This window comes from Psychroflexus sp. MBR-150, from assembly GCF_053628795.1.
The window spans coordinates 173,015-230,685 of sequence record NZ_JBRJHB010000002.1 but is presented as its reverse complement, the minus strand read 5'-3'; the positions used below and the strand labels follow the sequence as shown (position 1 = coordinate 230,685).

Genomic DNA, 57,671 nt, shown 5'->3' with positions numbered 1-57,671 from the left:
AATTTAATTTTAACTGGTCGGGCAATAGTTTAAAGCTTTGTCTATGATGAGATGTAACTCCATATGTTTGTATGGCTTCTCTGTGTTGCTTTGTTGGATATCCTTTATTTTGTTTCCAATGATATTTTGGGTTTTGTTGGTGTAATTTAAGCATAAATTCATCTCTAGATGTTTTAGCAAGAACAGAAGCTGCTGCAATATTAAGGTATTTTGCATCACCTTTAATTATGCATTCATGATTTATATTTTTGAAGTTTTTAAATCGATTTCCATCAACTAAAATAAATTCCGGTTGTGGACTTAATTGCTCTATGGCTTTGTGCATAGCTAAAATTGATGCATTTAAAATATTGATTTTGTCTATTTTATCAGGAAACACATGAGCGATTCCATAGGCAATAGCTTCTTTTTTGATAATAGATTTTAAACTTTCTCTTTTTTTTAAAGAAAGTTGCTTAGAGTCGTTGATTAAAGAATTAGAAAAATCTGCAGGTAAAATAACAGCTGCTGCGGTTACAGGTCCAGCTAAACAACCTCGTCCTGCTTCATCAGTGCCACACTCAAGCCTATCCGTTATTATTCTATGTTTTAGCATTTAACAAAATTAGGACTTTAAATAAAAAAAAACAGTAAATCAAAAAAGATTTACTGTTTTTAATATGAGAGAAAGAGATGTTATTTATTTTCTTTGTAACGCTTTGAAACTTCATCCCAATTTATGACGTTAAAAAAAGCTTCAATATAATCAGGTCTTCTGTTTTGATAATTGAGATAGTAAGCATGCTCCCATACATCAATACCAAGAATAGGAACACCAGCACAACCTATATTAGGCATCAGTGGGTTGTCTTGGTTAGGCGTAGAACACACTTCTACTCCACCTTTTTCATGAACGGTCAACCATGCCCAACCTGAGCCAAATTGTGTGGCTGCCGCTTTAGAAAACGCTTCTTTAAAATCATTAAAAGAACCAAATGATTTATTAATAGCTTCTAATAAATCTCCGCTGGGTTGACCTCCTCCGTTTGGCGACATAATTTTCCAATATAGTGAATGGTTGTAATATCCTCCACCATTATTTCTTATCGCTGAGTTTGAGAGGTCTAAATTTGACAAAATAAATTCAATTGATTTGTCATCATTTTCTGTGCCTTCAATGGCTGCATTTAATTTGTTCGTATAACCTGCGTGATGTTTACTATGATGAATTTCCATAGTTTTAGCATCAATATGAGGCTCAAGTGCATCATAAGCATAATCTAAATCTGGTAGTTTAAATGACATAATTAAAAATTTTTTGATTTATATCATCAAATTTAAATATTATCGCTCACAACTAAGATTTTATTTTGTTATAAAAAGCTTAAAAATACAAGTATAAATTTAAAAATTGCAAAAAACAGATAAATGATTTGATGATTTTATCAATATCATTATTTCAAAAACACCACTTCACCTTGAGATGTGCTACTATCACTTCCTATCAAAACATCAAAATGTTGGGGAATAAATCTAAAGGCATTTCCTGAATTGTTGTTTTTAAGCATAAAATCTATAGCCCGCTGATATGATAGCGTTTTGGTGTCAAAAACAATAAGACTGTCTTTGTAGTTTTGACTATCAATTTGTTTTGGTTCTAAAGTTTTGATATTCTTATTGTAATGGATCTTCAGTTTTTGATAGAGCTCTTTATTTTGACCGATGTAAAAAATGTTATTGTAATCGGGTTTGACATTTGCTTTTTTAAGCATATCAGATTTTTTGAATCGTTTGGCAATGATGAAAAAGATGGATAGAATACCTATCATCAATTTTGAATTGGAATAGTGTTTTGTAAAAAAAAACTTGACCGAATCAAAGAAACGTTTAAAATAAACATCATCTCGTAATGTGCTTTCTCCTTTAAAATGTATCAAACTTTCTTTACCTAAATAATAGTTTTGATATCCAGCTTTGGTGAATTGATAACACAAATCGATATCTTCACCATACATAAAATAGCGTTCGTCTAATCCTTCTAATCGCTCATAATCTTGTTTCCTAAAACACATAAAAGCGCCGACAAGCGTTGTGGTTTGTCCTTCTTCGCCTTCTGATAAATTGTTGTTATAATATTGTTTTGAGAAGCCTAACATCTTTAATGCCGCAACTTTTAAGGTCAATTTATTGATTTTACTTTCTGGCAAAAAATGTCCTGTGCCATCAATCAATCTGAGACCTAAAATTCCACAATTATCAAAGCTTTCGTGTTTTTTGATAGTTGCTTTTATAGATGTTTCTGAGATTACGGTATCAGGATTGATCAGAAAAATGTATTTGCCCTTAGCTTGATTGATGCCAATATTATTAGCTTTTGAAAAGCCATCGTTGTTGGGGTTTTGTATAAATTTTACTTGAGGAAAGTATTTTGAAACAAGTTCAGAAGTTTTATCGTTTGAAGCATTATCAACCACAATAATTTCGGCATCTAAATCTCTGATGGCTGAGTTTAAACTTTCTAAACAAAGCATTAAGTGATAAGGCACTTTGTAACTCACAATGATTACAGAGACTTTCAATTTTTAAGGTTTTAAAGTAGTTTCAAAAGGCTGCCTGTTGATGATACTTCTTCCAAGAGTGATTTCATCAGCAAATTCTAATTCGTCTCCTACTGATATACCACGAGCTATACTTGATGTTTTAACATTGTAATTTTGAATTTGTTTATAGATATAGAAGTTTGTGGTATCGCCTTCCATTGTTGAGCTTAGTGCAAAGATAATTTCGTCAATTTTACCGTCTTTTACTTTTTGGACTAAGCTGTCAATATTCAGGTTTTGAGGACCAATTCCATCCATCGGGCTGATTTTTCCGCCTAACACGTGATATAAGCCTTTGTATTGTTGTGTGTTTTCAATGGCCATCACATCTCTAATATCTTCTACAACGCAGACTATCTCATTTTGACGCTTTGAACTTTGACAGATTTCGCAAAGCTCAGAATCACTGATATTATGGCAATTTTTACAAAATTTAATTTCTGTTCTCAGTTTCACTAAAGCCTGAGCTAAGTCAACCGTTTGTTCTTCAGGTTGATTGAGCAAATGCAAAATTAAACGCAATGCCGAACGTTTTCCTATGCCAGGAAATCTCGACATCTCTTCGACGGCATTTTCTAAAAGTTTAGATGAATAGTCTATCATGAATTTTGTAAGCTATTTTCTGTTGTATTTAATGGGTTTGCCTTTTTCAGGTAAACTTTGCAATATAAATTCTCTTAAATCGTCATTGGCTTGTTTCAAATCTTCATTTCGCAAATACATCATATGACCGCTTTTGTAGGCTTTAAAATGAAATCGGTCTTGCATTCTTCCACTCGGATCAATATGCCACATCGTATATTTGGCATTGAAATAGGTTGTTGCTCCATCAAAATATCCAGATTGAATAAAGACTTGCAAACTTGGATTTTGAGCCATCGCCTGACGCAATCTTTCACCAGTATTGTTTTGGCTATTTTTTCTATCCCAAGGTCTTACTGGACCAAACATATAGTATTTTAAAGGCACATCAAATTTGAGTTCATTTTTGATGTAGTGATTGATGGCTGGCGTAAAAGCTTGTAACCAAGCGGTGAGTTCTGCATTGTAATCTGGTCTCGTTCCTGCAACTTGACGATCTATGCCAAGATAACGAGAATCTAAACGACCTAAGGTAAAGCCTTCATCTTTGAGTAACATTTTCCAAAAATTGCTATAACTAAAATCCAAATTATGTTCTATAAAAATATCTTTATCTATCCCAGAAAAATAGGCCATTTTTTCAGCCGCTTGATATAGGTCTTGTTGACTTTTAAAACCACCCTTATATAAAAGCGGAATAAGTTCATTCATTGTAAATTGTTCCGACAATTTTAAGGCTTCTTCAAGAGATTTTTGTTGAAGTTCAGCAGGCAATTGTTTATGATACCAAGCTACAGCAGTAAAATAAGGTAAGCGATTTGCAATTTCAAGTATGCCATTTCTGAAGTTACCCAATTCCGTAGGCGAAACTAAAATCACACCGTTGATATACATCCATTGTCTGTCTTGGAGCTCATCAGCAAGTCCCGAAACCCGAACTGTGCCATAACTTTCACCAATTAAATATTTTGGAGACAGCCATCTGTTGTGTTTTTGGACAAATGCATTCATCCACTCTGATAGATATTTGATATCGGCTTGAACTCCAAAAAATTCATCTCTATTAAATTTTCCATTTTCATCTTTGATAGGTCGTGAATAGCCTGTATTGACTGGGTTGATATACACAATATCAGCAATATCTAAAATGCTATTTGGATTGGTTTTAACCCCGTAAGGTTGAACAGGAAAACCTTCATCGCTTATTTTTAAAACTCTCGGTCCTGTATAAGCCAAATGCATCCATACTGAAGCTGAGCCTGGACCACCGTTAAAAGAAAACAACAAAGGTCTATTTTCGATATTGTTTACATCAGAACGTTTGTAGTAGGCATAAAACAAATCAGCCTTGGCTTTGCCATCACTGTTGTGGTAAACTTGCATTCCCGTTTCTGTGGTATAATTGATACTTTGACCTTTAATATTGACTTTGTGTGAAGTAACAACTGGCTCAGTTTTTGGAATTTGAAGATCTTGTGCATTAAGGTTAAATGCAAATATTGATATCATTAAAAGCGAAAGAAAAGAATAGATAAAATATTTAGACTTCATAAATTCAAATTAAAATTGGTCTAAAATACTATTTTTATAAGAGATTTTGACTAAAATAAAATTAAAAGTTAAAGTGCAGAAACTATTGGCTTTAAACCGTTAGAGATATAGGTTTGCGTTGTATTGGCTTCATCGACGTAAATCAAAAGAGCATTAATCTGTTGTTTTTCAATGATTTGTTTTGCTTTATCAAAACCCATAGCCATAAAAGCAGTAGCATAAGCATCGGCAGTCATGCAATTACTGGCTACGACAGAAGCACTTAAAACATTAGATTTTTTGGCTAATCCTGTTTTAGGGTTTATAGTGTGAACAAACTTTTGCCCTGTAAGAGAATCCGTTTTGAATTTTCTATAATTACCAGATGTGGCTAAAGCTCTATTTTCTATTATAACGGCGTAAGACAACTCTCTATTTGTATTGTTTTCTATTGGTGTTTCAATTCCAAAATTCCATATTTTATCATGGTCGTGATCTTGACCATAAGCAACAATTTCTCCACCTATTTCCACAAAAAAATCATCGATGTTTTTACTTTTTAAAAAATCAGCTAAAACATCAACAGTATAACCCTTGGCTATGGCATTAAAATCCAAATAAAAAGAAGGTAAATGAGTTTGTAATGTGTTATTCTTTAATAAAAACTTATCAAATCCTACAAAATTCATTAAGGAATCAATAGTTTTTTCAGTCAATTGTATATCGTAAGTTTCTGGACCAAACCCGTATGCATTAACCATCAAACCAATACTAGGGTCAAAATAGCCTTCGGTTTTTTTATAAATAAGTTTAGATGCTTTGAAAACATTTTTAAAATGATTATCGACCTTAATATTTTTACCGTGATTGAGCTTTGAAATATCTGAATCAGGTATATAAGTGCTTAAAGAATGATTAATAACATTGAAAATAGAATCAAATTGCGGTTTAAAATTTTGCTTGGTTTCAGAAAAATAATTAACAGAATAAGTTGTTCCCAAGGCATTACCTTTCAGTTCATATTTTTTTGGGCTACAAGAAAAAATCAGTAAAACTGTGATGAAACAAATAATATAAAACGCAAAATTTTTCATCAGTTACTCAATTTTAATCATACCATTGTAATTAACCACATAATCGTCTGTTTTAGTCAATGGACGTTCATAGTCTGAACGATTGGCAAGACCGACGCCAGCAAAAAAAGTCAGTGCATTAAATTTATCGGCGTGGTTTTTCATTTTGGTCATCAACTTATCGTCATAAACCCTTGGGTTGTCTGGGTAGCTAATTGCTCGAACAACAACAAAATGCAGTTTTTTGTTTTTAAGAGCCACAAATTGTGGATTTTTTTTAAGCTTACTGTTTACGGCTAAAAACTCATAGCCCTGATCTTCGAGATCTTTGCCAACAATATTCATGGCTAAATTGTGAAGTTCTTGTTTGCTAAGCTCTGCCATACCGATAAAAAAACCCGAGTTATTGACTCGGGTTGTATTAATTATAAATAGATTTTATCCACCGAAGTCATCAAATCTGATGTTTTCATCTGGGATACCAAAATCTTCACCCATTTTTTGAACCGCTTGGTTCATCAATGGTGGACCACAAAAATATAATTCAATCTCTTCTGGTTCGTCGTGTTTGCTTAAATAATTATCGATTACACATTGGTGGATAAACCCGACAAAACCATCACCTTCTTCATCGTCAATATCTTTTTTTACTTTCCAGTTATCTTCTTCTAAGGGCTCAGAAAGTGCCATATAAAATTTGAAATTAGGAAAATCTTTTTCTAAAGCTTTAAAGTGTTCCACATAAAATAATTCACGTTTAGAACGACCGCCATACCAATAGGTAACTTTACGATTAGTTTTTAAAGTTCTGAACAGGTGATACAAGTGCGAACGCATTGGTGCCATTCCAGCACCACCGCCAACGTAAAGCATTTCTGCTTCACTTTCATTGATAAAAAATTCGCCGTAAGGTCCAGAAATCACACATTTATCGCCTTTTTTTAGACTGAAGATATAAGAAGATGCTATACCTGGATTCACATTCATCCAATCGCCTTTATCTCTATCAAATGGTGGCGTAGCGATACGCACATTCAACATAATTCTTCGTCCTTCAGCTGGATATGAAGCCATAGAATAAGCACGTTCTACAGTTTCATTGTTTTTCATCACTAAAGGCCAAAGTTTAAAGTTATCCCATTCCTTTTGGAATTTGTCAGGCTGACCTGGATGCTCTTCTGGATGGGCTTCAATGTCGATATTTTCAAACTTCACTTCGCAAGGTGGTACTTCAATTTGAATATATCCACCAGCTTTATAATCCATATCTTCAGGAATTTCTACTACAAATTCTTTAATAAATGAAGCGACATTGTAATTAGAAACCACAGTTGCTTCCCATTTTTTAATTCCAAAAACTTCTTCTGGAACTTCAATTTTCATATCCTGTTTCACCTTGACTTGGCATGCTAAACGCCAACCTTCTGCTATTTCTCTTTTGGTAAAATTAGGTTCTTCTGTAGGCAATATTGCACCGCCACCTTCTTTAACAATACATTTACACTGAATACAAGTTCCGCCACCACCACAAGCAGATGGTAAAAACAATTTGTTTTCGCCAAGTGTGGACAACAGCGTTGAACCTGAACTGACTTCCATATCTTTTTCGTCATTAACATTAATTGTTACGGGTCCTGAAGGTGATAATTTGGCTTTGGCGGTTAATAGCACCATAACCAAAAGTATTATCAAGACTAAAAAAACAATTACACTCGCTAAAATAACATCCATAATACCTTTTGTTTATTCGTTTTTAGTTTTATTTAAAGTAACTTCGACAGTCTTGCTATCAGGTTTATTTTTTTCTATTTGTATAGTAGATGCTGTGGTTTTTTCTTTTGTATCTTCATTTCCTTCTAATTTTATACCCATAAAACTCATAAAACCGATAGCCATTAAGCCAGTAATAATAAAAGTAATTCCTAAGCCTTTAAGCGGAGCAGGCACATTGGAATAAGCAATTTTTTCTCTTATTGCCGCAATAGCTAAAATAGCGAGAAACCAACCTATTCCACTTCCACCACCATAAACGATTGCTTCTGTTATGCCAGTAAAATCTTTTTGTTGCATAAATAATGAGCCACCAAGAATAGAGCAGTTTACGGCAATCAATGGTAAAAATATACCAAGCGAACCATATAATGCGGGTGAAAACTTTTCTACAACCATCTCAACCAATTGAACCATAGAAGCGATTACAGCGATAAACATAATATAGCTTAAGAAGCTTAAATCGATATTAGCGTAATCTTCACTGAGCCATCTTAAAGCTCCTGGTTGTAATAAATAAGTGTCTATCAAATAGTTGAGTGGCACTGTGATAAGCAATACAAATATGACAGCTGCACCAAGACCAACAGCGGTTTTTACGGTTTTAGAAACGGCTAAATAAGAGCACATTCCTAAAAAATAAGCAAATATCATATTTTCTATAAAAATGCTTTTTACGAATAAATTCAATAAATCCATATGATTTAAATTATAAAATTTTTATTAACTTTCTTCAATAAGTTTGCGGTTGCGAGAGCGTTGATACCAAATCACAAGACCGACTATAATAAGTGCCATTGGCGATAATAGAAAAAATCCATTATTTTCATAACCTAAGGCATAAAGTCCAGTTGAATCGGCTAAAGTCAAACCTTTATGACCTAATATTTCGTAGCCTAATAGTTTGCCTGAGCCTAATAATTCTCTAAAAAAGGCAACTATAATTAAAATTATACCGTAGCCAGCTCCATTTCCAATTCCATCTAAAAATGATTTCCACGGCTTATTACCTAAGGCAAAGGCTTCTAAGCGACCCATAATGATACAGTTGGTTATAATTAATCCAATAAAAATGGAAAGCTGTTTGCTGACATCGTATAAAAAAGCTTTTAATACTTGGTCAACCACTATAACCAACGAAGCAACCACGACTAATTGTACGATAATACGGATACGATTAGGAATTAAATTTCGCAATAATGAAATCACAACATTCCCCATAGCCGTTACAAAAATAACTGCCAAAGACATCACTATTGCTGGTCTGAGTTGGACTGTAATTGCCAAAGCAGAGCAAATTCCAAGTACTTGGACGGTTATAGGATTATCATCGTTTAATGGATCTGTGAGTAATTTTCTATTAGCTCTTGATAAAAAAGCTTCTTTTTCTTCAGACTTCGATAAAAAGAGAATCATTTCCTCTTTTTTCTTTTCTTCTTTCGTTTTTATTTCTTTTTTCTGTTCACTCATAATTTATTGTATTGCGAGTTTAGAATTTTTTAATTTTTCAAAGAAAGGTTTGTATTTAGCCAATCTTTCTTTCATCATATTTGTCACACCATTGCCTGTCATTGTAGCACCTGATATGGCATTCACTTGATGGTCTGTTTTGTCGTTTCCTCCACTGTAACCTTTTGTAACTTCAACGCCAACAATGTTATTGCCATCATAGATCTTTTCATCTTTAAATCTTTCTTGAAACCAATCTGTGGTGATTTCTGCACCAAGACCAGCGGTTTCTCCTTTGTGGTCAAAAATAATTCCCTCAATAGTATTCAAGTCATCCTTTAAAGCAACATAGCCCCAAATAGCATCCCAAAGACCCGAGCCTCGTAGTGGAATAACAAAAAAAGTTTGACCATTAAATTCTGCTTCATATAAAGGAAAAATTTGTTCTTCAACAGGTTTTTTAATTTCTGTTGCCAAATTGATATTAAAAGCGTTTACACTTTCAACGGTTTCACCTTTGTAGTTTAGGGCATATTGATTTTTAATAAATTCATCAAATTTTTCTGAAGCCAACTCTCTTGTTAGTTCTACTTTTTTTCCATCGACTTCTATACTATCACCAACAAAGGTATTTAAAATGTTTTGCATTTTTTCTTGTCTTACATTTTTGCTTTGCTGAGGTTTTAAACTTGTCGCCAAAAAGGATAAAACAACAGCTACTACGATAACCATCGAAATAGAAAAAATGAAAGTATAAGTATTACTATTTCTATCCATTTTATGAGGTTTTTGCGGTTTGTAATTTTAAGCGTTTTTGTCTTCGCTTGATATTGCCTTGAATAACGTAATGATCTATTGTTGGAGCAAATACGTTCATTAATAATATAGCCAACATAACGCCTTCTGGATATGCGGGATTAAATATTCTGATCATAACGCCTAAGAATCCAATTAAAAATCCATATATCCATTTCCCTTTTAAGGTCTGTGCTGCACTTACAGGATCTGTTGCCATAAACACCACACCAAAAGCTAATCCACCAACAATAAGGTGATTATACCAAGGGAAATTCATCAAATCATTATTTGTAAAAACCGAGCTTCCAAGGGCATTAAAGATAAGTGCCATAACTGCTGCACCAATAAATCCACTTAAGATAATACGCCAACTGCCTATTTTGGTTAAGATCAAAATCAAAGCTCCAACTAAAATAAATAAGGTTGAAGTTTCAGAAATAGAGCCTGGTATAAATCCTGAAAACATATCTGCACTATTGTAAGCTACTTCTTTGCCCGCGGCTAAAGTTCCTAAAATGGTTTCGCCTGAAATGCCACTGACTTCTGTAGCTCCACTTACCCAAACTTTGTCTCCTGACATATAGGTTGGATAGGCAAAAAAGGCGAAGGCTCTTGCTGTTAAAGCTGGATTAAGAATATTCATACCCGTTCCTCCAAAAGCTTCTTTACCGATTAATACTGCAAAGGCAACCGACAAAGCAACTATCCACAACGGGATATCTACAGGCATAATCATAGGAATTAAAAGTCCCGTAACCAAGTAGCCTTCATTTACTTCGTGTCCGCGTTTTACGGCAAAGCCAAACTCAATACCAAGTCCAACAACATAAGACACAATAATCATTGGCACAATTTTGATAGCACCGTGCAAGAAAGCATCCATAAATGTGTATTCAACATCTAATTGCTTGAAATGCTGATAACCTGTGTTCCATATTCCAAAAATCAAAGCTGGAATTAGAGCAATAACTACAGTTATCATTGTTCTTTTTAAATCAACAGCATCGCGTATGTGTGCACCTTTTTTTGTAGTATGATTAGGCACAAACAAAAAAGTATCAAGTGCGTTTACAGCTGGTGCAAATTTTTCATACTTTTCACCAGGCTGAAAAGGTTTTTTAATTTCGTCTATTTTTTTTCTAATCCAATTCATCGTAAATTTTATTTTTAGCCTACTTCTGTTAGCATTAAATCTAATCCTTGTCTGATGACTTCTTGAGCTTCTACTTTAGAAGTGTTCACATAATCGACCAAAGCAAAATCTTCAGGAACTACTTCATATATTCCGAGGTTTTCCATTTTATCTATATCACCCGTCATACACGCTTTTAATAATTGCATCGGCATAATATCCATCGGCATAACTTTTTCCATTTCACCTGTAACTACAAGTGCTCTTTCTTCGCCGTTTAGATTAGTATCAACCACATACTCTTTATGACCTGATAATCTTGAAAGCGAAGTATTAGACATTGAAGGAATATAATTGTCTTTAAAAGGTAACCACCCAAACATTCTGTAGTGATTTCCTTCAGGAATTAAAGTGATTTCATTAGCAAAAAAATTGATATGATCACCATTTTCAGCTTTATCTCCTGTAAATACATCTCCAGAAATAATTCTGGTTTTGTTGGTATCGACTTCTTCAATGATTGAATTGATTTCAGCACCGATAAGAGTTGTAAAATATTGTCTATCAACAGCATCACTACCACAAACCGCAATGGTTCGCTCGGCATTAAATTTACCTGTTGACAACAATTCGCCTATAATAGCGACATCTTCAGGTCTAATGGTCCAAACTTTTTCACCTTTGTTGATAGGATTTGTTTTTTGGATTTGAACCCCAACATTGCCTGCTGGATGCGGACCAGAAACTCTGATAAGCTCAACGTTTTCAGTATCGTGCAAAAAGCTTTTAGCATTTCTATCAACACCGAGATAAACTTTGCCATCTGTCAATTTTGTCAAGGCATTTATTCCGTTTTGAAAATGCTCTTTTTTGTCTTTCAGTATAAATTCAAAATCAGCACCAAGCGGTGTTGTGTTAAAGGCTGAAATATAAATAGCTTTGGGTGTATCATCAGCATTTGCTGGAATGTCGTATGGCCTTTGTTTGAAAAATGCACCACATCCTGCTTCAAAAATATGATTTTTCAATTTATCAGCATCAGTTTTTAAAGGGTCAAGTTTGTCGTGACTAACATATTCAAATTCGTCGTCAGCTTCAATAATCACTCTCAAAATACGACGTCTCGCACCACGTTCTATGGTCTTTAGTTTACCACTTACGGGTGAAACAACTTTTGTTTTTTCATTGTATTTAGAATAAAACAAAGCTTCGCCTGCCTTAATTGGCGTGCCTTCTTTTTTAATTAACATTTTTGGCACAAGACCGTGAAAATTGTCAGGAATTAAGGCGTAAGTTTTAGATTTGAGTGCAGGTGATTTTATCTTTTCAGCTTCACCTTTAAGTCGCAATTTTAAACCGCGTTTAACTTTAATATCAATAGCCATATTTAAAGCGTGTTTTTTCGGGATACAAACTTAATAATTAAAACTTCATTTAGGTCTTAAACAAATGTTGATATTAACTTATTTATAATTATTCTAAATAATATATGCTTTAAAAACTAATTATTATTATAAATTTGTGAATCAATCATTTAATATGAAAAGTATTTTCGTCTCATTTATTATTTTATTATCCAATTATTTTTATGCTCAAGAATATGAAGTTTTGCCACCAGAATATATTAAAACCATTCAATTTACTGGACAAGCTGATTTGACTGGCACACCTGTGATTTCACTTAACGATAATCTCAATTTAAGTTTTGACGATATCAGAGCTGACGTTGCAGATTTCTATTACAAAATTGAGCATTACAATTACAACTGGACGCCCTCAAAGTTGGCTAAAAACGAATATATTGAAGGCTTTGACAACATTAGAATTTTTGATTTTAAAAACTCATTAACAACACTTCAACCTTACACGCACTACGAATTGCAGATCCCAAACAAAAACACCAGACGATTGAAAGTTTCTGGAAATTATATGTTGAAGATTTTTAACAGCAACAGGCAGTTGGTGTTTTCAAGAAAATTTATGGTCTATAATCGCCAAGTTGACGTGCAAGCTCAAGTAAGACGTTCGCGGGACTTAAAAGAAATTGGCAAAAAACAATTGTTGCAATACAGCGTAGGTCGTGATGGTTTTATTTTTAAAAATCCTGAACAAACTGTCAATACGGTACTGGTTCAAAACAATGATTTCAAATCTGCAATTTACGACATCAAACCACAATTTACTTCTGGCAATACTTTGGTGTTTAATTATCCTAATAAGACTGCTTTTTGGGGTGGAAATGAATTTTTATATTTCGACAATCGCGACATCAGAGTTTCGACTATTAACATTCAGCGGGTTGAATTGTTTGATTTATATCATACCTATTTGGATACCGATAGAGTCAGACAAGGACGAGAATATGTTTACAACCCCGATATCAATGGCAGTTTTAAAATCAATACCGTTCAAGGTCAAGATGTCAATAGAGAGTCAGAATATGCCGTGGTGCATTTTAGTTTAGATTGCCCTAAAGATTTAAATGGTGGCGAATTGCATGTTTACGGTCGTTTTAACAACTATAGTTTAACAGACGAAACTCATCTGGATTATAACGAAAAAACAGGTCTATTTGAAACTCAAATCTTGCTCAAACAAGGTTTTTATAACTACAAATATGTTTATCTTTCTGCTGACGGCGAGTTTGATGACCATTTTGTCAGCGGAAGTTATGACATCACAGAAAACGACTACGTTATATTGGTTTATTACCGAGATGTTGGAGCTCGTTTTGATGCACTTATCGGCGTTGGTTCGGCAAATAGTCGAAATATCATCAATTAAATGTGAGACGCCTTTAATTGCCCATCCTTATACATTTCACTACTTTTGCTAAAATTTTTTTTAAACTGCTATGATACAATCTATGACAGGCTATGGAAAAGCCACTGCTGTTTTAAATAACAAACATATTGATATTGAAATCCGAACGCTTAACAGCAAAAACATAGATATCAATTTTAAAATCCCATCAGAATTTAGAAGTTTTGAATTAGAATGGCGTAAAACCGTTGCTCAAAATTTAAAACGCGGTAAAGTTGATATACAATTTAATATAGAAAATAGCGAGCAAAGTCAAAGTGTAAAATTTAACAAAACTCTTATCAAATCTTATATCAAAAATTTACAAGACGTCATTCCTATAAGAGATAGAACGGACAATGCTAAATTGCTTGAAATTGCAATGACTTTGCCCGAAGCTACACAATCTGAAGCTAATGAATTGACCGAAGATGATCAAGCCAAACTCGATTCAGCCTTAAATGAAGCCTTAAAACAAGTCGTGTCTTTCAGAAATCAAGAAGGCCAAAATTTACTCAAAGATTTCAAAGCTAACCTCAGTCAAATTGAGCAACATTTAAACCGCATCAGCGAGATAGATCAAAATCGAGTTGACAGAGTCAAAACAAAATTAAAATCAACTTTGGAAGAGCTCAGCGTTGACTATGACAAAAACCGATTTGAACAAGAATTGATATATTACATCGAAAAGTTTGATATTTCAGAAGAAAAAATCCGATTAAAAAGTCATATCGAATATTTTGAAGACACGCTAAATTTACCCGAATCTAATGGAAAAAAATTGAATTTCATCTCACAAGAAATGGGACGAGAAATCAATACCATTGGCAGCAAAGCCAACGATGCTGATATCCAAAATTTGGTAGTAGAAATGAAAGATCAGCTTGAAAAAATTAAAGAACAAATGCTTAATATTTTATAATGACGGCTTCAAAAACAGGAAAACTCATAGTCTTTTCGGCACCATCTGGCTCTGGCAAAACCACCATTGTCAAACATCTTTTATCAAAGGAAGATTTGAATCTTGAATTTTCAGTTTCAGCAACTTCAAGAGCACCTCGTGATTATGAAATTGATGGCAAAGACTATTATTTTATGTCTTTAAAAGAGTTTAAACAACACATCAAAAACGATGATTTTTTAGAATGGGAAGAAGTCTATCGCGACAATTTTTACGGCACTTTAAAAAGCGAAGTGCAACGCATTTGGAATAAAGGTAAACATGTTATTTTTGATATTGATGTGGTTGGCGGACTCGACATCAAAAACATTTATCCTGAACAAACATTGGCTGTTTTTGTCAAACCACCAAGTGTAGAAGAACTTAAAATTAGACTTAAAAAACGTCAAACCGAATCTGATGAGCGCATCAATATGCGGGTTGCCAAAGCTTCAATTGAAATGGCAACCGCTCCGCAGTTTGACAAAATCTTAATCAATAATGATTTAAACGCCGCTCTCGAAGACGCTTATCAACTGGTTAAAAACTTTATAGATGAAAAAAAGTAAGCACATCGGTTTATTTTTTGGTACTTTTAATCCGATCCATATTGGTCATCTAATTATGGCTAATCATATTGCAGAGTTTAGCTCAGTGGATGAAGTCTGGTTTGTAATCACACCACAAAGTCCTTTCAAACAAAAAGAATCTTTACTTGATAATCATCATCGCTACGAATTAGTCTATCGAGCCACCGAAGAATATCCAAAACTCAAAGCCAGCAAAATTGAGTTTGATATGCCACAACCCAATTACACCTCTAAAACCTTAGAAAGGTTATTGGAAAAATATCCCAATTATCAATTTCATCTTATAATGGGCGAAGACAATTTGGCAAGTTTTAAAAAGTGGAAAAATTACGATTATATTCTTGAGCATCATCATATCATTGTGTGTCCTCGAATTCATCATAAAAATGTACCTTCAGAACTTCAAAACCACGCTAAAGTCCAATTTGTTGACGTGCCTATTATAGAAATATCAGCCAGTTTTATCAGAAAAGCCATTTCAAAACAACAAAACATCAAACCCTTACTACCAGAAAAAGTTTGGGCTTATATCGATGAAATGAATTTTTATCGGTAGGCAACTATTCATCTTACTATAATTTTAAATTTGTAAATTGCGTTTTTAAAATATACAAAATGGGAAGTTTAGCTATTTCAAATAAAATTTTAGATAAATATTACGGTTATCTTAAAAACTTAGATGTGAATTCGAAAAAAAAAATTAATCAAAAAGTTAACAAACTCATTAGAAGTTAAATCCGAAAAAGAATTTGATGTAGAATCTCTTTACGGGGCTTGGGTTGATGATAAAAGTTCAGACGAAATAATAACTGAAATTAAAAACTCAAGGGTGGAAAAAACAATTATTTCAAATTTATAATGAAGTATTTAATCGATACTAATATTTGTATTCACTACTTCCGTGGTAAGTTCAATCTAAATGATAAATTCAAAAAAGTTACACTTGCCAATTGTGCAATTTCAGAAATCACACTTGCTGAATTGATTTTTGGTGCAGAAAATAGCCTTGATAAAAACAAAAATCACAAAATTATCGATAAGTTTTCAGAGCAAGTTAAAGTGCTTCCGATTTTTGACGCCTTAAAAATATATACAAAAGAGAAAGTAAGATTGAGAGAAAAGGATAAATGATTAGCGATTTTGATTTACTAATTGGTTCAACAGCAATTGCAAACGATTTGATAATGGTACCGAAAATTTAAAAGAATTTGAGAGAATAAAAGAGATAGAAATTGAGAATTGGGTAAAACGATAAGCTTTTTTTGTTTTGAAATTTTACAAAAAATTTTGAAAAATAATTTTATCAAATGACAAAAAACCTAAGCATCGGCATCATTGGTAGTGGCAGTTGGGCAACGGCTCTATCTAAAATGCTTTGTGAAAATGTGGACAGTATCAATTGGTATATCAGAAATGCTGATGCCATAGAATACATCACCAAAAATCACCACAACAAAGAATATTTGAGCTCTGTTACTTTTAACACTGACCAACTCAATATGAGCGACGATATCAACACTGTGGTAAGTCAATCTGATGTCTTAATCATCGCTATACCATCAGCATTTTTAAAATCAGCTTTAGACCAAATCACGGTTTCTCTTAAAGACAAAATCATTTTTAATGCCGTCAAAGGCATCATTCCTGAAAACCGAAAACTCGTCGGCGAGCATTTTCACGACAATATGGGCATAGATTTTAAACAAATCGGCGTCATCACAGGACCATGTCACGCAGAAGAAGTTGCTCTTGAACGCTTGTCTTATCTTACCATTGCTTGTGATGATTTAGAAAAAGCCAAAATGATGAGCAGTAAACTCAGTTGCGATTACATCAAATGCTCTATCAGCAAAGACATTATCGGCACTGAATATGCTGCCGTTTTAAAAAACATCTATGCCATTGCAGCAGGCATTGCCCACGGACTCGGTTATGGCGATAATTTTCAAAGCGTATTGATGAGCAATGCTATTCGCGAAATGAAACGCTTTATCAATAAACGTTACAAAATGAAACGCAACATCAACGACTCGGCTTATCTCGGAGATTTGTTGGTAACAGGCTATTCCAATTTTAGCAGAAACCGTTATTTTGGAAATATGATTGGAAAAGGCTACACCGTAAAATCAGCCATGATGGAAATGACTATGATTGCTGAAGGCTACTACGCCACTGAAAGTGCTTATCTATTGAGTAAACAAGACGGCAAAAAGAAAGCCAAAACGCCAATCATTAATGCCGTTTACAAAGTCATTTATAAACACAAAGATCCAAAATCAGTGTTTGAAAAGTTAACCTACAAACTCAATTAATTCGCGGTTTTTAAAAACCTAAACCAGCGTTAAATTCTACTAATTAAGCCGTGAAATAGATTTTAAATTCTATTTTCGCCGTCTCAATATTTTTATATGAAAAATACTCAAGTTCGCTTTAATACTAAAGATTCAAGAGATTTTATACGAACGCTCAACAAGCGGGTTAACCACTACTTTAAAGACAATGACATCAAAAAAACAGGCAATTGGAAATTGCATTTGAAAACTGCTGTTATGTTTTCATTATTGCTTGCTCCTTATTTTTTAATTTTAACTTTAGATATACATGATCTTTGGAAATTAGCCTTAACCATACTTATAGGCGTTGGAATGGCTGGTGTTGGTATGAATGTAATGCACGACGGAAATCACGGCACCTATTCTACAAAAACGTGGATCAACAAATTTATGGGCAGTAGCATTTATATTTTAGCAGGCAATGTTTATAATTGGCAAGTTCAACATAATGTTTTACACCATACTTATACCAATATTCAAGGTCACGACGAAGACTTAGATGCAGGTCGTATTTTGAGATTTTCAAAACATACCAAATGGCGAAAATTTCATAAATTTCAACATTACTATTCCATTTTCTTGTATGGGTTATTAACGTTTAATTGGGCTTTGACAACAGATTATATACAAACCAAACGCTATTTAAAACAAAAACTTTATTACGGCAAGCTACCAAAACCTTCAAAACAATGGATCATTTTAGCTGTCACAAAATTAATCTATTTTAGCATTTGGATTGTTTTACCGATTGCTCTTACCAGTTTAACTTGGTGGGAAGTTGCTATAGGCTTTTTTGTGATGCACTATACCGCGGGATTAATATTGAGCGTAGTTTTTCAGTTGGCTCACGTTGTAGGAGAAAATGAGATGCCATCACCTGATAAAGAAGGCAAAATGGAAAAATCTTGGATGGTTCATCAATTGTTTACTACAACCAATTTTTCTAACAATAATAGAATTGTTAATTGGTTCACAGGTGGATTAAATTTTCAAGTCGAACATCATATTTTTCCTAACATTAGTCATATTCATTACCCAAAAATTGCTAAAATTGTAAAACAAACTACAAAAGAGTTTAGTTTGCCTTACAATGAGTATAAAACCACAAGAAAAGCCGTTATTGCCCATTTTAAATATTTAAAATTCATGGGCAAAAACCCGCAAATGGCTTAAAATATTTTGAGTTATGAAAACTAACCTTTCACAAAAAATCAATAACTTACAAACCTCAGCCACTTTAGCTATGGCAGCAAAAGCCAGAGAACTCAAAGCTGAAGGTAAAGATGTTATCGGTTTAAGCCTTGGTGAACCTGATTTTAACACACCAGATTATATCAAAGATGCTGCGATTCAAGCTATAAACGATAACTACAATTCCTACACGCCTGTTGATGGTTATCCAGACTTAAAAAAAGCCATTCAACACAAGTTTAAACGTGACAATAATCTCAATTACGACTTAAGTCAAATCACTGTTTCTACAGGTGCTAAACAAGCCTTATACAACATCGCCTCTGCTCTACTCGACCCAAATGATGAAGTGATTTTGCCTTGTCCATATTGGGTCAGTTACCGAGATATTATCGGACTTTGTGAAGGCAAAGCGGTTGAAGTAAAAACCTCTATCGAGCAAGATTTTAAAATGACTCCAGAGCAACTCGAAACCGCCATAACCCCAAAAACCAAAATGCTTTGGTACAGTTCGCCTTGCAACCCGAGTGGTTCGGTTTATACAAAAGATGAACTTCGTGCTTTGGCAGATGTTTTACAGAAACACCCTCAAATAATAATTGTCAGTGATGAGATTTATGAACATATCAATTTTATCGGTGGACACGCTTCAATGGCACAATTTGACGATATGTATGACCGCACCGTAACGGTCAACGGCGTATCAAAAGCATTTGCTATGACAGGCTGGCGAATCGGTTACATCGGTGCTCCAGAATATATCGCAAAAGCTTGCACCAAACTCCAAGGTCAAGTGACCAGTGGAGCTAACTGTATTGCCCAACGTGCTGTGATTACGGCTTTGCAAGAACCCGTGAGCAAAATTCAATATATGGTGGATCAATTTGCCAATCGACGTGAAATTATTTTAGACCTTCTAAATGACCTAAAAGGATTTGAATGCAATCAACCTCAAGGTGCTTTTTACGTATTTCCTAATGTCAGTGCTTGGTTTGGAAAAACCATCAAAGGTCATCATATTAAAAATGCTACTGATTTTAGTATGTTGCTTTTAGAAGAAGCAAACGTCGCTACGGTTACGGGCGAAGCTTTTGGCAATCCAGATTGTATTCGGATTTCATACGCTGCTTCTGAAACACAAATTAGAGAAGCGATTAAACGTATTTCTGAAGTTTTACAATAGCCTAATAAGTATTTGGGGCTTTTAACGGGCTTTCCACTATATTTTTTTGGAATTTACCAAGCATCCGTAGCAATTTGCAAATTACCGTTTAAGACGGCACTTTGCAAATTGCACTACGCTAAGGTAAATTCCAAAAAAGATGCTGATTCAATCCCTAAGCCAAATGAGAACTCTTAAACTCACTCAAGTTGAGTAATTCAAAAGGAAGTTAAAATAACTATAAGCCAAATTCTGCTTTTAAAGTCTCTACATAATCCAATTTCTCCCAAGTAAACAATTCAACTTCTACAGATTTTTTGCCAGAATAAGTTGTATCAAAATGTTTGGTTACAGTTTGTGGTGTTCTTCCCATATGTCCGTAACTCGCGGTTTCTAAATAAATCGGATTCCTTAGTTTTAGGCGTTTTTCAATAGCTGCTGGTCGCATATCAAAAATGGCTTTGATAACTTTTGCGATTTCACTATCAGAAACATCAATATGTTTGTGCTGAGTATTCACCGAAATTGATGTCGGTTGGTCAATGCCGATAGCGTAAGACACTTGCACCAGGACTTCATCAGCTATGCCTGCTGCAACCATGTTTTTAGCAATATGTCGAGCCGCATAAGCTGCCGAGCGGTCAACTTTACTTGGATCTTTTCCTGAAAAAGCACCACCGCCGTGAGCACCTTTGCCTCCATAAGTATCAACAATGATTTTCCGACCTGTCAAACCTGCATCACCATGCGGACCACCAATCACAAATTTTCCTGTGGGGTTGATATGATAGGTAATATTATCATCAAATAAAGCTTGAATATCTTCAGAAAACAAAGCTTTCACACGTGGTATAAGTATGGTTTTGATATCCTGCTTTATTTTTTCAAGCATATTGTCATCAGTATCAAATTCGTCGTGTTGAGTAGAAATCACTATGGTATCAATACGCTGTGGCACATTATCATCTGAATATTCAATGGTGATTTGAGCTTTAGCATCGGGTCTGAGATAAGTGATGTCTTTATGTTCACGCCGTAAAGTGGCTAATTCCTTCAAGATTTTATGTGAAATATCCAGTGCTAAAGGCATGTTGTTTTCAGTTTCATTTGTTGCATAGCCAAACATCATTCCTTGGTCACCAGCACCTTGTTTTTCTTTGTCAGATTTATCAACGCCTTGATTGATATCTTGAGACTGCTCATGTATTGCAGAAATGACGCCACAGGAATCGCCACTAAATCGGTATTCACTTTTGGTATAACCTATGTTGTTGATAACATCTCTAGCGACTTGTTGCACATCAAGATAGGTATTGCTTTTAACTTCACCAGCCAAAACCACTTGACCTGTAGTAACTAAAGTTTCACATGCCACTTTAGCATCTTTATCATAAGCTAAAAAGTAATCGAGTAAAGCATCGCTGATTTGATCTGCAATTTTATCGGGATGACCTTCAGAGACACTTTCTGAAGTAAATAAATAGGACATAAGTATTTTTTTTCAATATTAATTTAAAAACTTTGACGATAAAAGACTACGCAAATTACAAGATAAAAAAGTTGTGAAGAACTGTTTTAGCATTTGTAAAAGGTTGCAATCAGTCAAATTTTTCCTCGATGCAAAGATATTAAAAAGCCAAAACTAAAATGACTCGACTTAACGTTAATTTAATAAGGCGTTATTAAGTTTTTTTGCCAGACCATCAGGCAACAGATACAAAAAAAAAAAAATTGTTCTTACTTCAAGACCTTTGGGGTCTATTCAGAATAAAAATTTGACTTAAATGTTTAAATTTAATACAAATGATATTGCTTCTTCAGTTTTTTAAAATCATCTATATCTTTTTGCCAGGTCGCTTTGATTTCTATGCTACTCATTCCTTTTTCAATTTGGTTTTGAAGTTGTGTTGTGCCTGCTAATTTTGTGAAAAAGGAATTAAAAAAATCATCTTGATTTGATGTGTTTTGATAGGCTTCAATCAGCCAAACTAAATGAATTTCTGATAAAAATTGATGTGAAGTTAAATCCATTCCATAGCAAATTTTGCCTTGATGTTTAGGGTATTTTGAACCTAGATTAGGCTCAGGAACATACTGAAAATCATATTTTTCTCGATCTAAAAACGGCGATCCAAACACTTGAAAAGGTGTTGATGTGCCTCGACCTGCATTGACATTTGTGCCTTCAAAAAAACATAAACTCGGATATAAATTTATTGATAATGTGCTATGTAAATTAGGCGATGGTTTTATAGGCAATTTATAGTTTTTTTTAGTATCGTAATTTTTTAAAGGCACAATTTTTAATTCACACTTGACTTGATTTTTAAGCCATTGTTCTCCATTGATCATTTGAGCATATTCACCAATCGTTAAACCATAAACTATTGGCACAGGATGCATACCAACAAAGCTTTGATGTGTTTTTTCTAAAACAGGACCATCAACATAATGTCGGTTGGGATTTGGTCGATCCAAAACTATCAAAGGAATATCTTGCTCTGCACAAGCTTCCATGACATAATGTAAAGTAGAAATATACGTATAAAACCGCACGCCAACATCTTGGATATCAAAAACCAACATATCAATTCCTTTCAAATCGGTTTCTGTTGGTTTTTTATGACTAGCATAAAGTGAAATAATCGGTAACCCTGTTTTAGCATCGATAGCATCATCAACTTTTTCACCTGCATCAGCTTGACCACGAAATCCGTGTTCGGGTGCAAATACTTTTTTTATATTGATATTAAGACTTAAAAGCGAATCGACGAGATGTGTATAACCATCTCTATTATTTTTAATGACAGAAGTTTGATTGGCAACAATAGCGATGTTTTTTTGTCTTAAATCGTTCACATATTTTTCAGTTTGGTCAGCACCAGTCAACAATTTCTGCTCGTTAGAAGATTTATCTTGAGCTTGACAGGCTAAAATCAAAAACAAACTAAATAAAACTGTATTTTTGAACCTGAAAAACAGAGCGAGCAAATTGAATTTTGAATATTTCATATCGAAAAAGCTGATTAAAACCAAAGGCTATAAAAGTAAGGTTTCTTCCCCAATAATAAAAATTGCTGTAACTGCCATAAGTATTGGCATCATCATGATGATTTTAGCTTTTGGTACTGGTTTAGGTTTACAACAAAAAATCAGAGATAAAATTACCGCTTTCAACGGGCATATCACCATCAGAAGTTTTACGAGTAATCAATCTAATCAAAACTTACAACCTATTGATGCGAGACAGGATTTTTATCCCAACTTTGAAAGTGTTCCTGAAATAACTCACGTCCAAAAAACCGCTTCAAAATACGGCGTCATCCGCACCGAAAATGATTTTGAAGGTATTGTGGTTAAAGGTGTTTCTACAGATTACGATTGGTCTTTTTTTGATGAATTTATCGTTGAAGGCAGAAAACTAAACCTGACTGAAAATATCAGCAAAGAAATTATGATTTCTGAATATCTTGCTGATCGACTTGGTTTTGAATTAGGCGATAAGGTTATTGTTTATTTCTTAAAAGATAAAGACAACGACCGACCAAGATTGGTAGCTTTTGATATTGTGGGAATTTACAATTCAGGTTTTTTAGAGTTTGACAAGCAATTTTTGATGACTGATATCAAACAAATTCAACGCCTCAACAAATGGGAAGATTACCAAATTGGTCAATTTGAACTCATGGTTTCAGATTTTGATGACATCCAACAAACAGGAATACAGGTGTATGAAAACATAGGTTCTTTTCTCAATGCCACAACTATAGTTAGTCAATATCCTACCATTTTTGAATGGATTGCACTTTTTGATGTCAATATTGCGTTAATCGTCATCATTATGGTCATCATTGCAGGTATCAATATGATTACGGCTTTGTTGGTTTTAATTTTAGAGCAAACCCAGCTTGTTGGGATTTTAAAAGCTTTAGGCTGTCAAAATTTTAGCATCAGAAAAATATTTCTTTACAATGCTACCTATTTAATTTTAAAAGGCTTGTTTTGGGGAAACCTAATTGGAATTGGGTTACTGCTCCTTCAAAAAAATGGAAAAATAATCAGTCTTAATCCAGAAACTTATTATGTTACTCATGCCCCAGTTTACATTGACTGGACTTATTTGTTAGGCATCAATCTCGGCACAATTCTTGTTTGCCTTCTCATGCTTTTACTGCCTTCTTATATCATCACAAAAATTTCGCCTGTCAAGGCTATAAAGTTTGATTAAAATTTTCTTGTTTTATTCATTTTAAAGCTTCAAAACATTAATTTCTTATACTTTTGCAAATCAAAATGAGATTATGCAATACGCCAAAAATATCTTAGAAACGATTGGAAATACGCCTTTAGTCAAGCTCAATACTATTGTATCAGATATTGATGCTTTAGTTTTAGGCAAATACGAAACCTTTAACCCAGGTAACTCTGTTAAAGACCGCATGGCTTTACAAATGATAGAAGACGCCGAAGCCAATGGTCATCTCAAACCTGGCGGCACAATCATTGAAGGTACTTCAGGCAATACAGGAATGGGTTTAGCTTTAGTCGCCATAGTGAAAGGCTATAAAGTGATTTGCGTGCTGAGTGACAAGCAAAGCCAAGAAAAAATGAATATTCTCAAAGCCGTTGGATGTGAAGTCCACGTTTGTCCAACAGACGTCGCACCAGACGACCCAGAGTCTTATTATTCTACTTCAGCAAGATTAGCAAGAGAAACACCAAACTCTTGGTATGTCAATCAATATGATAATCCGTCTAATTGTAAAGCTCATTTCAAAACCACTGGACCAGAAATTTGGGAACAAACCGATGGCAAAATCACGCATTTTGTTGTTGGTGTTGGTACAGGCGGAACCATTTCTGGAGTTGGTAGTTATCTTAAATTAAAAAATCCAAATATTAAAGTTTGGGGCATCGATACTTATGGCTCGGTGTTTAAAAAATATCACGAGACGGGAATTTTTGACGAAAATGAAATTTATCCCTACGTTACCGAAGGCATTGGCGAAGATATTCTCCCTAAAAATGTGCGTTTTGAAATCATTGATGGTTTTACTAAAGTCACCGATAAAGATGCGGCAATTTACACGCGAAAACTGGCAAAAGAAGAAGGAATGTTTCTCGGAAATTCTGCTGGAGCAGCGGTTAAAGGCTTGCTTCAACTAAAAGAACATTTCAAAAAAGATGATGTAGTCGTTGTCCTCTTTCACGACCATGGCAGTCGATATGTCGGTAAAATGTATAATGATGAGTGGATGAAGGAAAAAGGGTATTTGGAGTAGTTTTTTTGCGGTTATAAGTTTAAAAACTTATAAGGGTTATGAGGTTATTTGTAATGATTTTTGCTTTGATAAAGATTGGCTTCAACAACTAAATCTAAGGTATCTGTGAATCTGTGGTGGAAACTAAAACGCCAAAAGTGAACTTAGTTTATAAATAAATTATTTTATTGAAACAATTCTGAATGTGAACCGATTCGGATTAATCGTATCACTTGATGCTTATCAATTTGAAACCAAATGATCAATAAATCTGGTTTAATATGACATTCCCAATTGTTTTTATAAACGCCTTTCAGTCGATGAGGTCGCATTGTTTTTGGGATTTCAGAAAGACCTCCTTTTTGAAGTTTTTTCAACACATTCACCGCAGCAGTGCAGTTCTTTTCTAACTTTTTTATTTTTTTTTTAAATCTTTTGTAAACCGAGTAGTTGGCTCTAAATGATACATCTTTTACAATTTTTCCAACCAATCATCAAGGTCTTCAACTCTCTCCAGATTACTATTTTGAGCTTCTTCAATAGCTGATTTGGTTGCCTGATTAGGTATATGACCAACATCTTGGTATAACAATTTTTCAATATAATTGTTCAGACTTCTATTATCTGCCTTTGCTTTTTCTTTTAAAACTTCAATTAAATCTTTGTTTAGCCTAACAGCTGTTTGAATTTTTGTTGCCATAATATCACCTATTTAATTATTAAAAACAGAGTGTTATACAAATATAGTTGATTTAATCACACAACGGAAATTGTATTCTCTTCTTTATAGACAATTTCTTTTTAAACCTTAATGGATAAATCTCAGTCATTATCTTTTTTATCTCAAGAGCCGTTATGTCGACAAAATGTATAATGATGAGTGGTTGCGTGAAAAGCGATATTTGAAGTAAAAATGTTTTTGGTTTTTCAATTTAACTTATGTACCTTTTTCTTTTTTCTGTTCGTCGCTACCCAACCAAAAGTAAAATTAAACAACGGTCCATATCCGCCTTCTACACCAATACCTTCATAATAACCAATACCAAATTCTAAATTATAATTTAACCCTTTTTCATTTGTTCGTTGAATACCATAAACACCACCCCAAAAGACTAAACTAAACTGTCCTTCATCATCAAGATTGTGGCTAAAAGTTAAAGGTTCCCAAAAAACACTTCGTGCAACAGCGAGATAATCTGCTGAATTATAGCTTATGTTTTTTTCTTTATTGTAGCGCTTTTCAAAATTAATATAAAACCGTGTCCTGGTATGCCATACATAACCAAAGGCATAGCCTTCTTCATAAAATGCAAGCCCTGGAGTAAAACTTGAAGAAATACTTAAGTTTTTGAATAAACCCAATTCATAACGAAATCCAGGACCAAAATAATTAAAAGTCACTTGATGTCGCTCTAAATTTGGTGTGCCGTCATAACTTTCAACAAACTGTTGTGCATTTGAAACATTAATTGAAAATGTCATAAGTAAAGAAACCAATACTAACTTTAGATTTGTCATTAATTAACTGTAATTAAAGTAAAGCATAAATGTAGAGCATTTTTTTAAAACTGTAAACTTTAAAAATGTAGTTTAGAATCAATAATAGTTAAATTTGAATATTTTAAAATGGGAATATTTGAGCTTGATTTAGTATGTTTGGTTATTCAAATTTAATTCATTACAACAGGAAATATTTTAAATGCTTTCAAAAAAAACAAAATACGCCATCAATGCCTTAGTCTATATAGCTAAAAATATTGACAATCAACCTGTTGCAGCATCAGATATTTCTGAAAATCAAAATATTCCTCTCAAATTTTTAGAAACTATTCTGACGGAGTTGAGAAATGCACGAATTCTTAGAAGCAAAAAAGGAAAATATGGTGGTTATCTTTTAAATGAAAGTCCTGACAAAATCAATTTAGCGAAAATTGTAAGACTTTTTGACGGTGCTATTGCTCTTTTGCCTTGCGTGACTTACAACTATTACGAAAAATGTGAAGAATGTATTGACGAAGAAACCTGTGGCATTAGACAAGTGGTGATGGAAATTAGAAATACAACGGTTCAACAATTAAAATCTGCAACACTTACCAGTATTGTCGAAAGAGAAAAAAACAAATAATTTTTTTATTTTTAAATCCTATTAATTTGGTAGGTATTGTATGTTTTAATATTATTGCATAAAAAAAGTTAATGCTTAGGTGGTATAAAATTTTATTCGTTTTGATAATAATTTGTTTTTCAACACAAGTCTCAGCTCAAAAACACGTTGAAACCCAAAGTTTATATTGGACAAGATATTATCTCAAATCAGACATCAACGAAAGCTATGGAATCAACCAAGAATTTGAAGAAAGAGTGTTTTGGTTTCCTTGGCGTCAGCATCAATTTTTATCAAGAACACGGCTTGAGAGAAAACTGGGCAAAGGTTGGAAAGCCGAAGTGGGTTTTACTTATTTTCTTCAAACTTTACCTCACGACCCAAATATTGAAGACACCAACAACAGAACAGAACTTAGACCACAGTTGGGTTTAAGTTATAAGCAAACTCTTTCTCCCAAGTTTTCACTTCATCATCGGTATTGGAATGAATTCAGATTTATGGAACAACCCGAAGATTCTTTTGAATACAGAAATCTAAGAGTTCGATACAAAATAGAAGTGAGATATAATGTGACAGAAAAAATGATTTTAAAGTTATTTGATGAAATTCATCTCAACTTTGGAGATGATGTTGTACTCAACACGTTTGATCAAAACCGAATTGGCGGAAGTATTCTATATAATTTAACAAACAACTTTGGTGTTGAATTAGGCTACTTCAATTGGTTTCAACAACGCAGTTCGGGTGTAGATTACTTCAACCGAAACATTGTCAGATTGACTTTTAGGCACAAACTCAATTTATTTAATACTTAATTCATATCATTTATGAAAAAGATCAAAACCATTCACGTTTCTATAGCCATCATCACACTTAAAATTTTGCTTATTGTTTTAATTCTAAGTGTCTATTTACCAAAAGCTTCAGAATCAGATTTGCTGTTTGATTCTACTTTCTTTTGGTTTCTTTTGGCTGGTTTTCTTGCCCAAATGGTCGATGGTGCTTTGGGTATGGCTTATGGCGTCACTTCAAATTCAGTATTATTAGGTTTTGGTCTGTCACCGAGACTGGCTTCAGCAGCGGTTCATACGGCTGAAGTCTTTACCACAGGAGTTTCAGGCTTATCTCACATTAGAGTAGGTAATTTTGACTTAAAATTATTTTTAAATCTTTTTGTTCCAGGAGTTATTTCAGCAAGTGCTGGTGCATTTTTATTAGGCTCTATTATTGAAGGTAAAGTGATAAAACCATTTATTGCGGCATATCTTATCATTTTAGGTGTTTTTATCTTGTCAAAAGTTTTTAAAAAGAAACCTAAAATTAAGGAAAACCTCAAGTTTGCACCTGTTTATGCTTTATTTGGTGGGTTTCTTGATGCTATAGGTGGTGGCGGTTGGGGTCCAATTGTTACTTCAAACCTGATTAGACAAGGCAATACGCCAAACATCGTGATTGGCACTGTAAATACCGCAGAGTTTTTTGTCACTTTTTTTAGTGCAGGAATTTTAATTTATTTTACAGGAATACAGAGTTGGCAAATTATTCTCGGTTTAATCATTGGCGGTACATTAGCTGCACCAATCGGAGCTATCATCACTAAAAAAATACCCCATAAATCAATGATGATTATTGTAGGTTGTATGATTATTTTAACCTCATCATATACCTTAATAAAAGCTTTATTTTTATAAAAAATAGATGATGAAAAAAATTGGCGTCATAGGAGCAGGTTTCTCAGGAATGATGACAGGCATTCATTTGGCTAAAAATTCGCATAGAGAAACTCGCATTTATCTTATGGATAAACAACAAAATTTAGCAAAAGGCACAGCCTACAATTCTTATTCAAAACATCATCTTCTTAATGTGAAAACTAAAAAGATGAGTGCTTTTCCTAAAGAACCAAATCATTTTTTGAATTGGGTAATCAAGCAAAATATTTTTCCAAATACAAACGAAAATTTGATAGCAGAGTCTTTCTTGCCTAGACAAATTTATGGAGATTATTTATGTAGCATTTATGAATCTTACTCTACAAATCCTCATGTAAAAATAACTCATATCAACCATACAGTTGAAGATTTAGAAAATGAAAATGAGATAATAAAATTAAAACTTGACAATAAACAAATTCTTGAAGTTGACCAATGCGTAATAGCAACTGGCAATTTAGCTCCAAAACATCCTAAATATATATCTAAAGAAGTTATAAAATCATTAAAATACTTTCAAAATCCGTGGCAAAAACAATCGGTTACAAATATTGATAAAAACCTACCTGTTTTGATTATTGGTAATGGGCTAACAATGGTAGATACCGTGGTTGGTCTTTTAGAAAATGGGTTTGACAATCAAATTTATGCCATCTCGCCAAACGGTTTCAATCTGATTCCACATCGAAAAAATGTTTATGATTACCCTGATTTTGTCAATCAATTGAAAGACGATATGAGTTTGTTAGATATTCTTAGTTTGTTCAATAAACATCGTAAAAAACTGAGAAATCTTGGTATTTCTGCTGAAGTCATCGTCGATTCTCTGAGGTCAAAATCACAATCCATTTGGCAGAGTTTTTCCGATAAAGAAAAGTCCATTTTTTTAAGACGGCTTAGACATCTTTGGGGTGTTGCAAGACACAGACTGCCACTGCAAATACACGATAAAATTCAACAACTAAAAATCGATGGTATTTTAAATGTCATATCGGGTCAGATTACAGATATAGATTTAAATCAATCTCAAGTCAATGTCAAATTTTACGATAAAGCTAAAGCCGATTTTAAGGCAATCAACGTTTCAAGAATAATCAATTGCACAGGACCAAGTTTGGATTTATCTAAAACCAAAAACAATTTTTTAAAGCACTGCTTTCAAAAAGGAATCATAAGCCAAGACCGTTTTAAACTGGGCATAAAAACGCATACACCAACCTATCAAACCATAAATCAAAACAGTCAAATTAACGAACATATTTTTACTATAGGTCCAAACTTAAAAGGAGAACTTTGGGAAAGCACAGCTGTGAACGAATTGAGAAATCAAGCTTTAGAATTATCTCATATATTAATAAAAAAACAAAAAAGCTATGCACAATTTAATTAAAAAATTAGTTCATCTAAATGAGAAAGATGTCAACAAATCAAGTTTAGTTAAAATACTTGAAAGTGAAGATATTGACGTTTCAAGATACAAAATTGACGCCAATCAAACCACTAGAGGCTATCACAGAATACCGATTTTAAATGATTTTGTAGTCGCTTATTTAATGATTTGGCCAGCATCAGTATCTTCAAGTATTCATCAGCACAAAAACATTAAAGGCGTCATTAAAGTTTTAGATGGTAAAATTGAAGAGCACGAATACAAATTTGATGATAATCAAAAACTATTAGAACGAAAATCTGTTAAAACCTATCGAGAAAACGATATTATTTACGAAAACAAAGACGCTATACATCAAGTTTTTAATACATCAAAAACGCAAACCGTATGCACAATGCACATTTATTATCCACCATCTCAAAACCTTAACGGCAGTGTTTTATTTGACCCAAACAAAGGAATCATAGCCACTTTGAGCGATTTAGCCTTTTCCTATAGTTGGAATCAACCCAAAGAAGCATTTTCAAAAATTGACAGTACAGGTTTTATCTACAAAACTTAAAGTTTCTGTTTTTATATCGAATTAAATTTTTCATAAATATCCATTATGATTTCAACACAAATCTATACAATTGGTGATTCGGCAATCCCAAAACGACAAATCTCACGAAAAACAACTGATGAATAATTGCTCTCAGGATTTCCGCTCTGCTATGTTTTGCTAAACCCAAGCCTTATAGAATTAAGGTCAGTAAGAATTTTTAAATGCCTAATGATTTTCGCTATTACATTTGAAGTCTTTTAAAAGTAGGCTAAAATTAAAAAAACAATCTTCTAAAGATTTATTTTTAATACATTTGTTTTCCAATTTAATAAGCTATGAAAACCACATTTTCAATTTTGTGTTTCCTTTGTGTTAATTTGTTTTTTGGGCAATACACTGAAACTATCAACTCAAATCGTCCTGGAGCTTCTTTTGGAGCCTATAGCGTAGGAACAAATGTGATACAAGTTGAAGGCGGAATAGGTCTGGGCAATGACGAACACGATTTGCTTAAAACGGACACAGATTTATTTTTTATCGATTATGCACTTCGTTACGGTTTAATTTTAGAAGAACTCGAGCTCATTTTAGAAGGTCGTTTTGCTTTTGCTGATGAAACTAATATGATAAGCAATATAACCCAAAGTTTTTCATTTTCTGATTTTCAAACCAATACTCTCGGTGCAAAATACTTGGTTTACGATCCACACAAAAAAAGACAAAAAGAAGGACCAAATCTGTATAGCTATCATGCTAATCATAGTTTTCAATGGAAAGATTTGATACCTGCCGTTTCTGTTTATGCTGGAGCCAATTTGCTGTTCGGTGACAATCCTTTTATGTTTCCAGATGAGCCTAACATATCATCTAAACTTGGAGTATCTGCACAAAGCAATCTCGATAGAACAGTTTTGGTAATAAACATTATAGCTGATAAAGTTGAAACTGATTTTCCGAGTTATAGTGGAATATTTACAGTAACTCACGCATTAAATAGAAGATATTCAATTTTTGGAGAATTTGAAACTACTAACAGTGATTTTTACAGTGATGAATTAATTAGAGCTGGTGGTGCATATTTATTTAATAAAGACCTCCAATTGGATGTTTTTGGGCTGATCAATTTTAAAGACACACCTCAACGTTGGCTTGCAGGAATTGGTTTGTCTTATCGATTTGATCAATTTCACGAGGATAAATACTTAGATATGAAAGATGATGAGCTGGAAAAAGAGAAAGATAAACCCACAAAAACCATTGATTTCAACTGATATAGTTCCACTTAAATTTATCTTGTGTAAGCTTTATGAATTCTTTTTTAAGAAGCGTATGTTCGGGTTTTTCTAAGTTAGGATCTTTTTTTAATAACCTTATGGCGTGATGTCTTGCACTTTCAAGAATGCTACTGTCTTTTACAACATCTGCTATTTTTAAATTGAGTAAACCGCTTTGTTGCGTTCCCATCAAATCACCAGGACCACGTAGTTTTAAATCAACTTCCGCAATTTGAAATCCATCGTTGGTTTGGGTCATTGTTTGCAGTCGGGTTTTTGCATCGTCGCTAAGTTTGTGACCTGTCATCAAAATACAATAGCTTTGCTCAGCACCTCGCCCAACTCTACCGCGCAATTGATGTAGTTGTGACAAACCAAAACGCTCTGCACTTTCAATTACCATTACCGATGCATTTGGTATATTAACACCAACTTCTATAACCGTTGTCGCCACCATAATTTGAGTTTCGCCATTAACAAATCTTTGCATTTCAGCCGCTTTGTCTTCGGGTTTCATTTTGCCGTAAACAATTGAAATTTGATAATTTGGTTTGGGAAACTCTCTTGATATACTTTCATAACCATCCATCAAATCTTTGTAATCAAAATTTTCAGATTCTTCAATCAATGGATAAACAATATAAACTTGACGACCTTTGGAGATTTCATTTTTGAGAAACTGAAAAACTTTAAGTCGATTGGCATCATAGCGGTGAACCGTTTTAACGGTTTTTCTTCCAGGTGGCAACTCATCGATGACTGAAATGTCCAAATCGCCATACAAACTCATCGCTAAAGTTCTAGGTATTGGCGTAGCCGTCATAACCAAAACATTGGGTGGCAAATCGTTTTTCTTCCATAATTTAGCCCGTTGAGCAACGCCAAAGCGGTGTTGCTCGTCTATAATAGCAAAACCGAGGTTATGAAATTTAACTTTATCTTCAATCAAAGCATGTGTGCCGACCAAAATATGTAGGTTACCATTTTCAAGATTTTGATGAATTTCTTTGCGTTGTTTGGCAGTAGTTGAACCAGTTAAAAGGCTAATACTAATACCAAGTTGATCACAATATTCGGCAATAGTTTGGTAGTGTTGTTTGGCTAAAATTTCAGTCGGAGCCATCATACACGTCTGAAATCCATTATCTAAGGCAATCAACATGCTCATAAATCCTACGATGGTTTTTCCTGAACCCACATCACCTTGTAAAAGTCTGTTCATGTGAGCTGTTCGTCCTAAATCATTTCTAATTTGTTTGAGGACTTTTTTTTGAGCATTTGTCAATTCAAACGGGAGAATGTTGTTATAAAATGTATTGAAATAATCTCCAATTTGCTTAAATTTAAAACTTTTGATCTTATGTTTATGAAATAGATTCTTTCTTACCAGTTGCAATTGAATAAAGAAAAATTCTTCCCATTTCAGTCTAAATTGAGCTTTTGAAAGAAGCTCATTAGATTGTGGAAAATGGATATTAAAATAGGCTTTCGAAGGTGAAATTAATTTCAATTCTTCTACAATATTTTGTGGTAAAATTTCTTGAAACGGAGATTGTAATTCAGTAAAAAGTTGCTTCAGCATTCTGTTAAAAAAGCGATTGCCGAGGTTGTTCTTAGTCAATTTTTCAGTGCTAGAATAAACCGGTTGAAGTTTTACATTAAAATCTTTTTTAAATTCTTTATATAACTCCATTTCTGGATGAATCATACTAAACTGACCGTTAAAGAAATTTAATTTTCCAAATATGACGTAGGGAGCATTTATCTTCAAATTTTCTCTTATCCATTTTTGTTTTTTAAACCACACCAATTCCATTTGCCCTGTTTGGTCTTCAAAAGATGCTACTAACCTTTTGCCACGGCGTTGAGAAACCATCCGTATTTCTGTAATAACCCCAACAATTTGAATTTCGGCAGCACTATTTTTGAGATCTTTTATCTTGTAAAACTGAGTTCTGTCTATATATCTAAACGGGAAATATTCAATTAAATCTGCATAAGTTTTTATGCTGAGTTCTTCCTCCAAAATTTTAGCTTTTTGAGGACCTACGCCTTTAAGGTAGGTAATTGGTGTGTTGAGTTGATGACTAAGCATTCAACGAATATAAGACATGCTAAAAAAAGATGAAATAAAGCGTGCTATTTTTTTGGTGGCATCGTTCCAAAAACTTTATCCCAAAACGTATTGGATACGCCAAAAGCTTTATCGGGATATTTAAAATGGTGGATGTTGTGATGTAACCAAATGTGTTTAAACCGTTTAGGTGGTTTATTTACATGTATAGCACGATGAACAAAAGAATACATCAAATAGCCAGAAAAAAAACCAGGAAAAAAACCAAAACATAAATCTGGAATCTGAAATATCCAAAATATGAGATAAAACAAACCGAACAACAAACTTGCCATGATCAAACCTGGCACAGGTGGCATGAGCAATCTTGCTTCGTCTCTTGGAAATTTGTGATGAGAACCATGCATGATAAAATGAAAACGCTGGACGAGCTTATTATCATTTATCCAATGAAATAAATACCTGTGCAACAAATATTCTGCAAAAGTCCAAAATAACATTCCAAAGGCAAAAAGCCCAATAAAAACTATGGGATCTAAACCAACTTTAGCTATTGCATAATAAGTAAACAACGCAATACTCAAACCGTAAACAATAATATTTGAAATAGGGTTTGTTTTGGTTAAACTTTCTAAAAAAGGATTTTTAAAAATCCTCGCCTCACCATGCTGATATTCTGTGGTTACTTTTGGCATTTTAATTGATTTAAATAATAAATTCATTCAAAAATATAATATTTTTAAATGAAAGTCAAATCAAATTTTATTCTTATAAAAGATATTGCTTTTATTTTTACTAACTTCAATTCAAGAAAATAGATTTTTTTATATTATACAATATTTAAAACATCTAACTAAACTACTGACATCTTTTATTGCTCACAACTTTCACAATAAGTAGTTCTCAAATATTCATCACTTAAAAGTTGAAACGTTACACCGCCATTTTCAATAGAATTAAACAATTTACAAAAACGTTCAGAATTCATATTAAAAGCATTTAACAAAACTGTTCTATAATTAGCGTTCTCTGTTAAATTTTTATCTATTATCGTAAGGTTAAGGTAATAGAACAACAAATCTTCATCTATATCTATGCTTCTCGACTTGGTTTCAAGAAGTTCAACAGCAAGATCCGTATTGGCATAAAAACTAAAAAACTGAGCTAAGCTGAGGTAATCATAATCTGATAAGTCAAATTTTTTGTAGTTGTTATTGATAAAATTAACAGATGCGTTTTTGCTTGCATAATCTCTTTTTTGCATATCATTTTCTGCCTTGATGATATGAAAATTGACCAACATCCTAGAGATTAAAGGTTCTGAAATTCCATAATTTTTAAGTGCTTTGATTTGACTCTTAAATTTTGTTGGGTTGACATCAATCGCTTTGAACTGCCAAAGTTTGATTTTTGTGGCTACAATATTGTATTTCACTTCAGGAGTATTTGGTACTAATTTTTCTAAAGCTTTCAATTCATTGTAAACAATTAAAGATTGTCTGACATCTAACATACTCTTAAATGCTGCATTTTTGTTTAAAATCTTAACATACTTAGCTTGCTTTGGTACTTGCATTTGAGTTAAAAAATCTGGAGAAATCGTTTTATCTTTAAGCTTTTCAAAAATGGAATTTTGAATGGTTTTGGCTTCTTCAAGATTTGAATTTGAAATTGCCGAGTTAAATTTTGACAACAGTTCTTTATGTGTCATGTTTTTATACTTGTCTTTCTTTTCAAGTTCTAACTCAACAACGGCTTTACGGTGATGTTTTAAAATAGGTTCTAAATCATTTGAAAGTGAGCCCACCAATTTGGTTTTGATTTGATTTTTAGATAGCTTTGCCAAATCAGAATGTTTTGTGCCTTTGATATCATTTAAAAACTCCACCCAATTTTCAGAAGTCGAAACATTGGTTTGTATTGTTGGTTTTTGAAAACTTTGTAAAGCTTCTACAATGCTATTGGCTCGTTGTTGTTGGAGTTCAATATTGTGTTCTAAACTGCCTTCAACAGACGAATAAGCTTTGATATTGATGGTTTTAATATTAAAATCTGTCAATCTTAAAGAATCATAAATGGGCTTGATGTCTTTTTGAGTGTATTCTGCTTTGTTTTTTTCAAATGGAATAATAAATTTTAGCGTTTTATTTTTTAACACATAACCTTCTTTACCTCGAGAATTTATCGCTTTTCTGGTATAGGTTAAACTATCAAGATACATACCCATATCAAGCAATTCCCATGGATAAGATTCTAAATTATAAATAATTTGATAGCGACATAAATTATTATTGTTTAAAAATAAAATATTGTATTCTAAAGACTCATCCATAAGATTCCGAGGAACATTTCCGACAAAAGTTCGGTAAAACTTGTCGTCGTAAGATTCTAAACCACGGCGTAAATCTTTGCTGTAAACAGGTGGTAAAAGTTCTCCTTTAATTTGCGAATCTTTTATGTAATCGATATCACAATCATATCTTTTTTTGCTGACCACATCAATTGCAATGCCATCTTCTCTATTGCTAAATAAGGTATTGAACCAGCGTTTATCATTGATTTGAAAATACAATTTTTGACCTTCTCTAATAACCGAAAACTTAACTTCACGCGGTTTTTGCTTGAATATTTGAACAAATGAACTGCAAACTTGATCTCGATTGTGACTCGGAAAATTTATACCATAATTATTTTGAGCAGAAAGTGTTGATATCTGTATAATAATTAAGATAAAAAATAAATTGCTAAAGAGTTTCATGTGATTGATTTCAAAACCAAAAATAATCAAATCTCTGAATTTTAATAAATCAATTTACGGGGATTTATTCAGTTGAATTACTGGTTTTTAAAACCTTAAAATACTCCAACAACACCCTATCATTCAATTCTGTAGGTGTGAATATTTCTAAAATCGATTTGTGTTTGTTCTCAATAAATTCTGGCAAAGCTTGTTCTAAACTTTCTTTGTTTTCAACTTTTAAATATTTAAACTCATACATTTTTGCTAAATGTTCTGCCGTATGTTGATGTTGCGTTTCAAAATAGGTATGAAAATAATCATCGTGTTTATCGCCTGGTAAAATTCTAAAAATGCCGCCACCTTGATTGTTGATAACGATAATTTTAAAATCTGAAGGTAAATAATTATTCCACAACCCATTAGAATCATATAAAAAACTCAAATCTCCACAAATTAAATACGCTGGTTTATTTTGAACCACACTTGACCCAATTGCAGTTGATAATGAACCATCAATGCCACTCGTACCACGGTTGCAAAACACCTGTGTTTGTGTATCTAAATCAAAAAAATTGGAATATCGCACACACGAGCTATTGCCAAGATGGAGCAAAATATCTTTGGGTAAACTTTTGAAGATGTGATTGTAACACCAAAAATCAGAAAAAGGAATGTTATTGATATAATTTTCAGATTGAATTTCTCGAGATTGCTTAATCGAATTCCAAAACGAAAAATAGTCTGAAGATTGTGTATTTATTTTAGGCTGAATCGTTTTCAAAAAATCACTAACTTGATAGGGCAAATGAATAACATCTGAAAAAAACGTATCAAATGCACGATATGGATGAAGATGATAGTGAAATTTTGGTTTAAAACGCCTCAAAAAAGCTTTAAGTTTTTTAGACACTATCATTCCGCCTAAGGTCAACAATACATCAGGTTGCAATTTTTCAAATAAAATCTCTTTTTGCTCGTCCAATTCCAAAGGTGAAATTATACTATCAATGCTGTAAAAAAAGGTTTTATGATTAAGATTAGAAGTGGTTTCTGTCATCACAATCACCGAATCATCTTTGGTCAAAAACTCTATATCTTCAATTTTGATATCATCAGGATGATTGACGCCTATTATAATTAATTTTCGCTGTGCTCGATTCCAATTTGTAACAAAACTTTCAATATCATTTTGCTGTATTTGATTTAAAAAATTTGTCTTATCAAATTCAAAAACGTTTAAATCAACACTTAAAGTTTCAACTTTATCATAAAGAGGTTCATCAAATGGTGCATTGATATGCACAGGCAAATGCTGTTGATAGCAAGTTTGCAAAGCTTTATAAATTTGATTAGAATTATAATCTTGTATCAACGTATTGTCTTCATTGCGGTTATCGCTTTTTAAATTGGCTTCGTAAGCTACGTGATTGGTGTAAACATAAGGCTGCCTAATGGTTTGTCCATCACCAATATCTATCAAGTGTTCAGGTCTGTCTGCTGAAATTACCACTAATGGAATTTGACTATAAAATGCTTCAGCAACAGCAGGAAAATAATTCAACATCGCCGAACCTGAAGTGCAAACCAAAGCTGTTGGTTCTTGAAGTTGTTGAGCCATGCCCATTGCAAAAAAAGCTGCACAACGCTCATCGACAATGCTATAAGTTTTAAAAAATGGATGAGTAGCAAAACTAATGGTCAAAGGTGCATTGCGTGAACCTGGTGAAATTACAACGTGTTTTATATGGGCTTTACGGCATAATTCTACAATAGTTTGAGCTAATGGAATAGATGATATATTGTGTTTCAATCCTTAAAGTTTTGTGCAAATTTACAATTCTAAATTCATTAACTTTTTAGAAGGTAATTTTATTAAAGCACATTTAACAAGGTTTGAGATTTAGCCAAAGTTTCTAAATATTCAGCTTCGGGTTGACTGTCTTTGGTAATACCACCGCCGACGTATAATTCTATATAATCTTCAAATACTTGCATACATCTCAGGTTAACATACAAATCAGAAATGCGTTTGATGCTCTGTATAGCTTGTTGCTCTTGATTTTTTTGAGTTTTGGATCGACTTATAGCTTGTTTAAAATGCATTGGTCCCAAAAATCCAGAATAATAACCGCGTTGATAAGTCTCGTGTGCTTCAATAAACGTTTTGGCTTTATCTTTTGGCAAACCGCAAACGGCTGATGTGGGATGTAAATCCTGAATGATTTTAAACAAATCTTTAGGTTCAATTTGGGCTTTAATATTAGATTTTAAATGCCACAAATTTCCCGCCCTAACGCTTTGAGCGTTCTGAACATCAAGCTTATCCGAGTGATTTTTTAAAGCAGAAACAATAAAATCAACCACCATTTGTTGTTCTTCCTTTTCTTTTTTTGTCCATTGTGGTTCAGCTTGTTCATCAGCATTAATCGTTCCTGCAAGAGCTACGGTTTGAAGAATATTTCTTTCGAGATACAAAAAACGTTCAGGCGTTGCCCCAAGCCATAAACCCACTTTAGGATGATACCAGCAATAGCTAAAGGCTTTGGGATATTTTGAAGCTAATTTTTTAAGCGTTCTTAAAGGATCAATTGTTTTTTTGATAGTAACTTTACGAGAACAAACTATTTTTTGAATGTCTGTGTTTTTAATGGTTTCAATGGCTTTTGAAACCAAATTGATATGAGTTTGCTTTTCCGTTTCAGACGTTGCGTAATTGGTTTTTGAGGATTCAAAATCCTTATCATTCAACTGAGAATTTAAAATTTTGGATTGATTTTCAGGAAAAATGACTTTAGCGTTTGCATCAGAAAATGGACAAAATACAAATCCTGGTACGTTAAAATTATCTATGGTATTTAGGTTATTATTGCTTTGCAAATAAGCTTTAAGCTGATGATTTTGAGCATAACATACAAAAGGCAATTGGTGTGAATAATGAGTTTTAAGTTGTTGAAAGAAATCGGTTTGAATCATTTATTTTGACTTTGGTAAAGCTATAGTAGTAAGTTTTACAGCAGAAACTAATCGGTTGTCATCATCAGTGATTTTGATGTCCCAAACCTGAGTGGTTTTCCCAAAATGTAAAGGCTTAGCCGTAGCGTAAACAAAACCAGATTTCACACTTCTCACGTGATTGGCCGAAATTTCGATACCTCTGATAATGAATTTAGATGGATCTAAAAACATAATAGATGCAACACTTCCAACACTTTCGGCCAAAGCTACCATAGCACCACCATGCAAAACGCCGTCGGGTTGATGAACACTTGAGTTTACAGGCATTTTGGCAACAAGATAATCTTTGCCAATTTCTGTATATTCTATTGAAAGTGTTTCCATCAATGTATTTTTGCTCAAAGCATTATAGCGGTCAAGCATCTCTTGATTTGTCATAGATTTATGGATTTTATGTAAATTTGAAACTGTTGTAAAAATAAACAAAAAAAATGCCTGAACATAGAATTTCATACTCGACTACAAAAACATACTCAACTTTAAATCTATTGACGGATAAAACTGAAAACATTTGGTTGGTTTGTCACGGTTTAGGTTATTTGAGTCGATATTTTATAAAATATTTTTCGATATTAAATCCTGAAAAAAACTACATCATCGCACCCCAAGCTCCATCTAAATATTATCAAGACCAAAGTTTTAAACGCATTGGAGCATCTTGGCTCACCCGTGAAGAAACTCAGCTTGAAATGCAAAACATCAAAGCTTATTTTGATGCTATTTACCAAAAGGAAATCCAGCCTTTTTCTGATAAAAAACTTATCGTTTTGGGTTACTCACAAGGTGTTTCTGTAGCTATGCGTTGGGTTGCTCAATCAAAGATAAACTGTGAAAAATTGTTGATGCATTCGGGTGGAATTCCTGTAGAATTAAAAGCTGAAAATTTTAAAGATTTAAGGTTTAAACCTTATTTAATTTATGGTAAATCTGATCCCTATATCACAAAAGATAGAGCAAAACAAGAAGTTCAAAAAGCCGAAAACCTATTTGGAAATCGATGTAAAGTCAAAACCTTTGATGGAACACATGAGATAAATCAAGAGATTTTGAAATCTTTTGATGGGTAAAAATTCTCTCGCAGAGACGCTAAGGGAAAAGCTAATTGATAATCTCAACCAATTTCTCAGTTAAAGCTTTTCGGTGATAAACTTCGATATCTTTTGATTTGACCTCGAGTTTTCCTTTCATAAAAGCTTTAAAATAGGTTTTGATTTGAACTTTAAGCTCATCTTTTTCATGATAATTAAAAGCTGAACCAGCATTATGCTTGTTGATTAATTCCGCAACATCCCAATTTTGTGGACCAATCCCTAAAATGGGTCGTCTCGCTTGTAAATATTCAAAAAACTTACCTGGAATGATACCTTGAGTTTGGGTCATATCTTTTTCTATCAATAATAAAACTTGTGCACTAAACATTTGTTGTTGAGCATCTTTATGGGGCAAATAGCCTAAAAACGTAGAATGTTTTTGCAAGTCAAAACTTTTTAGACTGTCGATAATGTTTTGACTGATTTGTCCGATAAATTTGAGTTCTAAATTGTTTTTAAAATGCTCATCTTCTTCTATCAACTCAACTAAAACTTGCCATAAATTCTCAGGATTGCGCTCACTCATCAAGGTGCCAATATGTGCTAAACTGAAATGCTCATCAAGTTCAGTAACAATATCAGTATCGTCAAAACCATTGGTAATCAAACTCACAGGTTTTTCAGTTTTTTTTTGAAACTCTTTTTGGGTGGTCGGACTCGTCACTGTGATGTGGTCGGCTGAAGCTAAAACCTCATTTTCCATCTGCTGATGCTTTTCAACTGAAGATGGTGTTAGTTTTAAATCTTTGTGATAACCAATATTAACCCAAGGATCTCTAAAATCGGCTATCCAAGGCAGATTGGGGTATTTCATTTTTAAACAAAAACCTATACGATGCAAGCTATGTGGCGGACCAGTAGTAATGATAGCGTCAAAATTGGCTTGATCTAAAAGTTTAGAAATTCTTTTTACAGAAGGTTTTATCCACAACATTCTGGCATCTGGAATAAAGTAATTTCCACGAATATAGAGCAATGCTTTTTGTATAAAATTTTGATTTTTAGAGGCTTTGATGATGCCTTTACTTAAAGATTGGGTGTCTTTTTTAGAAAATAATTGTGCCAAAGTATAAGGTTCAATAATTGAAGATTTGATAACTTCAACGTGATTTGGAATTTCCATTTCTAAACTCTTATCAACGATAGGATAATGCGGATGTTTAGGCACAAAAACTGTAGGCTGAATATTGAAATCTTTTAGATATTTCACAAATTTCAACCAACGCTGAACACCTGGACCGCCAGCTGGTGGCCAGTAGTACAAAACAATCAATACTTTTTTGGGTGCTTTAGTCATTTTTGACTTCGGTTGAAGTTTGTTTAACATACTTAAACGCACCAAATAATAGTAAAACTAAAAACAAAACGTGTCCAGCTAAGCTGATGCGACTTCCTGTTTTTATGACCTGTGGCTCAAATTTAAACTCGATTTGATGTTTGCCTTTTGGAATCACTAAACCTCTTAAAGTATAATCAACCTGAACGTGATTTACTGGTTTGCCGTCAAGATAAGCTTGCCAACCTTTAGGATAATACATTTCAGAAAAGACTGCAAAAGCGTCGTAACTTGATTGACTTTCATAAACCAAATGATTCATTTTGTAGTCTATAAGTTCAATTTTTGAAAGTGAATCTTTTTCAAATTGTTGTTGACCAAGTTGATTTGTATAAATTTCTTTAATAATTGCAACGCGTTTTGTGTTGATATTGCTTAAAGCTAAGATGGCTTGGTTGTCATCTTTTACAATATTTAGAGAATCTACAAACCAAGCATTGCCATTGGCTTCAGGATTAGGCTGAGCCATAATTTCACCTTGATTTTGGATGATATTGTATTTCACATTAAACATATTCAAAACTTCTCGATTGCCTTGTGCAATATGAAAATCAAAAATATCCTGAATGCGTTGTGGTTTAGCAGCGTGATAACCACCAAGCGATTTGTGAAAATAAGAGGCTCGAGCAGAATTAAACGGATTAACACTTAGGTCTAACACTCGAAAATGGGTTTTATCTTTTAAAATTTCTCGGTCAGCCGAATTGGCTTGAAAAGGTTTTTTCATTTCTGCTTGAGAAACAAAGTCATCTTCATTAACATAACGTTGATCTACCAAAACTAAATCTAAAACACAAACCAAACCAATAATTAAAGTTGCCCATTGCATTTTGAGCTTTTGCAAAAACCATAACCATAACACTCCTAAAACTAAAGCTACAATAAAAAGTGAACGCCAAGCATCAGCCATAAACACCGCTTGTCGGTCAAGTTTTAAGGCTCTTACAAAGTTTTCTCCTAATTGTTTTCTGAAATTATTATCCATAAAACCAGAAAAGTCAAACAAAGATTCTTTAAATAACATTAAAAAAACTAACAAGCCACCACAGATTATGGCACTCATTTTTAAAGCTTTTTTCTTTTCAACTTTTGAGGTTTTATCACTGAAAAAATAAGCCAAACCCACAAAAGCCATCAACGGCACACACAATTCAATTAAAACTTGGATAGAAGATACCGCTCTAAATTTGTCATACAAAGGCACATAATTGATAAATAATTTTGTTAAAACCGAAAAGTTATCGCCCCAAGACAAGAGCAAAGCTAAAATTGAACCCACTACAATCCAGGTTTTGAACTTGCTTCTTATAAGAAATAAAGCTAATATAAACAAGACTAAAACGCCAGCACCAATATACGCCGGGGCTGCTACAATGGGTTGTTTTCCCCAGTAAGTGATTACCTGTTGATTAAGAAAACTCAAAGATTCAGAGTGAGTCGCTCCAATTTTTAATAATTCTTTGTAGGCATGAGAATCAGTTGAAAATTGTTTTCTCTCAAAATCACCTTTAAACCTAGGTATAAATAAATTTAAACTTTCAGCAATGCCGTAACTGTATTCGGTGATATATTCGTATTCTAAAGCGGATTGTTTAGATTTTGGTTGACCATCAGTTGAAATGCTTACTGTGCTTTCTCCTCTTGTACTAAATTGAGTGTATTCTTGCGTGGCTAACAAATTGGTCGCATTTAGACTTAAGCCTAAAACAGCAGCTGCAAAAGCAACACCAACGCCTTTAGCAAATTTCGGTAAGGCTTTGTTTTTAATAGCCTCAATCAAATATACTATTCCAATCACCACACAAAGCAGAGTTAAATAATAAGTCATTTGAAAGTGGTTAGCAGCAATTTCGAGTGCCATACCTAAAGAAAGTAAAATAAAACCTTTTAAATATTTATGCCGTAAACACAACAACACGCCTGCAATGACAACTGGCATATATGCAATGGCATGAGCTTTGGCATTATGACCAACGCCCAAAATAATGATGAGATAAGTTGAAAACCCAAAAACCAATGCCCCAAAAAAAGCAATTAGTGGTTTGACTCTCAACACCAAAAACAAGATATAAAGCCCGATAAAATACAAAAACAAATAATCGGCTGGTCGTGGTAAAAACCTTAAAAATCGGTCAAAAGATTTGATGTAATGATGTGGGTAATTCGCCCCAACTTGATAAGACGGCATTCCGCCAAAAGCATTATCAATCCAATACGGTTCTTCATCGTATTTTTCTATGTGAGCTTTTCTATCTGCCGACATACCGATGTATTGCACGATGTCACTTTGGTAAATGATTTTATCTTGTAAAACGGGATAAAAATAAGCCACTGCAACAACAACAAAACCCAAGATAACTCCTGAATGAATGCCAATAGTTTTCCAGTTAATTTTCATTTAAAAAAAATTTGATGTGCCAAATTAATCAATTTCTTCAAAGTCGATATATTCTCCTACTTTTTCTTTGTCTTGTTTTGAAGATGTTTTGGAATGCTTAGAATAATCTTGTTGCTTTTCAAAAGGATTTTGACTGTGATTTTCATAACGCTTTTGAGCCTTTTTACCCAGATATTGAACAAAATATTTCAGTAAATACGGAAAAGCCCATTTGAAAATTAAACGAAGAATCCAAAATCCAATAACGATATATAAAAGTGTGATAAAAAAATCTTGCATAAAATGGTATTGGACTTGCAAAGTTAAACAACTTAAAACTTTAAGATATTAACATCTTATTAAAGTTGACAGAAATCAATTTATAGTTTGATTTTTATTAAGCATTATAAATAAAGGAAAGATTAGCTAAAAATTCTTAATTATCTAAATGTCTAAAAGGTTAAAAAAAAAATTAGAAATAAACCTCTCAATAGATTAAAAACACATCAACTATTAGCCTTATATTGAAAACCGCGAAATACTTTGGCAATTTGAAAAAACTTTAAACTCATAAACTCTTCGCTAAAACTTCTTCATCTGCTGTTTCATCATTTTGATTTGATCACCAAGCATATTGTGTTTATCCAAAGATTTAGCTTCTTTAATGAGCATTTGAGCTTCACGTTTACGGCGTTTAGACATCGCAATGCCAGCCAAGTTGAGTTTTGCCATAGCCAAATCGTGTTTCATAGATAAACCGAGACGAATAGCGGTTCTAAAATATTTTTCGGCTTTGGTCATATTGGTTTGCGACAAAATTAAACCGTGCAAATAATTGTAGTAACCTTGTTGTTTTTGGGTTAAAGCTGTTTCAGGATTTTTTATTTTATCCAACCATTTTTTAGTGCCTTCAAAATCTTGTTTTCTCAATCTTAAAAACGCTAACAATATAAGTTCGTTTTTGAAATATAAAAACACAAAAATACCACTGAGCAATACAAGCAATATGCCGTTACCGATATTTCCTTCTATGAATTGATATATAGCATAGGCAAAAACCAATACTGCTAGAATAAGCTTAATAATTTTGTTGAACATAGCCGTTATTTTGAATTTGCAAAGTTACGAAAAACCTATGGAAAAGATTTAAAAATTAATGTTGTAAAATTAAAAAGACTTTGTATATTTGCACCCGATAAAAATTAAGCATACAAACTTATAACATAGAGTCTGATGAAAAGAACATTTCAACCCTCAAAGCGTAGAAGAAAAAACAAACACGGTTTTAGAGAGCGTATGGCGTCTGCTAACGGCAGAAAGGTTTTAAAACGAAGAAGAGCTAAAGGTCGCAAAAAATTAAGCGTTTCATCAGAAACCAGTATGAGAAGAAAATAAAATGACAATATCTATTTTAATATTTTGAAAGTGTTACTTAACGGTAACACTTTTTTTTTATCTAAATTTAGTCCATTAAAAATACCATTCAATGCCAAAAAACCAAGATTTAAAAAGCATTCTAATTGTAGGCTCTGGTCCAATTATCATTGGTCAAGCTTGTGAATTTGACTATTCAGGCTCTCAAGCCCTGCGTTCGCTTAGAGAAGAAGGTATAGAAACTATACTTATCAACTCTAATCCAGCAACAATTATGACAGATCCAAGTATGGCCGATCATATTTATCTCAAGCCATTAACTACCAAGTCAATCATTGAAATCCTTAAAAAACACCCCCAAATTGATGCCGTGTTGCCAACAATGGGTGGACAAACCGCTTTAAATCTTTGTATTGAAGCAGATGAAAAAGGAATTTGGGATGACTTTGATGTGAAAATGATTGGCGTTGACATCAATGCCATCAATATCACTGAAGATCGTGAACAGTTTAGAAAACTGATGCAAGATATCAATGTTGGCGTAGCACCATCAAAAACGGTAACTTCTTTTCTGAAAGGCAAAGAAGTCGCTCAAGAATTTGGTTTTCCTTTGGTCATTCGGGCATCTTACACTCTGGGTGGTCTTGGTGCATCAATTGTTCACGACGAAAAAGATTTTGAAAAATCACTCACTCGCGGATTAGAAGCTTCACCCATTCACGAAGTCATTATTGACAAAGCTTTAATCGGTTGGAAAGAATACGAATTAGAATTGCTCAGAGATAGAAACGACAATGTTGCTATTATTTGTAGCATAGAAAATATGGATCCGATGGGTATTCATACTGGAGACTCCATTACCGTTGCACCAGCGATGACATTGAGTGATACTACATACCAACGTATGCGAGATTTGGCTATCAAAATGATGCGTAGCATTGGTAATTTTTCTGGAGGCTGTAATGTGCAATTTGCAGTAAGCCCAGATGAAAAAGAAGATATTGTTGCCATAGAAATCAACCCAAGAGTGTCTCGGTCTTCAGCATTGGCTTCAAAAGCTACAGGCTATCCAATTGCTAAAATTGCTTCAAAATTGGCTATTGGCTATCATCTCGATGAACTTGAAAACCAAATTACTAAAACCACTTCTGCTTATTTTGAACCCACATTAGATTATGTGATTGTAAAAATCCCAAGATGGAATTTTGACAAATTTGAAGGCTCTGACCGCGAACTCGGCTTACAAATGAAAGCCGTTGGTGAAGTCATGGGCATCGGGCGTTCTTTTCAAGAGGCTTTACATAAAGCTACACAATCACTCGAAATCAAACGCAACGGACTTGGTGCCGATGGTAAAGGCTACAAAAAATACGATACCATCATAGAAAAACTAACTCACCCCAGCTGGGATCGTGTATTTGTGATTTATGATGCCGTTCAAGCTGGTATTCCATTGAAACGCATTCACGAGATTACCAAAATAGATATGTGGTTCTTAAAACAATATGAAGAACTCTACAATCTTGAAGTTGAAATTTCAAAATTTAACATCGACAATATAACCAAAGAATACTTGCTTGAAGCCAAACAAAAAGGATTTGCAGATAGGCAAATCGCCCATATGTTAGGCTGCTTAGAAAGTCAAGTCCATAAAAAACGAAAAGAACTCGGCATCAATCGGGTTTATAAACTTGTAGATACCTGTGCTGCTGAATTTGAAGCCCAAACGCCTTACTACTATTCTACTTTTGAAGCAGAAGTTACGGATAAAAACGGAAACACATTTACAGAAAATGAAAGTATTGTTACCGATAAAAAGAAAATTGTAGTACTCGGCTCAGGTCCTAATCGCATTGGTCAAGGTATTGAATTTGACTATTGTTGTGTTCACGGCGTTCTTGCTGCTGCGGAATGTGGCTACGAAACCATTATGATTAACTGTAATCCTGAAACGGTTTCAACCGATTTTGATACGGCTGACAAACTTTATTTTGAACCGGTTTTTTGGGAACACATCTATGACATCATTCAGCACGAAAATCCCGAAGGCGTTATTGTTCAACTCGGTGGACAAACCGCTTTAAAATTGGCTGAAAAACTCAACCGATATGGCATAAAAATTCTTGGCACAAGCTACGAAGCTTTAGATTTGGCCGAAGATCGCGGAAGTTTTTCTAAATTACTTCAGCAGAATAATATTCCTTATCCTGAATTTGGCGTAGCCGAAAGTGCCGACGAAGCCAGAGAATTAGCTGAACAACTCGACTTTCCTATTTTGGTTAGACCATCTTATGTGCTTGGTGGTCAAGGGATGAAAATTGTCATCAACCAAGAGGATTTGGAAGCTCACGTTGTTGATTTATTGAGAAAAATACCTAATAACAAACTCCTACTCGACCACTATCTCGATGGTGCTATAGAAGCCGAAGCCGATGCCATTTGTGATGGCAAAGATGTTTATATTATTGGCATCATGGAACATATTGAACCTTGCGGTATTCACTCAGGAGATTCAAACGCCGTTTTACCACCATTTAATCTCGGTGATTTAGTCATGCAACAAATAATAGACCACACCAAAAAAATTGCTTTAGCTCTTGAAACTGTGGGTTTAATCAATATTCAATTTGCCATCAAAGACGATAAAGTTTATATCATTGAAGCCAATCCACGAGCATCAAGAACAGTGCCTTTTATTGCAAAAGCTTATGGTGAGCCTTACGTCAATTACGCCACAAAAGTGATGTTAGGACATAATAAACTCAGTGATTTTGAATTTAAGCCTCATTTGGATGGATATGCTATCAAAAAACCTGTATTTTCATTCAATAAGTTTCCAGAAGTCAACAAACAACTTGGTCCTGAAATGAAAAGTACTGGTGAAAGTATTTTATTTATTGATAGTTTAAAAGATGATGAATTTTACGAGTTGTACACGAGAAGAAAAATGTATTTAAGTAAATAAACCCTGCGACCTTTGCGACTTTGCGGTAAAAAAAATCTCGCTAAGACGCTAAGGTACATAAATATTTTTATAATGAAAACCCATAAAATAGCCCCATCTATTCTTGCTGCCGATTTTGCAAACCTTCAGCGTGATATTGAAATGGTCAACCAAAGTGAAGCCGATTGGTTTCATATTGATATTATGGACGGCGTCTTTGTCCCTAATATTTCATTTGGCATGCCTGTTTTAAAATCAATAAGCCAACACGCTAACAAATTTATAGATGTGCATTTGATGATAGTTGACCCTGACCGCTACATCAAAAATTTTGCGGATTTGGGCTCTAATTTACTGACCGTTCACTACGAAGCTTGCACGCATTTGCACCGAACATTGCAAGCCATCAAGGCTAATGGCATGCAAGCTGGCGTAGCTCTTAATCCGCATACGCCTGTCAATTTACTAAAAGATGTCATACAGGATATTGATTTGGTTTGTGTGATGAGTGTCAATCCAGGGTTTGGCGGACAAAGTTTTATTGAAAACACCTTCGAAAAAGTAGCCGAGCTCAAAGAATTAATTTTGTCTAAAAATGCTAAAACACTGATAGAAATTGACGGCGGTGTTACCGATAAAAACGCCAAACAACTCGTGCAAACGGGTGCTGATGTTCTCGTGGCTGGCAGTTTTGTGTTTAAGTCTAAAGATGCCAAGAAAACAATAAAAATCTTAAAGACTCTTGAGTTTTAATTATTTATCTGAATAATGGAATGACTTACCAAAAGCGTTCAATTGAAATTGCTCACCATTAAATCGACCATAGGTGTAATACTTTATCCAATCGCCAAGATTGATGTATTGACTATTTTGTTTAAGCTGAATATTTAAAGGTAAATGCCGATGACCAAAAATAAAATAATCATAATGTTCAGCTTTCAGTTTTTGTTTGGCATACTGCACTAACCACTCGTTCTCTTCACCGAGAAATTTAGCGTCTTCTTCGCCAGAAATCAGTTTGTTTTTCAGGGATAAATGTTGTGCTAATCTCACGCCCAAATCAGGATGCAACCATCTAAAGAGCCATTGGCAAAACGGATTGGTAAACACTTTTTTCATCCGTTTGTAGCCTTTATCTTTTGGTCCTAAACCATCGCCATGACCGATAAAAAATTGTTTACCATTGATTTCAAACACTTGTGGTTTGTGATAAACAGGAATATTCAACTCTTTTTGAAAATAATCTTTCATCCACAAATCGTGATTGCCAACAAAAAAATGAATGGGAATACCTGAATCTGTAATTTCGGCGAGCTTTCCGAGAATTCTCACAAAACCTTTTGGAACCACCGTTTTGTATTCAAACCAAAAGTCAAACAAATCACCCAAGAGAAAAATAACCTCAGCATCGTTTTTAATTTCATCAAGCCAATTCACCAATTTGCGTTCACGAACTCTGCTTTTCACTTGATTAGGTGCACCAAGATGGCTATCGCTAGCAAAATAAGCCGATTTTCCATTAGACAATTGAATGCTTTCAGTCATAAATTGCGAATTTACTGTATTTTTTTAAATATCAGCTCTGCCGTTTTTTGGCTTGCTCCTGCTCCACCGAGTTTTAGTTCTAAATCATAATAATCTAAAAACATCTGTTTTCTTTTGTTGGTATATAAAATTTGATGTAATTCATTTTTTAAGTTCTTAGCATTCAATTCACCTTGTATTAATTCTTTAACTACTGGTTTGTCCATAATAAGGTTGACCAAAGAAATATAATTTAGATTAATAATTCGTTTTGCAATTTGATAAGAAATACTACTGCCTTTATAGCAAACCACTTCAGGCACTTTAAACAATGCCGTTTCTAAAGTCGCTGTTCCAGAAGTTACCAAAGCAGCTGTGGATACGCTGAGCAAATTATAAGTTTCGTTCTGCACATAAGAAACACGTTTTTTGGCATTAAACTGTTCATAAAATTCAGCGTCTTGCCCTGGTGCGCCAGCAATGACAAATTGATATTCTGGGTAATCATCAACTACACTCAACATCACACTCAGCATTTTGGAGATTTCTTGCTTTCGACTGCCAGGCAAAAGTGCTATGATGGGTTTATCTAAAAGGTGGTGATTTTTAATAAATTCTGATACGCTTTTTGGTTTAAAGTCTTTAATAGCATCTAAAAGTGGATGACCGACAAAATGCACAGGAAAATCGTGTTTTTGCTCATAAAATTCTTTTTCAAACGGCAATATCACATACATCTCATCAATATCGCGTTTAATGGCTTTGATACGGTTTTCTTTCCAAGCCCAAATTTGAGGTGAGATATAATAATGCGTTTTAAAACCTTGTTGTTTTGCCCATTTAGCTATGCGAAAATTAAATCCTGGATAATCAATAAATACAATCACATCGGGTTGAAATTCTTGAATGTCTTGCTTGCAATATTTAATATTTTTAAAAATCGTTCTCAGATTCATTATGACTTCGGCGAATCCCATAAAGGCTAAGTCTTTATAGTGTTTTACCAAAGTGCCACCAACATTAGCCATCAAGTCGCCACCCCAAAACCTAAAATTGGCTTGAGCATCGATTTGTTGTAAAGCTTTCATCAGATTAGAGGCGTGCAAATCTCCAGAAGCTTCTCCGGCTATGATGTAGTATTTCATTTAAAGACTTAATTTATACAAAGGTAAGATAGAATTTACAATTATAAGTTTTGACAGTTGTTATTGGACAATATAATAATTTTAAAGATTAATTAACGCATAAATCAAAATTAGTCAACGTAAGTTCGATTTATTGAAAGCTATAAATCAGATAATTACATCTTTTTGTTAGCAAATTTTGTCATTTCGAACGAAGAATGAGGAGAAATCTCGTCCTACTGAGATGTCTCGTCGCTCATGCTTCGCTATGTCAACATGACAAATGGTTAAATATCTGTATTTTATATGAATATTTTTTATTGAAATTTATATCGAACTCACGTTAGTCAAGTTATTTTTATCTATAATCGCCTTGATTTTTAAATTTTCAAATTCTAACATTTTTACATTGAAATATTAATGTTTTACCTTTACCAAAATTTCACAGGGATTGAATCCATTTAAAACACTTTTTAAACACACCTTTGTCTATGGCTTAGCAACGGTTTTGCCTAGAATGCTGAGTTTCTTGTTGGTGCCGCTTTATACCAAACTTTTTTCTGATTCAGATTACGGCATTATCACAATAGTGTTTTCATATCTTATTTTTTTTAATGTGATTTTGTCTTATGGGATGGAAACTACCGTATTTAGGTTTTTTACCAAACAAGACCACAAAGACAAAGTCATCAGCACGGCGACGCTTTCTATTATTTTTTCGAGTCTGTTGTTTTTAATTTTTTCTATCATTTTTAATAGTGAAATTTCCAACGTTTTAGACCTCAACCCTTTTCATTATAAACTCATCACTTGGGTATTGTTTTTTGATGCCATTTGTGTCATTCCGTTTGCCTATTTGCGTATCAATAAAAAATCTATTCGCTACGCGGTGATCAAAATCATCAACGTTGCTGTTAATTTGTGTCTTAATGTGTTTTTTCTTTTAAAATTGCCTTCTTGGAAAAATGATGTTCAATTTTTAAACTCCATTTATGTCGCTGATTTTAGAATTGAATATATTTTTATTTCGTTTATTATTTCTAGCGGATTGACGTTTTTACTGTTATCTCCATTTTTTGTTAAACTGAAATATCAGTTTGATGCCAAACTTTGGAAAAGTATGATGAAATATGCTTTGCCTGTTTTGGTGGCTGGCTTGGCGTTTTCTATCAATGAAACTTTAGACAAAATATTACTCAATTATTTGCTACCAGAAAACATTGCCAAATCACAAGTTGGTGTTTATGCTGCGTGTTACAAATTAGCGATGTTTATGACGCTTTTTGCTACGGCATATCGACTGGGAATTGAGCCTTTTTTCTTTAGCCATTCACAAACTCAAAACCCCAAAAAAGCCTACGCTTTAGTCACAAAATATTTTGTGATTTGTGGGATTTTTATTTTACTATTCGTCGTGGTTTTTATCGATTATCTGAAACTCATTATCCAAAATGATGTGTTTTATGAAGCTTTAGGTGTTGTGCCAATTTTGCTCATAGCCAATTTGTGTTTGGGTGTTTATCACAATCTTTCGGTATGGTATAAAATCACAGACCGCACGAAATTTGGTGCAATCATTTCGAGCTTTGGTGCTGTTGTGACTTTAGCCATCAACATTATTTTTATACCGCTTTATGGCTTTAAAGCTTCAGCCATTGCTACACTTTGTGCCTACGGCAGTATGATGTTGTTGTCTTATGCTTTTGGCCAAAAATATTATAAAATCAATTATCCACTGAAACGCTTGGCAATTTATAGCTTATTAGGTATATCTTTTTCTATGCTTTCTTTTTACTTTTTTAGAGCACAAATTTGGATTGGTATTTTATTTATTTTAAGCTATTTAATTTTAGCTTTCTCTTTTGAAAAACGAGAATTACTGTATTACATCAAAAAAACATAATTTATGATTATTCCTATTATCAATACGTCCGATCACGATTTACCACAATACGAAACTAAAGATTCAGCGGGTTTAGATTTGAAAGCGGTTTGCGAAACTCCTGTTATATTAAAACCTTTAGAACGCACAATCATCAAAACAGGTTTGCACATTGCTTTGCCAGAAGGTTACGAAGCACAAATCCGTCCACGAAGTGGATTAGCGGCAAAACATGGCATCTCTGTTTTAAATTCACCAGGTACGATTGATGCAGATTATCGTGGTGAAATTGGTGTCATTCTTGTCAATCTTTCTCAAGACAATTTTGAAATCACCAATGGCATGCGTATCGCCCAAATGGTCATTGCCAAGTTTGAGCAAGCTGAGTTTAAACTGGTTGAACAACTCGATGAAACCTCTCGCGGTGATGGTGGGTTTGGGAGTACTGGACATTAATGTAGTTTTGAAGTTGCCTTTGAAATCAATTTATTCAAAACACTAATTAAAAATATTTTTTTTTAATTAATTATACTTTGCTCAGCTTTGAGTTAAAATCGCTTTGAGTAGATTTGCAAATTGTATTGTTTAAAACAAAAACCTATTGAAAGCTGAAGAAGTCATTGAAGTCTTGGGTGCTCGTACTCACAACCTTAAAAATATTGATGTAAAAATTCCTCGAAACCAACTTGTTGTCATCACAGGTTTATCGGGTTCGGGCAAATCGTCTTTGGCTTTTGACACGATTTATGCGGAAGGTCAACGCCGTTATATTGAAACTTTTTCGGCTTATGCCCGTCAGTTTTTAGGTAATCTTGAACGACCAGATGTCGATAAAATTGACGGTTTATCTCCAGTTATTGCTATTGAACAAAAAACCACGAGTCGTAGTCCACGAAGCACGGTTGGCACCATTACTGAAGTTTATGATTTTTTGCGTTTGTTGTTTGCTCGGGTTGGCACAGCCTATAGTTACAAAACTGGCGAAAAAATGGTCAGCTATACCGATGACCAGATTTTGAATAAAATTTTATCTGATTTCAAAGGCCAAGCAATTAACATCTTAGCTCCCAAAATTCGGTCTCGAAAAGGACATTATCGAGAGTTGTTTGAACAAATCGCAAAGCAAGGTTATCTTAAAGTTAGAATTGACGGCGAAATCAAAGACATTGTCAAAGGTCTGAAAGTTGACCGTTACAAAACCCACGATATTGAAATTGTAGTTGATCGATTAAAAGTTGAAGACAAACTATCAGTCAAAAAGCGATTATCAGACAGCATCAAAACAGCGATGAAGTTGGGACAAAATACCTTGATGGTTTTGGCGAAAGATGAAAAACAACCCGTGTTTTTTAGCCGCGAATTGATGTGCCCAACAACTGGAATTGCTTATCCCAAACCTGAACCCAACACTTTTTCTTTTAATTCGCCAAAAGGAGCTTGTCCTGATTGCAATGGTTTAGGGAAAAAATATGTGGTTAATCCTGATAAAATTATCCCTGATGATAGTTTGTCTATCAACAAAGGTGGCATTGAGCCACACGGTAAGGCTAAAAACAATTGGGTGTTTAAGCAGTTAAAAGAAATTGCTTTACATTTTGATTTTAAGTTATCTGATCCCATCAACAAAATTCCAAAAGAAGCACTTGAAGTAATCTTATATGGTGGCAAAGCAAACTTTAAGCATTACAACGAGACGATGAAAATGGATATTGTGCATCGCTATGATTTTGAAGGTGTTGCTACTTTTATTGAAAACACCTACAACGCTAAACAAACGTCAACATCTCTTACCCGTTGGGCAAAAAAATATATGGATCACATTTTATGTCCATCTTGCCAAGGCAGTCGGTTAAAGAAAATGGCATTACATTTCAAAATCAACAATCAAAACATTTCTGACTATGTCAACAAAGATATTTTAGAATTGTTTAAAGTTATTGAAAAATTACCCAAACAACTTTCTAAGTCTGAGCTTCAGATTGGGGAAGAAATCATCAAAGAAATCAAAACCCGATTACAGTTTTTAATCGACGTAGGATTGACTTATCTGAATCTTAATCGCGGGTCAAAAACTTTGTCTGGTGGAGAAGCACAACGCATTCGCATCGCAACGCAAATTGGTTCACAGTTGGTTGGGGTTTTATATATTTTGGACGAACCCAGTATTGGTTTGCATCAGCGTGATAATGAAAAACTCATTAATTCTTTAAAATATTTAAGAGATATTGGCAATTCTATTATTGTGGTAGAACATGATAAAGATATGATGCTCAGTGCAGACCACATTATAGATATCGGTCCTTTTGCAGGAAAGAACGGCGGCAAAATTATCAGTCAAGGTTCACCAGAACAAGTTTTAAAACACAATACACAGACAGCTCAATATCTCAATGGAACTAAAGAAATTGAAGTTCCTAAAAAACGTCGAAAAGGCAACGGCAAACATTTACATTTGGTTGGTGCAACGGGTCATAATCTTAAAAATGTCAGTATCAAAATCCCTTTAGGACAAATGATTGTCGTCACTGGCGTTTCAGGAAGTGGTAAATCATCATTGATTAACGAAACGCTTTATCCCGTATTGAATGCTCATTACTTTAATGGCGTTAAAGAACCTTTGCCTTATAAAACCATACGTGGGTTAAAACATTTAGATAAAGTTATCGATATCAATCAAAAACCTATTGGCAGAACACCGCGTTCAAATCCAGCAACCTATACGGGAGTGTTTAGCGAGATTAGAAACTTATTTGCTAAAACACCAGAAGCTCAAATCAGAGGTTATAAACCTGGTCGATTTAGTTTTAACGTCAAAGGTGGTCGTTGTGAAACTTGTGGTGGAGCAGGTTTAAAAGTTATTGAAATGAACTTTTTACCCGATGTTTATGTGGAATGCGAAACTTGTTACGGTAAGCGTTTTAACAGAGAAACTTTAGAAATTCGCTACAAAGGTCAATCTATAAGTGATGTATTGCAAATGACGATTGACGAAGCCACAGCGTTTTTTGAACCCATTCCTAAGATTTACCGTAAACTCAAAACTATACAAGATGTCGGTTTAGGTTATATCACTTTAGGTCAGCAAAGCACCACGCTATCAGGCGGTGAAGCACAACGTATCAAATTGGCAACAGAATTGTCTAAAATCGCTACAGGAAGCACGTTTTATATTCTCGATGAACCTACAACAGGCTTACATTTTGAAGATATTCGGGTGTTGATGACTGTTTTAAATAAACTGGTGGACAAAGGCAATACGGTATTGATTATAGAGCATAATATGGATGTCATCAAAATGGCTGACTATATTTTTGACATCGGTTATGAAGGTGGACAAGCTGGCGGACAACTCGTTGCTAAAGGCACGCCTGAGCAAATTATTAAAGACAAAAAATCTTATACGGCGAAGTATCTCAAAAAAGAATTAAATTAGCAGTCATTTTTGAATAATGAAGTTATGGTAAATAAACACTTTAAAAACTGGAACGAAATCAAAACCAACGATAGTTGGGCATTGTTTAAAATTATGAGCGAATTTGTTTATGGTTATGAACGGATGTCTGAAATTGGTCCATGTGTATCTATTTTTGGTTCATCACGGATGAAACCTGACAACCCATATTACGAATTAGCGGTAAAAGTTGCCAATAAAATCGTTGAACAAGGTTATGGTATCATTTCTGGTGGCGGACCAGGCATTATGGAAGCCGCCAACAAAGGTGCTCATCTTGGTGGCGGAACTTCTGTAGGTTTAAATATTGAACTGCCTTTTGAGCAACACGACAATCCGTATATTGATAAGGATAAAAATTTGGAGTTTGATTATTTCTTTGTCAGAAAAGTGATGTTTGTTAAATATTCGCAAGGCTTTGTTGTTATGCCAGGTGGTTTTGGCACAATGGACGAATTGTTTGAAGCAATCACCTTGATTCAAACCCATAAAATTGATAAATTTCCTATTATTTTAGTAG

At 33.8% G+C, this 57,671-nt stretch carries 54 protein-coding genes (2 of these 54 running past the window's edge); 24 read left to right on the top strand and 30 right to left on the bottom strand.

Annotated features, from left to right (window positions below):
• The 13 genes from ACSSV5_RS02180 to ACSSV5_RS02120 form a co-directional block, all read right to left on the bottom strand.
• Positions 1–595, bottom strand: the 5' portion of a protein-coding gene (locus ACSSV5_RS02180; protein WP_454244575.1) for a ribonuclease HII. 14 nt of this gene lie to the left of the window's left edge; 595 of the gene's 609 nt are visible here — the first part of the coding sequence; its start codon is at positions 593–595; the stop codon falls past the left edge of the window.
• A gap of 80 nt (positions 596–675) precedes the next feature.
• The gene (locus tag ACSSV5_RS02175) at positions 676–1,284 is read right to left on the bottom strand and encodes a superoxide dismutase (protein WP_454244574.1); all 609 of its coding nucleotides are present in this window, start codon (positions 1,282–1,284) and stop codon (positions 676–678) included.
• Positions 1,285–1,433: 149 nt separating this feature from the next.
• Positions 1,434–2,558 carry a glycosyltransferase family 2 protein gene (locus ACSSV5_RS02170; RefSeq protein ID WP_454244573.1) on the bottom strand — a complete coding sequence of 375 codons (1,125 nt, stop codon included), beginning with the start codon at positions 2,556–2,558 and terminating at the stop codon, positions 1,434–1,436.
• A gap of 3 nt (positions 2,559–2,561) precedes the next feature.
• Positions 2,562–3,179, bottom strand: a complete 618-nt coding sequence (recR, locus tag ACSSV5_RS02165) for a recombination mediator RecR (protein ID WP_454244585.1) — start codon at positions 3,177–3,179, stop codon at positions 2,562–2,564.
• A 15-nt stretch (positions 3,180–3,194) separates the two neighbouring features.
• Positions 3,195–4,712, bottom strand: coding sequence for a S10 family peptidase (locus tag ACSSV5_RS02160; RefSeq protein WP_454244572.1), 1,518 nt, complete (start codon positions 4,710–4,712; stop codon positions 3,195–3,197).
• A gap of 68 nt (positions 4,713–4,780) precedes the next feature.
• Positions 4,781–5,785 carry an FAD:protein FMN transferase gene (locus ACSSV5_RS02155; RefSeq protein ID WP_454244571.1) on the bottom strand — a complete coding sequence of 335 codons (1,005 nt, stop codon included), beginning with the start codon at positions 5,783–5,785 and terminating at the stop codon, positions 4,781–4,783.
• 3 nt (positions 5,786–5,788) lie between these two features.
• Positions 5,789–6,148 (bottom strand): Na(+)-translocating NADH-quinone reductase subunit F, encoded by a 360-nt coding sequence (locus tag ACSSV5_RS02150; RefSeq protein WP_211065586.1) that lies wholly within the window; start codon positions 6,146–6,148, stop codon positions 5,789–5,791.
• Positions 6,149–6,202: 54 nt separating this feature from the next.
• Positions 6,203–7,495: an NADH:ubiquinone reductase (Na(+)-transporting) subunit F gene (gene nqrF, locus ACSSV5_RS02145; protein ID WP_211065585.1), complete on the bottom strand. Its 1,293-nt coding sequence runs from the start codon at positions 7,493–7,495 to the stop codon at positions 6,203–6,205.
• Positions 7,496–7,507: 12 nt separating this feature from the next.
• Positions 7,508–8,233, bottom strand: a complete 726-nt coding sequence (gene nqrE / locus ACSSV5_RS02140) for an NADH:ubiquinone reductase (Na(+)-transporting) subunit E (RefSeq protein WP_454244570.1) — start codon at positions 8,231–8,233, stop codon at positions 7,508–7,510.
• Positions 8,234–8,257: 24 nt separating this feature from the next.
• Positions 8,258–9,004, bottom strand: a complete 747-nt coding sequence (locus tag ACSSV5_RS02135) for an NADH:ubiquinone reductase (Na(+)-transporting) subunit D (RefSeq protein ID WP_454244569.1) — start codon at positions 9,002–9,004, stop codon at positions 8,258–8,260.
• 3 nt (positions 9,005–9,007) lie between these two features.
• Complete coding sequence (nqrC, locus tag ACSSV5_RS02130; protein ID WP_454244568.1) at positions 9,008–9,760, bottom strand: NADH:ubiquinone reductase (Na(+)-transporting) subunit C; 753 nt, start codon at positions 9,758–9,760, stop codon at positions 9,008–9,010.
• 1 nt (position 9,761) lies between these two features.
• Positions 9,762–10,934 (bottom strand): NADH:ubiquinone reductase (Na(+)-transporting) subunit B, encoded by a 1,173-nt coding sequence (locus tag ACSSV5_RS02125; protein ID WP_454244567.1) that lies wholly within the window; start codon positions 10,932–10,934, stop codon positions 9,762–9,764.
• A gap of 14 nt (positions 10,935–10,948) precedes the next feature.
• On the bottom strand, positions 10,949–12,298 hold the full coding sequence (locus tag ACSSV5_RS02120; RefSeq protein WP_454244566.1) for a Na(+)-translocating NADH-quinone reductase subunit A: 1,350 nt from the start codon (positions 12,296–12,298) through the stop codon (positions 10,949–10,951).
• 154 nt (positions 12,299–12,452) lie between these two features.
• On the opposite strand from ACSSV5_RS02120, the gene ACSSV5_RS02115 reads away from it, so the two are divergent.
• The 8 genes from ACSSV5_RS02115 to ACSSV5_RS02080 all read left to right on the top strand — a co-directional run bounded on the left by ACSSV5_RS02115 (position 12,453) and on the right by ACSSV5_RS02080 (position 19,952).
• On the top strand, positions 12,453–13,697 hold the full coding sequence (locus ACSSV5_RS02115; protein ID WP_454244565.1) for a type IX secretion system plug protein: 1,245 nt from the start codon (positions 12,453–12,455) through the stop codon (positions 13,695–13,697).
• A gap of 70 nt (positions 13,698–13,767) precedes the next feature.
• The gene (locus ACSSV5_RS02110; protein ID WP_247653539.1) at positions 13,768–14,637 is read left to right on the top strand and encodes a YicC/YloC family endoribonuclease; all 870 of its coding nucleotides are present in this window, start codon (positions 13,768–13,770) and stop codon (positions 14,635–14,637) included.
• The gene (gene gmk / locus ACSSV5_RS02105; protein ID WP_211065578.1) at positions 14,637–15,224 is read left to right on the top strand and encodes a guanylate kinase; all 588 of its coding nucleotides are present in this window, start codon (positions 14,637–14,639) and stop codon (positions 15,222–15,224) included. Before ACSSV5_RS02110 ends, gmk begins: the two co-directional genes overlap by 1 nt.
• The gene (gene nadD, locus ACSSV5_RS02100; protein WP_211065577.1) at positions 15,211–15,801 is read left to right on the top strand and encodes a nicotinate (nicotinamide) nucleotide adenylyltransferase; all 591 of its coding nucleotides are present in this window, start codon (positions 15,211–15,213) and stop codon (positions 15,799–15,801) included. Before gmk ends, nadD begins: the two co-directional genes overlap by 14 nt.
• 302 nt (positions 15,802–16,103) lie before the next feature.
• The gene (locus ACSSV5_RS02095) at positions 16,104–16,376 is read left to right on the top strand and encodes a PIN domain-containing protein (protein WP_454244564.1); all 273 of its coding nucleotides are present in this window, start codon (positions 16,104–16,106) and stop codon (positions 16,374–16,376) included.
• 176 nt (positions 16,377–16,552) lie between these two features.
• Positions 16,553–17,557, top strand: a complete 1,005-nt coding sequence (locus ACSSV5_RS02090; RefSeq protein WP_454244563.1) for an NAD(P)H-dependent glycerol-3-phosphate dehydrogenase — start codon at positions 16,553–16,555, stop codon at positions 17,555–17,557.
• A 96-nt stretch (positions 17,558–17,653) separates the two neighbouring features.
• On the top strand, positions 17,654–18,751 hold the full coding sequence (locus tag ACSSV5_RS02085; RefSeq protein WP_454244562.1) for a fatty acid desaturase family protein: 1,098 nt from the start codon (positions 17,654–17,656) through the stop codon (positions 18,749–18,751).
• Positions 18,752–18,764: 13 nt separating this feature from the next.
• Entirely contained in the window at positions 18,765–19,952 is a 1,188-nt protein-coding gene (locus ACSSV5_RS02080) for a pyridoxal phosphate-dependent aminotransferase (RefSeq protein WP_454244561.1), read from the top strand.
• 217 nt (positions 19,953–20,169) lie between these two features.
• On the opposite strand, the gene metK is transcribed toward ACSSV5_RS02080, so the two are convergent.
• Positions 20,170–21,420 carry a methionine adenosyltransferase gene (gene metK / locus ACSSV5_RS02075; protein ID WP_454244560.1) on the bottom strand — a complete coding sequence of 417 codons (1,251 nt, stop codon included), beginning with the start codon at positions 21,418–21,420 and terminating at the stop codon, positions 20,170–20,172.
• 305 nt (positions 21,421–21,725) lie between these two features.
• Positions 21,726–22,943: an exo-beta-N-acetylmuramidase NamZ family protein gene (locus ACSSV5_RS02070; RefSeq protein ID WP_454244559.1), complete on the bottom strand. Its 1,218-nt coding sequence runs from the start codon at positions 22,941–22,943 to the stop codon at positions 21,726–21,728.
• On the opposite strand from ACSSV5_RS02070, the gene ACSSV5_RS02065 reads away from it, so the two are divergent.
• Together ACSSV5_RS02065 and ACSSV5_RS02060 are read left to right on the top strand one after the other, a co-directional pair.
• Positions 22,924–24,159 (top strand): ABC transporter permease, encoded by a 1,236-nt coding sequence (locus tag ACSSV5_RS02065; protein WP_454244584.1) that lies wholly within the window; start codon positions 22,924–22,926, stop codon positions 24,157–24,159. The genes ACSSV5_RS02070 and ACSSV5_RS02065 overlap by 20 nt on opposite strands.
• Before the next feature lie 73 nt (positions 24,160–24,232).
• Positions 24,233–25,213 (top strand): PLP-dependent cysteine synthase family protein, encoded by a 981-nt coding sequence (locus ACSSV5_RS02060; RefSeq protein ID WP_454244558.1) that lies wholly within the window; start codon positions 24,233–24,235, stop codon positions 25,211–25,213.
• A gap of 164 nt (positions 25,214–25,377) precedes the next feature.
• Here the strand turns inward: ACSSV5_RS02060 and ACSSV5_RS02055 are convergent, their stop codons facing one another.
• The 3 genes from ACSSV5_RS02055 to ACSSV5_RS02045 form a co-directional block, all read right to left on the bottom strand.
• The gene (locus tag ACSSV5_RS02055) at positions 25,378–25,683 is read right to left on the bottom strand and encodes a type II toxin-antitoxin system YafQ family toxin (protein WP_454244557.1); all 306 of its coding nucleotides are present in this window, start codon (positions 25,681–25,683) and stop codon (positions 25,378–25,380) included.
• A complete protein-coding gene (locus tag ACSSV5_RS02050) occupies positions 25,665–25,892 on the bottom strand; it encodes a hypothetical protein (RefSeq protein WP_211065570.1) in 228 nt (75 codons plus the stop codon). The genes ACSSV5_RS02055 and ACSSV5_RS02050 overlap by 19 nt, the downstream gene beginning before the upstream one ends.
• Positions 25,893–26,119: 227 nt before the next feature.
• Positions 26,120–26,710 (bottom strand): hypothetical protein, encoded by a 591-nt coding sequence (locus ACSSV5_RS02045; protein ID WP_211065569.1) that lies wholly within the window; start codon positions 26,708–26,710, stop codon positions 26,120–26,122.
• Positions 26,711–26,891: 181 nt separating this feature from the next.
• On the opposite strand from ACSSV5_RS02045, the gene ACSSV5_RS02040 reads away from it, so the two are divergent.
• The 6 genes from ACSSV5_RS02040 to ACSSV5_RS02015 all read left to right on the top strand — a co-directional run bounded on the left by ACSSV5_RS02040 (position 26,892) and on the right by ACSSV5_RS02015 (position 32,216).
• Positions 26,892–27,317, top strand: coding sequence for an RrF2 family transcriptional regulator (locus ACSSV5_RS02040; RefSeq protein ID WP_211065568.1), 426 nt, complete (start codon positions 26,892–26,894; stop codon positions 27,315–27,317).
• Between the two features lie 101 nt (positions 27,318–27,418).
• Complete coding sequence (locus tag ACSSV5_RS02035; RefSeq protein WP_211065567.1) at positions 27,419–28,114, top strand: DUF2490 domain-containing protein; 696 nt, start codon at positions 27,419–27,421, stop codon at positions 28,112–28,114.
• Positions 28,115–28,126: 12 nt separating this feature from the next.
• Positions 28,127–28,990: a sulfite exporter TauE/SafE family protein gene (locus tag ACSSV5_RS02030; RefSeq protein ID WP_454244556.1), complete on the top strand. Its 864-nt coding sequence runs from the start codon at positions 28,127–28,129 to the stop codon at positions 28,988–28,990.
• A gap of 7 nt (positions 28,991–28,997) precedes the next feature.
• Positions 28,998–30,401: an FAD/NAD(P)-binding protein gene (locus ACSSV5_RS02025; RefSeq protein ID WP_454244555.1), complete on the top strand. Its 1,404-nt coding sequence runs from the start codon at positions 28,998–29,000 to the stop codon at positions 30,399–30,401.
• The gene (locus ACSSV5_RS02020) at positions 30,385–30,963 is read left to right on the top strand and encodes a cysteine dioxygenase (protein WP_211065564.1); all 579 of its coding nucleotides are present in this window, start codon (positions 30,385–30,387) and stop codon (positions 30,961–30,963) included. Before ACSSV5_RS02025 ends, ACSSV5_RS02020 begins: the two co-directional genes overlap by 17 nt.
• Before the next feature lie 317 nt (positions 30,964–31,280).
• On the top strand, positions 31,281–32,216 hold the full coding sequence (locus ACSSV5_RS02015; protein ID WP_211065563.1) for a transporter: 936 nt from the start codon (positions 31,281–31,283) through the stop codon (positions 32,214–32,216).
• On the opposite strand, the gene recG is transcribed toward ACSSV5_RS02015, so the two are convergent.
• The 6 genes from recG to ACSSV5_RS01985 form a co-directional block, all read right to left on the bottom strand.
• Positions 32,209–34,314, bottom strand: coding sequence for an ATP-dependent DNA helicase RecG (gene recG, locus ACSSV5_RS02010; protein ID WP_454244554.1), 2,106 nt, complete (start codon positions 34,312–34,314; stop codon positions 32,209–32,211). The genes ACSSV5_RS02015 and recG overlap by 8 nt on opposite strands.
• Before the next feature lie 44 nt (positions 34,315–34,358).
• Positions 34,359–34,988 carry a sterol desaturase family protein gene (locus tag ACSSV5_RS02005; protein ID WP_454244553.1) on the bottom strand — a complete coding sequence of 210 codons (630 nt, stop codon included), beginning with the start codon at positions 34,986–34,988 and terminating at the stop codon, positions 34,359–34,361.
• A gap of 176 nt (positions 34,989–35,164) precedes the next feature.
• Positions 35,165–37,051: a hypothetical protein gene (locus ACSSV5_RS02000; protein WP_454244552.1), complete on the bottom strand. Its 1,887-nt coding sequence runs from the start codon at positions 37,049–37,051 to the stop codon at positions 35,165–35,167.
• 64 nt (positions 37,052–37,115) lie between these two features.
• Positions 37,116–38,843, bottom strand: coding sequence for a 2-succinyl-5-enolpyruvyl-6-hydroxy-3-cyclohexene-1-carboxylic-acid synthase (gene menD, locus ACSSV5_RS01995; protein WP_454244551.1), 1,728 nt, complete (start codon positions 38,841–38,843; stop codon positions 37,116–37,118).
• Positions 38,844–38,905: 62 nt separating this feature from the next.
• On the bottom strand, positions 38,906–40,006 hold the full coding sequence (locus tag ACSSV5_RS01990; RefSeq protein ID WP_211065559.1) for a chorismate-binding protein: 1,101 nt from the start codon (positions 40,004–40,006) through the stop codon (positions 38,906–38,908).
• Positions 40,007–40,426 carry a PaaI family thioesterase gene (locus tag ACSSV5_RS01985; protein ID WP_454244550.1) on the bottom strand — a complete coding sequence of 140 codons (420 nt, stop codon included), beginning with the start codon at positions 40,424–40,426 and terminating at the stop codon, positions 40,007–40,009. It abuts the gene before it with no gap.
• Between the two features lie 53 nt (positions 40,427–40,479).
• On the opposite strand from ACSSV5_RS01985, the gene ACSSV5_RS01980 reads away from it, so the two are divergent.
• Positions 40,480–41,115: an alpha/beta hydrolase gene (locus ACSSV5_RS01980; protein WP_454244549.1), complete on the top strand. Its 636-nt coding sequence runs from the start codon at positions 40,480–40,482 to the stop codon at positions 41,113–41,115.
• Positions 41,116–41,146: 31 nt separating this feature from the next.
• Here ACSSV5_RS01980 and ACSSV5_RS01975 read toward each other — a convergent pair whose 3' ends face one another.
• From ACSSV5_RS01975 to ACSSV5_RS01960, 4 genes are all read right to left on the bottom strand, one after another.
• Positions 41,147–42,466, bottom strand: coding sequence for a glycosyltransferase family 4 protein (locus ACSSV5_RS01975; protein WP_454244548.1), 1,320 nt, complete (start codon positions 42,464–42,466; stop codon positions 41,147–41,149).
• Positions 42,429–44,873, bottom strand: coding sequence for a YfhO family protein (locus ACSSV5_RS01970; RefSeq protein ID WP_454244547.1), 2,445 nt, complete (start codon positions 44,871–44,873; stop codon positions 42,429–42,431). The genes ACSSV5_RS01975 and ACSSV5_RS01970 overlap by 38 nt, the downstream gene beginning before the upstream one ends.
• 24 nt (positions 44,874–44,897) lie before the next feature.
• Positions 44,898–45,152: a hypothetical protein gene (locus tag ACSSV5_RS01965; RefSeq protein WP_454244546.1), complete on the bottom strand. Its 255-nt coding sequence runs from the start codon at positions 45,150–45,152 to the stop codon at positions 44,898–44,900.
• 282 nt (positions 45,153–45,434) lie between these two features.
• Positions 45,435–45,950: a DUF2892 domain-containing protein gene (locus ACSSV5_RS01960; RefSeq protein ID WP_211065554.1), complete on the bottom strand. Its 516-nt coding sequence runs from the start codon at positions 45,948–45,950 to the stop codon at positions 45,435–45,437.
• 135 nt (positions 45,951–46,085) lie between these two features.
• Between ACSSV5_RS01960 and rpmH the strand changes: the two genes are divergently transcribed.
• The 3 genes from rpmH to rpe all read left to right on the top strand — a co-directional run bounded on the left by rpmH (position 46,086) and on the right by rpe (position 49,923).
• Positions 46,086–46,247 carry a 50S ribosomal protein L34 gene (gene rpmH, locus ACSSV5_RS01955; protein ID WP_211065553.1) on the top strand — a complete coding sequence of 54 codons (162 nt, stop codon included), beginning with the start codon at positions 46,086–46,088 and terminating at the stop codon, positions 46,245–46,247.
• Between the two features lie 91 nt (positions 46,248–46,338).
• Positions 46,339–49,191 (top strand): carbamoyl-phosphate synthase large subunit, encoded by a 2,853-nt coding sequence (carB, locus tag ACSSV5_RS01950; protein WP_454244545.1) that lies wholly within the window; start codon positions 46,339–46,341, stop codon positions 49,189–49,191.
• A 72-nt stretch (positions 49,192–49,263) separates the two neighbouring features.
• Positions 49,264–49,923 (top strand): ribulose-phosphate 3-epimerase, encoded by a 660-nt coding sequence (gene rpe / locus ACSSV5_RS01945; protein ID WP_454244544.1) that lies wholly within the window; start codon positions 49,264–49,266, stop codon positions 49,921–49,923.
• Here rpe and ACSSV5_RS01940 read toward each other — a convergent pair whose 3' ends face one another.
• Together ACSSV5_RS01940 and lpxB are read right to left on the bottom strand one after the other, a co-directional pair.
• Complete coding sequence (locus ACSSV5_RS01940; protein ID WP_454244543.1) at positions 49,924–50,715, bottom strand: UDP-2,3-diacylglucosamine diphosphatase; 792 nt, start codon at positions 50,713–50,715, stop codon at positions 49,924–49,926.
• An 11-nt stretch (positions 50,716–50,726) separates the two neighbouring features.
• On the bottom strand, positions 50,727–51,839 hold the full coding sequence (gene lpxB / locus ACSSV5_RS01935; protein ID WP_454244542.1) for a lipid-A-disaccharide synthase: 1,113 nt from the start codon (positions 51,837–51,839) through the stop codon (positions 50,727–50,729).
• A 430-nt stretch (positions 51,840–52,269) separates the two neighbouring features.
• On the opposite strand from lpxB, the gene ACSSV5_RS01930 reads away from it, so the two are divergent.
• From ACSSV5_RS01930 to ACSSV5_RS01915, 4 genes are all read left to right on the top strand, one after another.
• The gene (locus tag ACSSV5_RS01930) at positions 52,270–53,721 is read left to right on the top strand and encodes a lipopolysaccharide biosynthesis protein (RefSeq protein WP_454244541.1); all 1,452 of its coding nucleotides are present in this window, start codon (positions 52,270–52,272) and stop codon (positions 53,719–53,721) included.
• Positions 53,722–53,724: 3 nt separating this feature from the next.
• Positions 53,725–54,156 (top strand): dUTP diphosphatase, encoded by a 432-nt coding sequence (gene dut, locus ACSSV5_RS01925; protein ID WP_454244540.1) that lies wholly within the window; start codon positions 53,725–53,727, stop codon positions 54,154–54,156.
• Positions 54,157–54,301: 145 nt separating this feature from the next.
• Positions 54,302–57,133, top strand: coding sequence for an excinuclease ABC subunit UvrA (gene uvrA, locus ACSSV5_RS01920; protein ID WP_454244539.1), 2,832 nt, complete (start codon positions 54,302–54,304; stop codon positions 57,131–57,133).
• Between the two features lie 24 nt (positions 57,134–57,157).
• Positions 57,158–57,671: the 5' portion of an LOG family protein gene (locus ACSSV5_RS01915; RefSeq protein ID WP_211065546.1), read on the top strand. It continues 173 nt past the right edge of the window; only the first 514 of its 687 coding nucleotides appear in the window; it begins with the start codon at positions 57,158–57,160; the stop codon falls past the right edge of the window.

Coding starts and splice junctions, on each gene's coding strand:
- ACSSV5_RS02175 (WP_454244574.1), bottom strand. CDS start 1,284: ATGTCATTTAAACTACCAGATTTAGATTATGCTTATGATGCACTTGAG.
- ACSSV5_RS02160 (WP_454244572.1), bottom strand. CDS start 4,712: ATGAAGTCTAAATATTTTATCTATTCTTTTCTTTCGCTTTTAATGATA.
- ACSSV5_RS02155 (WP_454244571.1), bottom strand. CDS start 5,785: ATGAAAAATTTTGCGTTTTATATTATTTGTTTCATCACAGTTTTACTG.
- ACSSV5_RS02150 (WP_211065586.1), bottom strand. CDS start 6,148: ATGGCAGAGCTTAGCAAACAAGAACTTCACAATTTAGCCATGAATATT.
- nqrF (WP_211065585.1), bottom strand. CDS start 7,495: ATGGATGTTATTTTAGCGAGTGTAATTGTTTTTTTAGTCTTGATAATA.
- nqrE (WP_454244570.1), bottom strand. CDS start 8,233: ATGGATTTATTGAATTTATTCGTAAAAAGCATTTTTATAGAAAATATG.
- ACSSV5_RS02135 (WP_454244569.1), bottom strand. CDS start 9,004: ATGAGTGAACAGAAAAAAGAAATAAAAACGAAAGAAGAAAAGAAAAAA.
- nqrC (WP_454244568.1), bottom strand. CDS start 9,760: ATGGATAGAAATAGTAATACTTATACTTTCATTTTTTCTATTTCGATG.
- ACSSV5_RS02125 (WP_454244567.1), bottom strand. CDS start 10,934: ATGAATTGGATTAGAAAAAAAATAGACGAAATTAAAAAACCTTTTCAG.
- ACSSV5_RS02120 (WP_454244566.1), bottom strand. CDS start 12,298: ATGGCTATTGATATTAAAGTTAAACGCGGTTTAAAATTGCGACTTAAA.
- ACSSV5_RS02115 (WP_454244565.1), top strand. CDS start 12,453: ATGAAAAGTATTTTCGTCTCATTTATTATTTTATTATCCAATTATTTT.
- ACSSV5_RS02110 (WP_247653539.1), top strand. CDS start 13,768: ATGATACAATCTATGACAGGCTATGGAAAAGCCACTGCTGTTTTAAAT.
- gmk (WP_211065578.1), top strand. CDS start 14,637: ATGACGGCTTCAAAAACAGGAAAACTCATAGTCTTTTCGGCACCATCT.
- nadD (WP_211065577.1), top strand. CDS start 15,211: ATGAAAAAAAGTAAGCACATCGGTTTATTTTTTGGTACTTTTAATCCG.
- ACSSV5_RS02095 (WP_454244564.1), top strand. CDS start 16,104: ATGAAGTATTTAATCGATACTAATATTTGTATTCACTACTTCCGTGGT.
- ACSSV5_RS02090 (WP_454244563.1), top strand. CDS start 16,553: ATGACAAAAAACCTAAGCATCGGCATCATTGGTAGTGGCAGTTGGGCA.
- ACSSV5_RS02085 (WP_454244562.1), top strand. CDS start 17,654: ATGAAAAATACTCAAGTTCGCTTTAATACTAAAGATTCAAGAGATTTT.
- ACSSV5_RS02080 (WP_454244561.1), top strand. CDS start 18,765: ATGAAAACTAACCTTTCACAAAAAATCAATAACTTACAAACCTCAGCC.
- metK (WP_454244560.1), bottom strand. CDS start 21,420: ATGTCCTATTTATTTACTTCAGAAAGTGTCTCTGAAGGTCATCCCGAT.
- ACSSV5_RS02070 (WP_454244559.1), bottom strand. CDS start 22,943: ATGAAATATTCAAAATTCAATTTGCTCGCTCTGTTTTTCAGGTTCAAA.
- ACSSV5_RS02060 (WP_454244558.1), top strand. CDS start 24,233: ATGCAATACGCCAAAAATATCTTAGAAACGATTGGAAATACGCCTTTA.
- ACSSV5_RS02050 (WP_211065570.1), bottom strand. CDS start 25,892: ATGGCAACAAAAATTCAAACAGCTGTTAGGCTAAACAAAGATTTAATT.
- ACSSV5_RS02045 (WP_211065569.1), bottom strand. CDS start 26,710: ATGACAAATCTAAAGTTAGTATTGGTTTCTTTACTTATGACATTTTCA.
- ACSSV5_RS02040 (WP_211065568.1), top strand. CDS start 26,892: ATGCTTTCAAAAAAAACAAAATACGCCATCAATGCCTTAGTCTATATA.
- ACSSV5_RS02030 (WP_454244556.1), top strand. CDS start 28,127: ATGAAAAAGATCAAAACCATTCACGTTTCTATAGCCATCATCACACTT.
- ACSSV5_RS02025 (WP_454244555.1), top strand. CDS start 28,998: ATGATGAAAAAAATTGGCGTCATAGGAGCAGGTTTCTCAGGAATGATG.
- ACSSV5_RS02020 (WP_211065564.1), top strand. CDS start 30,385: ATGCACAATTTAATTAAAAAATTAGTTCATCTAAATGAGAAAGATGTC.
- ACSSV5_RS02015 (WP_211065563.1), top strand. CDS start 31,281: ATGAAAACCACATTTTCAATTTTGTGTTTCCTTTGTGTTAATTTGTTT.
- recG (WP_454244554.1), bottom strand. CDS start 34,314: ATGCTTAGTCATCAACTCAACACACCAATTACCTACCTTAAAGGCGTA.
- ACSSV5_RS02005 (WP_454244553.1), bottom strand. CDS start 34,988: ATGCCAAAAGTAACCACAGAATATCAGCATGGTGAGGCGAGGATTTTT.
- ACSSV5_RS02000 (WP_454244552.1), bottom strand. CDS start 37,051: ATGAAACTCTTTAGCAATTTATTTTTTATCTTAATTATTATACAGATA.
- ACSSV5_RS01990 (WP_211065559.1), bottom strand. CDS start 40,006: ATGATTCAAACCGATTTCTTTCAACAACTTAAAACTCATTATTCACAC.
- ACSSV5_RS01985 (WP_454244550.1), bottom strand. CDS start 40,426: ATGACAAATCAAGAGATGCTTGACCGCTATAATGCTTTGAGCAAAAAT.
- ACSSV5_RS01980 (WP_454244549.1), top strand. CDS start 40,480: ATGCCTGAACATAGAATTTCATACTCGACTACAAAAACATACTCAACT.
- ACSSV5_RS01975 (WP_454244548.1), bottom strand. CDS start 42,466: ATGTTAAACAAACTTCAACCGAAGTCAAAAATGACTAAAGCACCCAAA.
- ACSSV5_RS01970 (WP_454244547.1), bottom strand. CDS start 44,873: ATGAAAATTAACTGGAAAACTATTGGCATTCATTCAGGAGTTATCTTG.
- ACSSV5_RS01965 (WP_454244546.1), bottom strand. CDS start 45,152: ATGCAAGATTTTTTTATCACACTTTTATATATCGTTATTGGATTTTGG.
- ACSSV5_RS01960 (WP_211065554.1), bottom strand. CDS start 45,950: ATGTTCAACAAAATTATTAAGCTTATTCTAGCAGTATTGGTTTTTGCC.
- rpmH (WP_211065553.1), top strand. CDS start 46,086: ATGAAAAGAACATTTCAACCCTCAAAGCGTAGAAGAAAAAACAAACAC.
- carB (WP_454244545.1), top strand. CDS start 46,339: ATGCCAAAAAACCAAGATTTAAAAAGCATTCTAATTGTAGGCTCTGGT.
- rpe (WP_454244544.1), top strand. CDS start 49,264: ATGAAAACCCATAAAATAGCCCCATCTATTCTTGCTGCCGATTTTGCA.
- ACSSV5_RS01940 (WP_454244543.1), bottom strand. CDS start 50,715: ATGACTGAAAGCATTCAATTGTCTAATGGAAAATCGGCTTATTTTGCT.
- lpxB (WP_454244542.1), bottom strand. CDS start 51,839: ATGAAATACTACATCATAGCCGGAGAAGCTTCTGGAGATTTGCACGCC.
- dut (WP_454244540.1), top strand. CDS start 53,725: ATGATTATTCCTATTATCAATACGTCCGATCACGATTTACCACAATAC.